The 52,100-nt window shown below is 39.1% G+C and carries 49 protein-coding genes; 29 read left to right on the top strand and 20 right to left on the bottom strand.

All coding sequences use genetic code 11. From position 1 onward, the window contains the following. Nucleotides 1–281 precede the first annotated feature (281 nt). On the top strand, nucleotides 282–827 hold the full coding sequence (locus tag J8L70_RS15320) for a gamma carbonic anhydrase family protein (protein ID WP_211056450.1): 546 nt from the start codon (nucleotides 282–284) through the stop codon (nucleotides 825–827). On the opposite strand, the gene J8L70_RS15315 is transcribed toward J8L70_RS15320, so the two are convergent. Further along, nucleotides 811–1,065: a DUF1488 domain-containing protein gene (locus J8L70_RS15315; RefSeq protein WP_211056449.1), complete on the bottom strand. Its 255-nt coding sequence runs from the start codon at nucleotides 1,063–1,065 to the stop codon at nucleotides 811–813. The two genes, J8L70_RS15320 and J8L70_RS15315, sit on opposite strands and share 17 nt — an antisense overlap. Next, entirely contained in the window at nucleotides 1,062–1,886 is an 825-nt protein-coding gene (gene aroE / locus J8L70_RS15310) for a shikimate dehydrogenase (RefSeq protein WP_211056448.1), read from the bottom strand. Before aroE ends, J8L70_RS15315 begins: the two co-directional genes overlap by 4 nt. Before the next feature lie 47 nt (nucleotides 1,887–1,933). Between aroE and J8L70_RS15305 the strand changes: the two genes are divergently transcribed. Continuing rightward, the gene (locus tag J8L70_RS15305) at nucleotides 1,934–2,371 is read left to right on the top strand and encodes a group II truncated hemoglobin (RefSeq protein ID WP_211056447.1); all 438 of its coding nucleotides are present in this window, start codon (nucleotides 1,934–1,936) and stop codon (nucleotides 2,369–2,371) included. Between the two features lie 30 nt (nucleotides 2,372–2,401). Here J8L70_RS15305 and hemF read toward each other — a convergent pair whose 3' ends face one another. From hemF to J8L70_RS15280, 5 genes are all read right to left on the bottom strand, one after another. Next, nucleotides 2,402–3,343, bottom strand: a complete 942-nt coding sequence (gene hemF / locus J8L70_RS15300) for an oxygen-dependent coproporphyrinogen oxidase (RefSeq protein WP_211056446.1) — start codon at nucleotides 3,341–3,343, stop codon at nucleotides 2,402–2,404. Nucleotides 3,344–3,345: 2 nt separating this feature from the next. Further along, the gene (locus J8L70_RS15295; protein ID WP_211056445.1) at nucleotides 3,346–3,909 is read right to left on the bottom strand and encodes an L-threonylcarbamoyladenylate synthase; all 564 of its coding nucleotides are present in this window, start codon (nucleotides 3,907–3,909) and stop codon (nucleotides 3,346–3,348) included. Between the two features lie 23 nt (nucleotides 3,910–3,932). Continuing rightward, nucleotides 3,933–4,511, bottom strand: a complete 579-nt coding sequence (locus J8L70_RS15290) for a topoisomerase DNA-binding C4 zinc finger domain-containing protein (protein ID WP_211056444.1) — start codon at nucleotides 4,509–4,511, stop codon at nucleotides 3,933–3,935. A 152-nt stretch (nucleotides 4,512–4,663) separates the two neighbouring features. Continuing rightward, on the bottom strand, nucleotides 4,664–5,746 hold the full coding sequence (gene dprA / locus J8L70_RS15285) for a DNA-processing protein DprA (protein ID WP_211056443.1): 1,083 nt from the start codon (nucleotides 5,744–5,746) through the stop codon (nucleotides 4,664–4,666). 61 nt (nucleotides 5,747–5,807) lie between these two features. Next, entirely contained in the window at nucleotides 5,808–6,929 is a 1,122-nt protein-coding gene (locus tag J8L70_RS15280; protein ID WP_211056442.1) for a LysM domain-containing protein, read from the bottom strand. A gap of 119 nt (nucleotides 6,930–7,048) precedes the next feature. Here J8L70_RS15280 and def point away from each other — a divergent pair, with 119 nt between their 5' ends. From def to trkA, 4 genes are read left to right on the top strand one after another with little or no spacing between them, the layout of a single operon-like run. Then, complete coding sequence (gene def / locus J8L70_RS15275; protein WP_211056441.1) at nucleotides 7,049–7,558, top strand: peptide deformylase; 510 nt, start codon at nucleotides 7,049–7,051, stop codon at nucleotides 7,556–7,558. 28 nt (nucleotides 7,559–7,586) lie between these two features. Continuing rightward, nucleotides 7,587–8,540 carry a methionyl-tRNA formyltransferase gene (fmt, locus tag J8L70_RS15270; RefSeq protein ID WP_211056440.1) on the top strand — a complete coding sequence of 318 codons (954 nt, stop codon included), beginning with the start codon at nucleotides 7,587–7,589 and terminating at the stop codon, nucleotides 8,538–8,540. After that, entirely contained in the window at nucleotides 8,533–9,831 is a 1,299-nt protein-coding gene (rsmB, locus tag J8L70_RS15265) for a 16S rRNA (cytosine(967)-C(5))-methyltransferase RsmB (RefSeq protein WP_211056439.1), read from the top strand. Before fmt ends, rsmB begins: the two co-directional genes overlap by 8 nt. A gap of 8 nt (nucleotides 9,832–9,839) precedes the next feature. Further along, the gene (gene trkA, locus J8L70_RS15260) at nucleotides 9,840–11,216 is read left to right on the top strand and encodes a Trk system potassium transporter TrkA (protein ID WP_211056438.1); all 1,377 of its coding nucleotides are present in this window, start codon (nucleotides 9,840–9,842) and stop codon (nucleotides 11,214–11,216) included. Nucleotides 11,217–11,239: 23 nt separating this feature from the next. Here the strand turns inward: trkA and J8L70_RS15255 are convergent, their stop codons facing one another. From J8L70_RS15255 to J8L70_RS15235, 5 genes are all read right to left on the bottom strand, one after another. Beyond that, on the bottom strand, nucleotides 11,240–11,899 hold the full coding sequence (locus tag J8L70_RS15255) for a flagellar brake protein (RefSeq protein ID WP_211056437.1): 660 nt from the start codon (nucleotides 11,897–11,899) through the stop codon (nucleotides 11,240–11,242). A gap of 51 nt (nucleotides 11,900–11,950) precedes the next feature. Further along, nucleotides 11,951–13,402, bottom strand: a complete 1,452-nt coding sequence (locus J8L70_RS15250; RefSeq protein WP_211056436.1) for a TrkH family potassium uptake protein — start codon at nucleotides 13,400–13,402, stop codon at nucleotides 11,951–11,953. Between the two features lie 82 nt (nucleotides 13,403–13,484). After that, nucleotides 13,485–14,099 carry a YigZ family protein gene (locus J8L70_RS15245; protein ID WP_211056435.1) on the bottom strand — a complete coding sequence of 205 codons (615 nt, stop codon included), beginning with the start codon at nucleotides 14,097–14,099 and terminating at the stop codon, nucleotides 13,485–13,487. Nucleotides 14,100–14,216: 117 nt separating this feature from the next. Beyond that, nucleotides 14,217–15,539, bottom strand: coding sequence for a Xaa-Pro dipeptidase (gene pepQ / locus J8L70_RS15240; protein ID WP_211056434.1), 1,323 nt, complete (start codon nucleotides 15,537–15,539; stop codon nucleotides 14,217–14,219). Nucleotides 15,540–15,631: 92 nt separating this feature from the next. Continuing rightward, nucleotides 15,632–17,518: a transglycosylase SLT domain-containing protein gene (locus tag J8L70_RS15235; protein WP_211056433.1), complete on the bottom strand. Its 1,887-nt coding sequence runs from the start codon at nucleotides 17,516–17,518 to the stop codon at nucleotides 15,632–15,634. Nucleotides 17,519–17,765: 247 nt separating this feature from the next. Between J8L70_RS15235 and fadB the strand changes: the two genes are divergently transcribed. From fadB to tusA, 3 genes are all read left to right on the top strand, one after another. Continuing rightward, nucleotides 17,766–19,925 carry a fatty acid oxidation complex subunit alpha FadB gene (fadB, locus tag J8L70_RS15230; RefSeq protein WP_211056432.1) on the top strand — a complete coding sequence of 720 codons (2,160 nt, stop codon included), beginning with the start codon at nucleotides 17,766–17,768 and terminating at the stop codon, nucleotides 19,923–19,925. Nucleotides 19,926–19,929: 4 nt separating this feature from the next. Continuing rightward, entirely contained in the window at nucleotides 19,930–21,099 is a 1,170-nt protein-coding gene (gene fadA / locus J8L70_RS15225; RefSeq protein WP_211056431.1) for an acetyl-CoA C-acyltransferase FadA, read from the top strand. Between the two features lie 225 nt (nucleotides 21,100–21,324). Continuing rightward, complete coding sequence (tusA, locus tag J8L70_RS15220; protein ID WP_211056430.1) at nucleotides 21,325–21,564, top strand: sulfurtransferase TusA; 240 nt, start codon at nucleotides 21,325–21,327, stop codon at nucleotides 21,562–21,564. A gap of 53 nt (nucleotides 21,565–21,617) precedes the next feature. Here tusA and J8L70_RS15215 read toward each other — a convergent pair whose 3' ends face one another. The 8 genes from J8L70_RS15215 to dnaA form a co-directional block, all read right to left on the bottom strand. Next, on the bottom strand, nucleotides 21,618–22,142 hold the full coding sequence (locus J8L70_RS15215; RefSeq protein ID WP_211056429.1) for a transposase: 525 nt from the start codon (nucleotides 22,140–22,142) through the stop codon (nucleotides 21,618–21,620). A 190-nt stretch (nucleotides 22,143–22,332) separates the two neighbouring features. Beyond that, nucleotides 22,333–22,770, bottom strand: a complete 438-nt coding sequence (locus tag J8L70_RS15210) for a hypothetical protein (protein ID WP_211056428.1) — start codon at nucleotides 22,768–22,770, stop codon at nucleotides 22,333–22,335. A gap of 68 nt (nucleotides 22,771–22,838) precedes the next feature. Beyond that, entirely contained in the window at nucleotides 22,839–24,908 is a 2,070-nt protein-coding gene (glyS, locus tag J8L70_RS15205; RefSeq protein WP_211056427.1) for a glycine--tRNA ligase subunit beta, read from the bottom strand. A 1-nt stretch (nucleotide 24,909) separates the two neighbouring features. Then, nucleotides 24,910–25,812: a glycine--tRNA ligase subunit alpha gene (glyQ, locus tag J8L70_RS15200; protein ID WP_211056426.1), complete on the bottom strand. Its 903-nt coding sequence runs from the start codon at nucleotides 25,810–25,812 to the stop codon at nucleotides 24,910–24,912. 139 nt (nucleotides 25,813–25,951) lie between these two features. Then, nucleotides 25,952–28,378, bottom strand: a complete 2,427-nt coding sequence (gyrB, locus tag J8L70_RS15195; RefSeq protein WP_211056425.1) for a DNA topoisomerase (ATP-hydrolyzing) subunit B — start codon at nucleotides 28,376–28,378, stop codon at nucleotides 25,952–25,954. Nucleotides 28,379–28,390: 12 nt separating this feature from the next. Then, nucleotides 28,391–29,485: a DNA replication/repair protein RecF gene (recF, locus tag J8L70_RS15190; protein ID WP_211056424.1), complete on the bottom strand. Its 1,095-nt coding sequence runs from the start codon at nucleotides 29,483–29,485 to the stop codon at nucleotides 28,391–28,393. 15 nt (nucleotides 29,486–29,500) lie between these two features. Then, nucleotides 29,501–30,604 carry a DNA polymerase III subunit beta gene (gene dnaN, locus J8L70_RS15185; protein WP_211056423.1) on the bottom strand — a complete coding sequence of 368 codons (1,104 nt, stop codon included), beginning with the start codon at nucleotides 30,602–30,604 and terminating at the stop codon, nucleotides 29,501–29,503. 13 nt (nucleotides 30,605–30,617) lie between these two features. After that, nucleotides 30,618–32,009, bottom strand: coding sequence for a chromosomal replication initiator protein DnaA (gene dnaA, locus J8L70_RS15180; RefSeq protein ID WP_211056422.1), 1,392 nt, complete (start codon nucleotides 32,007–32,009; stop codon nucleotides 30,618–30,620). Nucleotides 32,010–32,516: 507 nt separating this feature from the next. Here dnaA and rpmH point away from each other — a divergent pair. From rpmH to glmU, 20 genes are all read left to right on the top strand, one after another. Continuing rightward, complete coding sequence (rpmH, locus tag J8L70_RS15175; protein ID WP_004335215.1) at nucleotides 32,517–32,651, top strand: 50S ribosomal protein L34; 135 nt, start codon at nucleotides 32,517–32,519, stop codon at nucleotides 32,649–32,651. A 7-nt stretch (nucleotides 32,652–32,658) separates the two neighbouring features. Then, a complete protein-coding gene (rnpA, locus tag J8L70_RS15170; RefSeq protein ID WP_211056421.1) occupies nucleotides 32,659–33,084 on the top strand; it encodes a ribonuclease P protein component in 426 nt (141 codons plus the stop codon). 125 nt (nucleotides 33,085–33,209) lie between these two features. Then, a complete protein-coding gene (gene yidD / locus J8L70_RS15165) occupies nucleotides 33,210–33,485 on the top strand; it encodes a membrane protein insertion efficiency factor YidD (protein ID WP_211056420.1) in 276 nt (91 codons plus the stop codon). 8 nt (nucleotides 33,486–33,493) lie between these two features. Beyond that, nucleotides 33,494–35,128, top strand: a complete 1,635-nt coding sequence (gene yidC / locus J8L70_RS15160; protein WP_211056419.1) for a membrane protein insertase YidC — start codon at nucleotides 33,494–33,496, stop codon at nucleotides 35,126–35,128. Between the two features lie 135 nt (nucleotides 35,129–35,263). Next, nucleotides 35,264–36,628: a tRNA uridine-5-carboxymethylaminomethyl(34) synthesis GTPase MnmE gene (gene mnmE / locus J8L70_RS15155; RefSeq protein ID WP_211056418.1), complete on the top strand. Its 1,365-nt coding sequence runs from the start codon at nucleotides 35,264–35,266 to the stop codon at nucleotides 36,626–36,628. A gap of 864 nt (nucleotides 36,629–37,492) precedes the next feature. Continuing rightward, nucleotides 37,493–37,945, top strand: a complete 453-nt coding sequence (locus J8L70_RS15150; RefSeq protein ID WP_211056417.1) for a flavodoxin domain-containing protein — start codon at nucleotides 37,493–37,495, stop codon at nucleotides 37,943–37,945. Between the two features lie 415 nt (nucleotides 37,946–38,360). Then, nucleotides 38,361–40,250 carry a tRNA uridine-5-carboxymethylaminomethyl(34) synthesis enzyme MnmG gene (gene mnmG / locus J8L70_RS15145; protein ID WP_211056416.1) on the top strand — a complete coding sequence of 630 codons (1,890 nt, stop codon included), beginning with the start codon at nucleotides 38,361–38,363 and terminating at the stop codon, nucleotides 40,248–40,250. Between the two features lie 15 nt (nucleotides 40,251–40,265). Beyond that, nucleotides 40,266–40,886, top strand: a complete 621-nt coding sequence (rsmG, locus tag J8L70_RS15140; protein ID WP_211056415.1) for a 16S rRNA (guanine(527)-N(7))-methyltransferase RsmG — start codon at nucleotides 40,266–40,268, stop codon at nucleotides 40,884–40,886. A 12-nt stretch (nucleotides 40,887–40,898) separates the two neighbouring features. Further along, nucleotides 40,899–41,684: a ParA family protein gene (locus J8L70_RS15135; protein WP_211056414.1), complete on the top strand. Its 786-nt coding sequence runs from the start codon at nucleotides 40,899–40,901 to the stop codon at nucleotides 41,682–41,684. A gap of 19 nt (nucleotides 41,685–41,703) precedes the next feature. Next, nucleotides 41,704–42,612 carry a ParB/RepB/Spo0J family partition protein gene (locus tag J8L70_RS15130; RefSeq protein WP_211056413.1) on the top strand — a complete coding sequence of 303 codons (909 nt, stop codon included), beginning with the start codon at nucleotides 41,704–41,706 and terminating at the stop codon, nucleotides 42,610–42,612. Between the two features lie 245 nt (nucleotides 42,613–42,857). Next, nucleotides 42,858–43,238 carry an ATP synthase subunit I gene (locus J8L70_RS15125; RefSeq protein WP_211056412.1) on the top strand — a complete coding sequence of 127 codons (381 nt, stop codon included), beginning with the start codon at nucleotides 42,858–42,860 and terminating at the stop codon, nucleotides 43,236–43,238. A gap of 14 nt (nucleotides 43,239–43,252) precedes the next feature. Next, complete coding sequence (gene atpB, locus J8L70_RS15120) at nucleotides 43,253–44,110, top strand: F0F1 ATP synthase subunit A (RefSeq protein ID WP_211056411.1); 858 nt, start codon at nucleotides 43,253–43,255, stop codon at nucleotides 44,108–44,110. A gap of 61 nt (nucleotides 44,111–44,171) precedes the next feature. Then, nucleotides 44,172–44,405, top strand: a complete 234-nt coding sequence (gene atpE / locus J8L70_RS15115; RefSeq protein ID WP_004588071.1) for a F0F1 ATP synthase subunit C — start codon at nucleotides 44,172–44,174, stop codon at nucleotides 44,403–44,405. A 43-nt stretch (nucleotides 44,406–44,448) separates the two neighbouring features. Next, on the top strand, nucleotides 44,449–44,919 hold the full coding sequence (gene atpF, locus J8L70_RS15110; protein WP_211056410.1) for a F0F1 ATP synthase subunit B: 471 nt from the start codon (nucleotides 44,449–44,451) through the stop codon (nucleotides 44,917–44,919). A 16-nt stretch (nucleotides 44,920–44,935) separates the two neighbouring features. Further along, nucleotides 44,936–45,469, top strand: a complete 534-nt coding sequence (atpH, locus tag J8L70_RS15105; RefSeq protein WP_211056409.1) for a F0F1 ATP synthase subunit delta — start codon at nucleotides 44,936–44,938, stop codon at nucleotides 45,467–45,469. 14 nt (nucleotides 45,470–45,483) lie between these two features. Then, nucleotides 45,484–47,025, top strand: coding sequence for a F0F1 ATP synthase subunit alpha (gene atpA, locus J8L70_RS15100; RefSeq protein ID WP_211056408.1), 1,542 nt, complete (start codon nucleotides 45,484–45,486; stop codon nucleotides 47,023–47,025). A gap of 60 nt (nucleotides 47,026–47,085) precedes the next feature. Continuing rightward, nucleotides 47,086–47,946 (top strand): F0F1 ATP synthase subunit gamma, encoded by an 861-nt coding sequence (gene atpG / locus J8L70_RS15095; RefSeq protein ID WP_211056407.1) that lies wholly within the window; start codon nucleotides 47,086–47,088, stop codon nucleotides 47,944–47,946. A 33-nt stretch (nucleotides 47,947–47,979) separates the two neighbouring features. After that, nucleotides 47,980–49,365, top strand: a complete 1,386-nt coding sequence (gene atpD, locus J8L70_RS15090; RefSeq protein WP_211056406.1) for a F0F1 ATP synthase subunit beta — start codon at nucleotides 47,980–47,982, stop codon at nucleotides 49,363–49,365. A gap of 13 nt (nucleotides 49,366–49,378) precedes the next feature. Next, nucleotides 49,379–49,801 (top strand): F0F1 ATP synthase subunit epsilon, encoded by a 423-nt coding sequence (locus tag J8L70_RS15085; protein ID WP_211056405.1) that lies wholly within the window; start codon nucleotides 49,379–49,381, stop codon nucleotides 49,799–49,801. Between the two features lie 242 nt (nucleotides 49,802–50,043). Continuing rightward, complete coding sequence (glmU, locus tag J8L70_RS15080) at nucleotides 50,044–51,402, top strand: bifunctional UDP-N-acetylglucosamine diphosphorylase/glucosamine-1-phosphate N-acetyltransferase GlmU (protein WP_211056404.1); 1,359 nt, start codon at nucleotides 50,044–50,046, stop codon at nucleotides 51,400–51,402. Nucleotides 51,403–52,100: the final 698 nt, after the last annotated feature.

Raw genomic sequence — 52,100 nt, 5'->3', positions numbered from 1 at the left:
CTCGCTATGCGTTGCGCTCTGCCGTCTCAGTGGGGTCGCATTATAGGGAGATCCGAAAACAGATCAACCCTTTTTTAAAGAAAACGTGAAATAAATGACTGTTCGCAGAATATTTGAGCTAAAACACTCAAAACAGATAGTTTTATGACCAAAAACAGTTAATTTATAGTGATTAGTTTTTTCGTTTTGGTTGTTAAGGATATTAAGCCGTGAATATATTATCTTCTTATGGCATATTTTGTTTTCATTGCGCTTAATTTCATGACTTAAAGGAACAGCTTATGGCTATTCGCTCTTATAAAGGTATTACCCCGTCTTTTGCTTCATCTGTTTATATTGATGAGTCTTCTGTTTTAATTGGCGATATCACGCTAGGTAAAGATAGTAGTGTCTGGCCGTTAGTGGCAGCAAGGGGAGATGTTAACTTTATCCGCATTGGTGAGCGCTCGAACATTCAAGATGGTAGTGTTTTACACTTATCTCGCCCAACTAAAGGCAATCCTGATGGCTATCCCCTTTTAATTGGTGATGATGTGACCGTTGGCCATAAAGTAATGTTGCACGGTTGCCAGCTAGGTAACCGTATTTTAGTAGGCATGGGTGCTATTGTAATGGATAACGTGATTGTAGAAGATGATGTCATTATTGGGGGAGGATCTTTAGTTCCGCCAAACAAGTGTTTAGTGTCTGGCTTTTTATATGTTGGCAGTCCAGTAAAACAAGCTCGTCCTTTAACATCTGAAGAACGAGCATTTCTCAAAGTATCTGCTGAAAATTATGTAACGCTTAAAAATGAATATTTAGCTGATATTAAATCATCGGACTAATATCTATTTTTCCTTCTAAGTTATAGCTTTCATCAATAATTAATTGTTCAGCGAGCTCTTCATAATCAAAGCGGTGGTGCTCAAAGTGCATATGAGCTTGCTGATTGTTAGATATTGATAAAGCTTCGCTGGCAATAACACACTCAACCAACATCCCACTAACTTGCGCATAAAATATAATGTGCTGTTGTTGAGCATGGTATTCAAGACGGTCTATAAATTGAATTGCTTGATTCATCGTAATGTACCCTGCTTTAACATCTCAACAACTGGCAGTATTTCAGGCATTTTATCTCGCCACACATAATATGCTTGTGCAGCTTGGCCTACCAGCATGCCACTTCCATCTAATAATGTAGTGTTATCGTTATGAGTGGCTACCCATTTTAAAAATACCGTATGAGTTAATGAATAAAACATGTCATATGCGACATCGCATTGCATTAAATGAGCTGCAGCTAAAGCAGGTAATTCGCCGTTCATACTGCTTGATGTTGAGTTTACTATAATTGAATAGTCATTCACGGGTAAATCATCAAACCCAAAAGCACTTATTTTACCATATTGTGTAAATAGCTCAGCCAATGCTTGTGCTTTACTTTTCGTACGGTTAACAATAACTATTTCTCTAGGTTGATGTGCAAGCAAAGGCAGTACAACCCCTCTAGCTGCTCCACCAGCGCCAATAATAAGAATTTTCTTATCGGCTATTGGTACATTGTTCGCAAGTAAATCATTTACAAAGCCCACGCCATCGGTGTTGTCGCCAAGCAGCTTACCATCATCTAATTGTTTTAAAGTATTAACAGCACCGACTATTTTTGCTAATGGAGTCAGTTCATCTGCCATAGCGAATGCCCGCTCTTTAAATGGCATAGTGACATTTGCACCTTTGGCACCACTGTTAAAAAATTCAGATACTGTTTTTTCAAAGTCATCTATTGGTGCTAATATGGCTTTGTAGCCAATTTCCTCACCTAGTGACTTAGCAAACTGTGTATGTATCGCGGGAGATTTTGAATGTTGTATTGGATTTCCAAACACCGCATATTTGTCCATGCTAAAGCAACCTCTTTTATGCTCTATGAGCCTTGATGATAAATATTATGATTAAACAACTTTTTACAAAAACGAAGCCAAAACCAGAAAACGAAGTGCCTACACCAGAAAAAACACCGTATGAGATAATTGGTGGTGAAGCTGGTGCTCGCGCTATTGCTAATAGATTCTACGACATTATGGCAACCGATGAATACGCTAAACCGTTATATGATATGCATCCTCAGCCATTAGATAGAATTCGACAAGTGTTTTTTGAATTTTTATCAGGCTGGTTAGGTGGACCCGAGTTATTTGTAGAAAATCATGGACAACCGATGCTTAGAAAGCGCCATATGGCATTTCCAATAGATGAGAGCTTACGTGATCAATGGATGCACTGTATGAACAAAACCCTAGATATTGAAATAGACAACCCATTACTGCGCGAAGGATTAAGGCAATCATTGACACAATTGGCCAGCCATATGATAAATCAACACTGATAAAAAAAGACGCTACCGCGTCTTTTTTCTCTACTCTCTATCAATGAATATATCCGACGAGGTTGCTAGCCACTCTTGTGGACGTAAATAATATTTATATAAATTAGCTTCTGCACTATCTGGTTCTGGATTGTAATTATACTCCCATCGCGCAAGAGGTGGCATCGACATTAAAATAGACTCGGTACGCCCGCCACTTTGCAAACCAAACAATGTGCCTCTATCCCACACTAAATTAAATTCAACATAACGCCCACGACGATATAACTGAAACTCACGCTGCCGTGCTGTATATTCATCAGTTTTACGGCGTTCAATGATCGGTACGTACGCATCTAAAAAGCCATTTCCCACAGCTTGCATAAATGCAAAGCTTTGCTCAAAGCCCAATTCATTTAAATCATCAAAAAATAAGCCTCCTACCCCTCGAGTCTCATCACGATGCTTTAAGTAAAAGTATTCATCGCACCACTTTTTATACTTAGGGTACATGTCAGAGCCAAACGGGGCACACAAATCATGAGCGACCTGATGCCAATGCTTTACATCTTCTAAAACGGGGTAAAAAGGAGTCAAATCAAACCCACCACCAAACCACCATATTGGCTTCTCACCTTCTTTTTCGGCAATAAAAAAGCGCACATTAGCATGGCTTGTTGGTACATGGGGATTTTTTGGGTGGATCACTAATGATACACCACATGCATGAAAACTGCGGCCGGCAAGCTCTGGGCGATGCGCCGTTGCAGAACCAGGCATTGACGCACCAAATACATGTGAGTAATTAACTCCACCTTGTTCTATAACATCGCCATTAGTGGTGACACGAGTACGCCCCCCCCCACCTTCGCTTCGCTCCCAACGGTCTTCAACAAACTTTGCTTTACCATCGGCTTGCTCTAGGCCTTGGCAAATAGTGTCTTGCAAAGCCATAAAATAAGCTTTTACTTGCTCTAATAATTCGCTTTGCATAATTAACCTCTAAATACTTTGCCTGTCATGGCGTCTTTTATAGTGCTAGGTTGTGAATTACCACCTAAAGGTTCATCAACGTAACACCCTACTTGCTGAGCAAACTGTGTTTTAGCTTGTTCAATACTGTGAACCGTTTGCTGCCCAGTTAAATTTGCACTTGTCGATACCAAAGGTTTACCAAATTGCTGACATAAACGCTTAACGGTTGGGTGATTAGTTACACGTACGGCAATCGTATCAAACTGACCAGTCAGCCATTTTGGTGTACTTGCGGCTGCAGGCATAACCCAAGTGATCGGCGCTGGCCAACTTGAGAAAATATCTGCTCGTTTATCCATTGGCAGCTTAGCATCATCAACATACTTTAATAATTGCCCATAATTATCAGCAATTAAAATAAGCCCTTTTTCAACTGGGCGCTGTTTTATAGCTAAAAGTTTTTCTACTGCACTTTGATTGTCGGGGTCGCATCCTAAGCCATATACAGCTTCAGTTGGATATACAATCACGTCACCTTGTTCTAAGCTGGATATTGCCGAAGGTGTGTTAGGCAAGTCTGACAAAATATTCTCCAGAAATTTTTTCGTTAATCTGTGGCTGATAATTTATGCATACAGCCTTTTTGTGGGCATTGTAGCACAACCCCATTGGCCATTTTTTTCTCTATTAATATCGGCCAGCTGCATTTAGGGCAAGTATGCGCAACAGGCTTATTATTTAGGGTGTATTTACAACTAGGGTAGCTATTACATGAATAAAACGTTTTACCAAACTTATTACTGCGCGATACTAGCTGCCCTTTTTTACATTTAGGGCAATCAGGTAAACTCTCTTTTTCTTGTTCTGCAGATTCATCGTCATTGGCAATATAGTGGCATTCTGGGTAACCAGTGCAACCAATGAACATACCATAACGACCATTTTTAACCACCAGCGGTTTACTACATTCAGGACATGATGAGTCTTCGAGCACTTTAATTTCATTACTATCGTGATGCGCTAATGGCCTTATATAATCGCACTTAGGGTAACTGGCACAACCTAAAAAAGGCCCTGATTTACTATTTCGAATCACTAACTCAGAGCCACATTGTGGACACGTTTCATATTCTTTTTCAAGAGCATGTTTAGTTGCCGAGAAAAGCGATTGGTCGATTTTACTCATAGTGATCCTAGAAGCTAGTAAATTTGCGCTTAATATACCCAAACCAACTAAAGTTACAAGCTGCAGTGGTCTTTTTAAACGATTTAAGCATCATAATGGCGACATTTATTCTTTGTTATGCTTTTGCTATATAACGCTAAGCTATTCCTACTTTAACCCAACCTAATATATCCATCGAGTACACGCTCTACTTTATCCGTTAGTTCTAAATCGAGTAATCGCGACAGTACCTCCTCAACTGGCAACCCACTGCGCCTTACAATATCGTCAACACTGCTTACCTCAAAACCGATACAAGTAAGCACTTTGCATTGCGCCTCTGTTGGCATGGGCTCTTCAGTACTATCAAAGTCATAGTCGAATGATAAACTCACTTCATCTAGAATGTCAGAAACATTTTCGACTAACTTAGCCCCTTGCTTAATTAAAAAGTGACTGGCTTGCGAAAGCGGATTTTTAATTGATCCAGGTACGGCAAATACATCTTTGTTTTGTTCAAGTGCATAGCGCACCGTTATTAACGATCCACTTTTTATCTCAGCCTCTACAATTAATACACCGAGAGTGAGCCCTGAAATAATCCTGTTTCGACGAGGGAAATTATGTGCTGTCGCTGCTGTACCAGGTAAAAACTCACTCACCAACAAACCACTTTCTAATACTTGCTTTGTTAATAGTCGGTGAGCCTTAGGGTATAAAATATCAACTCCCGTCCCCAGTACCGCAATTGTTTTTTTAGACCCTGCTAACGCTCCCTTATGCGCGGCCCCATCAATACCTCGCGCCATACCTGAGGTTACAGTAATACCAGACAGCGTAAGTTGATAAGCAAATTCTGAAGCGATTTCAAGTCCTATAGGTGTTGCATTTCTGCTACCTACAATCGCTATTTGTGGTGTTGATAATAAACGAATATCGCCTTTACAAAATAGTAGTAACGGGGCACTTGCTATATGCTTTAATTGCTGCGGATATTCATTATCAAAAAAACTTATCGCACAAATTGATTGCTCATCAAGCGTATGCTTTATTTGTTTCACTCGCTGCCAGTCTGTACATTTTAAATGGGTTGCTTGTTTGGTATTTAACCCTAAAGCAAGGAGGTCTGTTTTAGATAGTTTAAAAAGGGAATCTAATGATAGGTTTTCGGCTAATACTGATAAAGTTTTAATGCCGACTCCTTGGCATAAATATAACGCTATCCAATGCTCTAATTTTACCGATGTTTGTTCCATGTGATGCTCTCCTTATTAGGCTGCTGCAATGCAGCAACCTGTTAAGCACCGGTTACACGCTTTAATGAACTACAGCAATATCTCCCACGCGAATCGGGTGCTGGTTTTTAGTGATCAATGCATAACTCACATTGTTATAAACCTTAAATACAATCATCTCACCGACCTTTTCTTTTGGCATATTCCACACGGTTGCGTTCTCATCGGGTTCTACCCCAAAAAACTCACTTGCATCAGAAATTAAATTTTCTAATTGATTTGAATCCTCTGGGTATCTTGGTCCTCGTGAGCTATCAATAACGCTAGGAGATTGTCTTTCGATATCTAACACATGACCCACTTCGATATTTTGTTTCGCCCCCAAGTTCAGTACTATAACATCCATCGTACTGAGCTCTCTTACTTGTTGAGATGAAGCAATAACACTTCCTTCTACAGGCGCATCTGGACGGTGTATCTTAAAATAAGCCGGTAACATTTGTCCTTCCATTATAGGCAATAAAAAGTCACCTTGGTTTATTTCTCTTTTTACTGTTTCAACCCTTAATGATGCCGGAACACCATTCTGAACATCTCCACTTCGAAAAGCGCGAGCAGTTCCTGCAAAACTAGCTCTATTGGCCAGCACATCACCTGTTTTAGGATCAACATAAGGTCCATCTAAATGATAAATTCCATATGATTGGTTGAGTTTTAAATTTCCATTCACATAAATGATATGGTTAAGCGTCTGTGTTTTCGAATTATAATTAGAGCCTAAAACATAAGGTTTACTTTTAACATCGTCAGCATCTACAGCTTGTTCATATGTTAAATATGAGCGAATCATCTCAAGTGGCAAAGTGGTAATGGCACTTTTACTTTTAGATGTAATGCGTCCATGTGGAGAGAGCTTTTTATAGGCTTTATTAATGACCAAACGCGGATTTCCCTGCGCGTCATAGGTTAATCGAAGCGCATCGCCTGGATAAATTAAATCTGGGTTAGCAATTTGTTGATTTGCCTGCCATAACTCAGGCCATAACCAAGGATCACTTAAATAAATAGCGGAGATATCCCAAAGCGTATCACCTTTTTTTACAACATATTGTTTTGGTGCATCTTTTTTAATTTTAAGCACATCAGCTGTTACTGAAAAAGTAGCAAAAAGTGCAATTAAAAGCGCATATAATGGTGATTTCATAAAGCTTCCTTGTATAGTTTTTTCATTATTATTGACCAAAACCTGTTAAAGGTGAACGCGAATGGCTAAAATAAGTTCATACAATACCCTAAATTAAGCAAAATGTGTAAAAGGTAACTATGGCTAGGTTAGAAGTTTTAAGATTTCCGGATGAGCGTTTACGTACAGTGGCTAAGGAAGTCAGCGAAGTAAATGATGAAACTCGTCAAATAGTAAAAGACATGTTAGAAACAATGTACGATGAAAATGGTATTGGTCTTGCGGCGACTCAAGTAAATATTCACCAACGCATTGTAGTGATTGACGTATCTGAAGAACGCGACCAACCTTTAATATTGATTAATCCACAAATTATCAAAAAAGATGGTTCGACCATTAGTGAAGAAGGCTGTTTATCGGTACCTAACTCTTATGCAAAAGTCGATCGTGCTGAAACGGTTACCGTAGCCGCATTAAATGATTCAGGCGCTGAATTTGTACTTGATGCAGATGAATTACTAGCCATCTGTATTCAACATGAGCTTGATCACTTACAAGGTAAACTATTTATAGATTATTTATCTCCATTGAAGCGCCAACGCATTCGTAAAAAGCTTGAAAAAGAAGCTAAATTTGCTGCGCAACAATAAGCACCTTAATAAATAACTAGGAAACTCTGTGACACAACCATTACGTATAATATTTGCCGGCACGCCGGATTTTGCAGCACGTCATTTACAGGCTTTAATAAATAGCGAACACCAAGTTGTCGGTGTATATAGCCAACCAGATCGCCCAGCAGGTCGAGGTAAAAAGCTAAAAGCAAGCGAAGTTAAAGAGCTTGCATTAGCGCATGACCTACCTGTATTTCAGCCGCCTTCTCTAAAAAGTGATGATGCATTAACCGAACTCAATAGTTTAAATGCCGACATTATGATAGTGGTTGCTTATGGACTTATTTTACCTAAAGCTATTTTGTCAGCCCCCCGCTTAGGTTGTTTAAATGTTCACGGCTCTATTTTACCACGCTGGCGTGGCGCAGCTCCCATTCAACGTGCAATTTGGGCTGGAGATAGCCAAACTGGTGTAACAATTATGCAAATGGACGAAGGCCTTGATACTGGCGATATGTTACATATTAGCCGCTGTGATATTAGTGCCGATGAGACCAGTGCCAGCTTATACACAAAATTAGCAGAGCTTGGTCCAGATGCATTAATTACCACTATTAACAAGTTGGCCAAGAACGAACTCACACCAGAGCCACAAAATGATGAGCTTGCCAATTATGCTAAAAAGCTATCTAAAGAAGAAGCGAATATTGATTGGTCAATGAGCGCTCAGCAAATTGAACGAAATATTCGAGCATTTAACCCCTGGCCAGTTTGTTTTACCCAAATGGGGGAAAACACGGTAAAAATATATAAAGCGAATGTTGTAGAGTTAACCGGCACTGCTGGGCAAATATTATCAAGCGATAAGCACGGCGTTATTGTTGCGTGTGGCGAACAAGCCTTGTGTATTACTCAATTACAACCTCAGGGTAAAAAACCAATGGCAATTAACGACTTCTTGAATGGTCGCAGTGACTGGGTTACCCCTGGCACACAACTAGGTGAAATAAATGAGTAAAGTACCTAATGTAAGAGCGCTTGCCGCTGAAACTTTATACAACGTTGTTGATAAAGGTGCATCCCTTAATCAAGAGTTACCATTTGCCAGCCAAGGTTTACCTCCAAAAGATAAAGCATTATTACAGCAAATTTGTTATGGCGTACTGCGCTATTTACCAAGCTTAGAAAATTATTGTCAGCATTTAGTTGAGCAACCTTTAAAGGGTAAACGACGTATATTTCAATTTTTATTGTATGTGGGTATTTACCAACTACAACACATGCGCGTACCACCACATGCCGCAATTTCTGAAACAGTGAATGCATTAGGCCAAATGCGTGCGTTAGGTTTAAAAGGCTTAATTAATGCCATTTTACGTAGTTTTCAACGCCAACAAAGCGAGCTTGAAGAAAAAGCACAGCAAATTCCTGTGTGTTTATACAACCATCCAAACTGGTTTATAAAAAAGGTGACCGAAGCTTACCCTGATAGCTGGCAGCAGTTATTAGCAGAAAACCAACAGCAAGCCCCCATGTGGTTACGTGTAAACCAAGCACAATATAGTACACAAGAGTATAGCGATATGCTTAATGCCAACGATATCGAGCATAGCCTTAATCCACAATTTGTAGATGGTATTAAGCTGGCAAAGCCAAGGGATGTTTTTTCATTACCTGAATTTGATACAGGTGCATGCTCTGTGCAAGATGCTGCGGCCCAATTAGCAGCACGGTTTTTAGACCCTAAAGACGGTGACACCATACTTGATGCGTGTGCAGCGCCGGGTGGTAAAACATGTCATATTTTAGAATTAGCCGATGCTGATGTGCTCGCGCTTGATAGTGATGCAACGCGTCTTGAACGTGTAAGCCAAAATTTAACCCGTATAGGGCTTGGTGCTGATTTACAATGTGCTGATGCTTCGCAACCACATACATGGTGGGATGAAACTCAGTTTGATCGTATATTATTAGATGTACCTTGTTCTGCAACAGGGGTTATCCGTCGCCATCCAGATATAAAATGGCTACGACGTGCATCAGACATAAACGACTTAGCCACACTTCAAGGTGATATTCTTGATAGTATTTGGCCATTGTTAAAGCCTGGCGGAACATTAATTTATGCAACGTGTTCGGTATTACCTCAAGAAAACCAACAGCAAGTTGTTAAATTCTTAGAAAGTAATGACGATGTAGAGCATATCCCATTACACGAAAACGACACTATCAAAACCCCTGGATTACAATTATTACCAGGTGAAAGCGATGGTTTTTATTATGCAAAGCTTGTAAAAAAACAACCATAAGATAAGCCATGAAAATAATCATACTCGGTGCCGGTCAAGTCGGTGGCACACTCGCAGAAAACCTTGTTGGCGAACAAAACGAAATTACGGTTGTCGATATCGACGGTAATCGGTTACGTGAGCTACAAGATAAGTACGACTTACAAGGTGTTGCCGGACACAGTGCTCATCCCGATGTATTACGTCGAGCAGGTGCTGAAGATGCCGATATGATTATTGCTGTTACCAGCTCTGATGAAGTGAATATGATTGCTTGCCAAGTGGCGTACAGTATTTTTAATACACCGACTAAAATAGCGCGAATTCGCTCAGAGCAATACTTAAAATACCGCGAAAAGTTATTCCAAAATGATGATTTGCCTGTTGATCACTATATTGCGCCAGAAGCTTTAGTTACTAAGTATATACGCCGTTTAATTGACTACCCTGGTGCTTTACAAGTATTGCAATTTGGCGATGGTATGTTGTCATTGGTTGCTGTTAAGGCCTATTACGGCGGCTTATTAGTGGGTTATGCTCTCTCAACCCTCAAAGAACATATTCCTAATGTTGAAACTCGTGTTGCTGCGATTTATCGCCAAGGTAAAGCAATTAAACCATTAGGCACAACCGTTATCGAAGCCGATGATGAAGTTTTTTTCTTAGCAGCAACTAAGCATATTCGTGCTGTAATGAATGAGTTACAAAAGCTAGAGCGCTCATACAAAAAAATTATGATTGCTGGTGGCGGTAATATTGGTGCAGGCCTTGCGCGTTCACTAGAAAAAAATCACAGCGTAAAACTATTAGAACGCAGTAAAGGGCGTGCTGAACAATTATCTGAAATGCTAGATAACACAGTGGTGTTTTGTGGTGATGCTTCGGATCAAGAATTACTTTCTGAAGAACACATAGAGCAAGTCGATGTATTTATTGCTGTTACTAACGATGATGAAGCCAATATCATGTCTGCCATGCTTGCAAAACGCATGGGGGCACAAAAAACCATGGTGCTTATACAACGTGGAGCCTACGTTGACTTAGTCCAAGGTGGAGACATAGATATTGCTATATCTCCGCAACAAGCCACCATTTCGGCTTTGCTTACGCATGTACGCCGTGGCGATATTGTTAATGTATACTCTTTACGTAAAGGGGCTGCAGAGGCCATTGAAGCCGTAGCGCATGGCGATGAGAGTACATCAAAGGTTGTTGGCCGTGCAATTGCAGATATTAAACTGCCAGCAGGCACAACGATTGGCGCTATTGTACGTAACGACGATGTACTTATTGCACATGATGACACTGTTATTATGTCTGGTGATCACGTGATTATGTTTTTAATAGATAAAAAACATATCAATGTTGTAGAAAAACTATTCCAAGTAAGCGCTATATTTTTATAAGTAGAGTGTGCTTTTAGCATCGACTATTTTAATACTGAAACATCTATAAAGTGATCTTTCATAAATGCTTGCATTTGCGTTTCACTAGCCAATAATTTAATACCGCAATATATGCCGTGCTTATGTTTTTTAGCACTGCATATTTCACCTACAAAGGTGTGTGTACCTTTACTGGTTTTTTCTAAAATAATACTGCATGCCATATCTTTTAAATCAGTAGATTTAATATTACTTTTTGTATCAAACATAATCCCTGTCAGGGAGATATCTTTAATAATACCTTCGATTATACGATCATCAGCCAATTTTAAGTTTGCAGGAAAAAGTGTCGGGATTCGTGTTTGAGAACGCAGAGAAAAAATTTCGACTTTATTTGGCATACCAACAAAAATGAGTTTAGTTGGGTGCGATGTAACAGCGAGTATTTGCTGTCTAAAGGCAATAACTTGTCCACCCTGACCTTCTACTAACCCCCTAACAACAACCATTACACCATCGTGAATATAATCACTGGCACCAGGCATTTTTTTAGCATTGGGGTAATTAAGAATAATAAACTTATCTTGTAAAAACCCAACAAATTCAGTTTTCACTCGTTTACTATTAGTCGGTGTCATTATCTCTAAGTCAATCACACTACCACAGGCTAGTTGACCTAGCTTATCGATATTACTTTGAGGCATTAATTTTCCATTTATACACAACAATAAGGCGTCGTTAATTCTTTTATATACTTATCCGCGCCAAAAAGTAGGTGTGAATAAAACTAATAATGTAAAAATCTCTAATCGACCAAAAACCATCGCAATAGTTAAAAACCACTTTGCAACATCACTAATAGCACCATAATGGGCGGCAACATCCCCAAGCCCTGGCCCTAAATTATTTAAGCAAGCCGCGGTTGCAGAAAATGCTGTAATGTTATCTAGCCCAGTCCCCATCAGTGCAAGCATAATAATAATAAACACCAAAGCATAAGCCGAAAAGAATCCCCATACCGCTTCAACGACTTTATCGGGAAGTGCTTTACGCCCTAGCTTTATAGAGTAAATAGCACGAGGATGCACTAACCGGTTTAATTCTCTAATACCCTGTAAATAGAGTAAAAATACACGTACGACTTTCATACCGCCGCCAGTCGAACCCGCACAACCACCAATAAAGCTCGAAAATATTAATAAAATAGGCAAAAACAGTGGCCACGCTGAAAAGTTATCGGTTGCAAAGCCTGCGGTCGTGCTCATAGATACTGCTTGGAATAAAGCTTGATCAAGCGTTTCATCGCCATTAGCGTAAATTTCATTTGACGAAAGTACAGCAAAGCAAATAACCACCAGCGCTAACTGAATCAACAAAAACACTTTAAATTCGGGGTCTCGAATATAAACCTGAATATTACGACTTGCTACAGCAGCATAATGTAACGAAAAGTTGATCGCGGCTATCACTAAGAAAAATACACAAATAAAGTTTATAACAGGGCTATCAAAATGCCCCATAGATGCATCGTAAGTAGAAAAACCACCAATAGCTACAGTAGAAAAAGCATGACAAATTGCATCAAACCAGTTCATTCCTGCGCCCCAGTAAGCCAACATACAAGCTAAAGTTAGCGATACATAAATATACCAAAGGTGTTTTGCGGTATCGGCAATACGCGGCGTCATTTTAGAGTCTTTTACCGGACCTGGAATCTCGGCTCGATAAAGCTGCATCCCACCGACACCTAACATAGGTAAAATAGCAACCGCTAAAACAATGATCCCCATACCACCAAACCATTGCAATTGTTGACGATAAAATAAAACCGACTTAGGTAAATATTCTATCCCTGTTAATACCGTCGCGCCGGTGGTTGTTAAGCCCGAAAAGGCTTCAAATACCGCATCTGCTAACGATAGATTTGGTTCTTGTAAAAATATTAAAGGGAGTGATGCAAACGCGCCCAGTACAAGCCAAAATAAAACAACGATTAAAAACCCTTCACGCGCTTTTAAATCTCCATTTTCATGTCGGTTTGGATAATAAGCGGCTAAGCCAATCATAACACTAAATATAAAAGCCAATACAAATGGGGTACCACCACCATCTTTATAAATTAAAGACACCACCGCAGGTGGTACCATGGTAATACTAAACAGCGCCACAAGTTGGCCCAGAATTTTTATGATGGTACGAAATTGCATTCAGCTCATCGCTTTTATTATTAGTTACAGTAAATTGTATACCTATCTACATTTAAAATGATAATAAGTAATTATAAGGTTGTTATTCTTTTATACTTAACTCAACTGCGCCATGCGTTAAGTCAAAAATAGCCTGAATTGCTTTTGCCGCTTGTCGACTATCAATAGTTATTAACCATTGTATATTAGCAGTAAATTGTTTTTCTATGTGTAATACCTGATATTGCGATTTAAACAATTGCTCTATTTGGCCTTGCATACTGTATTCGCTATACCCTATTAACTCAACACTTGGGACTTTCACTAACGTTTCAAGTTGTGCCATCGCATTATTTAACGACCCACCATAAGCACGCACCAACCCGCCAGTACCTAGCTTAATACCACCAAAGTAACGAGTAACAACAGCTGTAATTTCGCCAAGACCCGACCCCATCAATACATTAAGCATCGGTTTTCCAGCGGTCCCATTTGGCTCGCCGTCATCAGAAAAACCATACACATGGCTTCCACCAGGATTCCCCGCTACATGTGCCCAACAATTGTGTCGCGCATCGCTGTATTTATTTTCTATTTCTTTTATAAACGCTTTAGCGCTGTCTAAGTCGGGTGTATGAGCTATGTGTACAATAAAAGTGCTTTTTTTTATTTCTTCTTGATAAAACACATTACTGGCAGGGTACTTATATTCTGACATCACATTTCTTAATTAAAAATGGGGCCCAAGGCCCCTATTACTCTTATCGTACTTAAGTTAACAATTACTTTATTAATAGATTAAAGGTGTTCAATAAAGTAGCTAATTAACAACATACTAATCTAAAGCAAGATCACGCGTCATATTTTCTAAATATTCTTCGTGCACAATAATATTATCTTCGATACGAATACCACCAAACGCTTTTAATGATTCAACTTTATCCCAGTTAATAAATTGCTTATTTTCTGTTTGTGCTAAATCAGCGAGTAAAGAATCAATAAAATATAGTCCTGGTTCGATAGTAAACACTTGGTTAGGCTCAATTAAGCGTGTGCAGCGTAAAAATGGGTGCCCTGTTGGTGCAGCCTGATGAGTACCGCGATCATCACTCATAAATCCACCCATATCATGCACTTGCAAGCCTAAATGATGCCCTAACCCATGAGGAAAAAATGTAGAGGTAATTTGGCGTTCTACAATTTCGGCACTGGGTAATTTAACAATACCAAAGTCACTGAGTACCTGTGCAACTCGATTATGGCAATCTACATGTAAATCACCGTATAACATACCTGGCTTTAAGCCTTTACCTAACTCTATTTGATGCTGCGTCATTACTTTAATTAGTTCAGCAAATTCACTTTGCTTAGTAAAGTCGTAAGTACGTGTAATATCAGCTGCATAGCCATTAAAGTTAGCACCCGCATCAATTAAAAATGAATGATGCTGTAATGGCGCTTTAGGTTCAAAGTGTGTGTAATGCAAAATGGCACAATTTTCGTTTAACGCCACAATATTACCATATGGCATTTCGTTTTCACTTTGACGAGTTGCCATTAAGTACGCTTGCTGAATATCAAATTCACTTGCACCATTAAAAAATGCATCACGTGCTGCTTTATGACCATCAACGGCTATGCGGTTTGCATTACGTAAACATTCAAGCTCATATTGTGTTTTATAAGCTCTATTATAGTGTAAGTAATTAAGTACAGGCTCAGGGTTTATTTTACTAAACCCAAGGGCTTGAGCAACTTCTAAGTACTCTCCCATATACGCATAATTAGCCTTATCGTAAGGTAATAGCTTTTCTACTTTATCGGGTTGTAAAAGTAATTCAATATCAAAATACTCAGCCCAAAAATCACGAGGTTCGTTGGGCACTTTATGCCAAAAATCAACCGGACGATAAAATATGAGTTTAGGCTTATCACTCCCATTAACAACCACCCAACAATGTGGGTTATCAATCACAGGTAACCAAGCCTTAAAATGAGGGTTAACTTTAAATGGGTAATACATATCATCTAAAAATTGACGCTTAGCTTGACCTGAGTGGATAACTAATCCTTCTAGTCCTTCTCGCTCACAAATAGTGCGAGTACGCTGCTGCAGTGTTGCAATATGTTCGGCGTATAAAACAGCTAATTTATCCATTGTAGACCCTATTTATTAAAATTAATTTAGTTGCGAGTTTAGCATAGTCCTGATCTATCCCCAAAAGCTTCAATAAAGGAGATATATAACCTTTAGCCACCCATTTCCATTTCTAATAAAGGCGCTAAAATATTACCCTCACGCCCTAATTTAGTATGATAAACCTGTCTGTAAGCAAATACATTTTTTACATAGTCACGAGTTTCTCTATAAGGTATTAACTCTACCCACAACTCTGCGGGTATTGCATCCTCTGGTAGCCAACGCTTAACGCGATGATACCCTGCATTATATGACGCAGTTGCCAGTACTTCGTTACCGTGGTTTTTCTTTCTTAAATACTGTAAATAACTGGTACCTAAACGAATGTTGGTTTTAGGCTGGTATAAACGGCTACTGGCCACAGTGCTTTTATTAACATAATTAGCGGTGCTAGGTAGTAGCTGCATGAGTCCACGTGCATTAGCATGAGAGTGAGCATCAGGGGCAAACGAACTTTCTCGTCTAGCAATTGCAATACTCCATGCTAAGTCAATTTTATTACGTTTAGAGTAACGGGTAAAAGTATCTTGAAACGCTAAAGGAAAACGTAAATCAACATAATCCCATGCTTTTATTTTAGCGAGCGTAAATATTGTGCTATCAAACCAATCTAATTTAGCAGCAAGTAATGAGGCTGCCAATTTCTCTTCTTCGCTTGATGTATTTGTTAAGTAATTCCATTCTCGTCGTGCAGAACTATAACGCTCAAGTTCATATAAAGCCTTAGCACGTTTAAAACCCGGAGCATGACTGACTTTATTTATTAAATCTTGTTCAACGTTAATGTCTTGATTATTTAACTCTACCGGATTGCCTAATCTGGCCGCCGCTAAAAACCCATAGTAATCACGATTAGCAGATACTTTTTGCCAAATAGACTCTGCCTTTTGCTGTTCTCCTCGTTTAGCATAGCTATAAGCGAGCCAATATTGCTGTCCTAAAGTTAAATTCTCTTTACCCGTGAAAAAAGCGGCAATACCTTCCCAATCTTGTTTTTTAAGCATATTCGCTAATTGCCATTGCACCAGTTTTTTATCTTGCTTATCTTTAGGTACTTTATTAAGCCAGAAACTGGCTTGAGAATGACCGCTAGAAGCAAGAGACAGCGCAAAAGTGTAATAAACATCCGCTTTTTCAGATTCATTGTAATTAAACATTTTTTCGAGCTTATTCCAGGCTCTTAACGCTAAACTCTTATCTCGCCAAATTAAACGCTTAATACCATATAAAGCGATTTGCGCTTCTTTTTCACTTTTTTGCTTATAACGATATAAACCAGCTGAAGCACTTGGATCGCGGCGTACTTTTAAATATAAATCAGCTAAGTACTGCTCTTTCTTAGGAAGTAATGTTTTTAAGTAAGGTAATAAGCTTTGCTTACCACCTTGTGCAGCAAGCGTTATACGTTGCCAAACCAACTCATCACTTAAGTAACCTTGCTTTCGCCAGCTAGAAAATAAACTATCGCATTCTTTAGGCTGTGATTTTCCTACCACCCATAACTTAGTAACTTGATTGTAAATTGCTTGCTTGGGGGCCTCCATATCTAGTTGAAATGATAAATGAGTACACGTTAAAGCAGCATTAGTTGTACTTCTAAAATTTTTTATATAATCCGCTTTACGATTTTTCTTTTTTAAATAATTTAACCATGCTTTACGTACAGGCCACTCTAATGGAGTGTGCTCATACACTGCTAAATAGTTTTCAATTTCAGCCTGATATTTTAAATTAGGGTTATGCTGCCAATAGGTTTTTTCAACATAGGGCTTTAATGGATGTTCAAGGTTTTTTAAAGCGTTTTTAAAATCGTTATAGTCGCCATACCTTGCTTTTTTTTCGGCAGCTACAAAATCATCGTTACTCGCGCTCGATTGAACAGTAAAACAGGGAAGAAGAAAGGCGGCTGCCATCGCGCTCAATAAATATTTTTTCATGATGTCCTTTTAGGCGTAGTTAATTAAATAAACAACGGGTTACTTTTAACCCCTATACACTCACATAAAAATAAAACAATTAGGCTTAAAAATTCATACCCACCTTAGCACCAAACAAACTATATTTTAACCAGCAGTTTATAACTGAATAAATTTTTTCGTTGCATTTTTTATTTAAAGCAAGCACACTGATTGAAATTACAACTCATCGTACCAGTCTTAGTTCGTCAACTAGGGAGAATTAATAATGTTATACAAAAGCGATTCCTTCGAAGTCAGCTTCATCAAGGACAACATTGCTGAGTTTAAGTTTTGTGTTCCAGGCTCTGTAAACACACTTTCTCAGCAAACTCTTACTCATTGCGCAACAGCATTAAAAGAGCTCGCTGCCAATAGCGCAATTAAAGGCATGATTTTTACCAGTGATAAAGACCACTTCATTATTGGTGCCGATATCTTCGAATTTTTACCTACATTTACTAAACCTGAGTCAGAATTAGTAAGCTGGATCAAAAATGCAACGGATGTTTTTGATGCCATCGAAGATTTACCTTTCCCAACACTAAGCGCTATAAATGGCATGGCACTTGGCGGTGGTTGTGAGTGGGTACTTGCTACCGATTATCGTATAGCAAGTGAAAAAGCAAAAATTGGTTTGCCTGAAGTTAAACTTGGCATTATGCCTGGTTTTGGTGGCACAGTACGCTTACCACGCATTATTGGCGCCGATAACGCCATGCTATGGATTACCTCAGGTAAAGAAAACCGCGCAGCCGATGCCTTAAAAGTACAAGCTGTTGACGCGGTAGTAAGTGCCGACAAACTTTTAGAGTCAAGTATATCAACGCTTGAACTTGCCATTGCAGGTAAACTAGATTGGCAAGCAAAACGTAGTGTTAAACTGCAGCCACTAAAACTAAACCCTGTTGAGCAAGGTATGAGTTTTGCAATGGCTGAAGGCATGGTAATGGGTAAAACCAAAGGCCATTACCCAGCACCTGTTATGGCTGTACGTACAATTAAAGCAGCTGCAAACTGTACTCGTGATGAAGCAATGGCAATCGAAAATGCTAATTTTGCTAAACTTGCGCGCACTAACGAAGCGGCTGCTCAAACGGGTATTTTCTTAAACGATCAGTTTATTAAAGGCAAAGCACGAAAACTTGCCAAACATAGCGATATAGAAATTAAACAAGCTGCTGTGTTAGGCGCTGGTATTATGGGCGGCGGTATTGCATACCAGTCAGCTTATAAAGGCACACCAATCATAATGAAAGACATCCAACAGGATGCGCTAGATTTAGGTATGGGCGAAGCGTCTAAACTACTTGGTGCAAAAGTTAAACGCGGCCATATGCCAATGGAAAAAATGCTGGCAACGCTTAGCAAAATTAAACCAACGCTTAACGATGCTGACCTACAAAATGCCAACATTATTGTTGAAGCCGTAGTAGAAAACCCTAAAGTTAAGCAAGCGGTATTAGCTGACCTTGAAAAGAACATGCCTGAGGGCACTGTACTTACGTCAAATACATCGACTATCTGTATCGACTTACTTGCACAAGCACTAGAAAAGCCAGAAAACTTCTGTGGTATGCACTTCTTTAACCCCGTGCCAAAAATGCCATTAGTAGAAATTATCCGTGGCGAAAAAACATCAGAACAAACAATTAACGCTGTGGTTGATTACGCTCTTAAATTAGGTAAATCACCTATTGTTGTAAACGACTGCCCTGGCTTTTTTGTTAACCGTGTTTTATTCCCTTACTTTGCAGGCTTTAGCAAATTAGTTGTTGAAGGCGCTAACTTTGCAAAAGTAGATAAAGTAATGGAAAACGTATTTGGCTGGCCAATGGGTCCGGCTTACCTACTTGATGTTGTGGGTATTGATACAGCTTATCACTGTACGGGTGTAATGGCTGACGGTTTCCCTGAGCGCATGGCACGCGCAGAAAAAGATCCGGTGACTGTATTTGCTAACGAAAAACGTTTTGGTCAAAAGAACAAAGCAGGTTTCTACAAATACGAGACCGATCGTCGTGGTCGTCTTAAAAAATCAACCGATGCGACAGCCATTGAGCTATTAGCGCCAATCACTGACGCACCAAAAGAATTTGATAAACAAGAAATTATTGACCGTTGTATGATCCCCATGATCAACGAAGTGCTTCTTTGTTTACAAGAAGGCATTGTCGCTTCTCCACAAGAAGCTGATATGGCCCTTGTATACGGCGTTGGTTTCCCTCCATTTAGAGGGGGTGCGTTCCGTTACTTAGATCAAACAGGTTTAGCTAACTTTGTTGCAGCCGCAGACAAATATGCTCACCTAGGTGCGATTTACCAAGTATCAGAGCAAACTCGCAAGTGGGCCGAAGAAGGTCGTGTTTTCTATAAGGTGGAAGGTTAATATCATGAATAATCCAGTAATTGTAGATTGTATTCGCACACCAATGGGTCGCTCTAAAGGCGGCGTATTTAAGCATAAGCGTGCGGAAGATTTAAGCGCTCATTTAATGAAAGGCTTATTAGAGCGTAACCCAAGTGTTGACCCCGCTTCTATCGACGATATTTATTGGGGCTGTGTACAGCAAACATTAGAACAAGGTTTTAATGTGGCTCGTAACGCATCACTACTTGCCGGTATCCCACATTCGGTACCCGCAACCACAGTTAACCGTTTATGTGGCTCATCAATGCAAGCATTGCATGACGCTGCACGCGCCATTATGACTGGCGCAGGCGATACTTACCTCATTGGTGGTGTTGAACACATGGGCCACGTACCGATGACGCACGGTAACGATTTTCACCCAGGCTTAGCCACATCAATAGCTCAAGCATCAGGCTCTATGGGCTTAACAGCAGAATACCTTGCGACTATTCACGGTATTAGCCGTCAACAGCAAGACGAATTTGCTTATCGCTCACATCAACGTGCACATGCTGCGACAGTTGAAGGACGTTTCCGCCGCGAAATTTTAGCAATGGAAGGCCATGCAGCAGATGGTTCTTTAATTTTAGTTGAAGATGATGAAGTTATTCGTCCAGAAACAACTGTTGAAGGATTATCTCAGCTACGCCCTGTATTTAACCCTGCTTCAGGCTCGGTGACAGCCGGTACTTCTTCAGCACTTTCTGACGGTGCATCAGCCATGTTAGTAATGAGCGAAGAAAAAGCAAAAGCGCTTGGCCTACCTATTCGTGCACGTGTTAAATCAATGGCGGTTGCAGGTTGCGATCCATCAATCATGGGATACGGCCCAGTACCGGCAAGTAAAAAAGCACTTGCCCAAGCTGGTATCACAATTGATGACATCGATGTAGCTGAGCTTAACGAAGCGTTTGCAGCGCAATCACTTCCTGTCCTAAAAGATTTAGGGTTAGCTGATGTGGTTGACGAAAAAGTGAATTTAAATGGCGGCGCAATCGCACTGGGTCACCCATTGGGTTGTTCGGGTTCGCGTATTAGCACCTCACTTATTCACTTAATGGAAGACAAAAATGCAAAATACGGGTTAGCAACAATGTGTATTGGTTTAGGCCAAGGCATTGCGACTGTATTTGAACGTGTTCAAGACTAATACTCTAAATACGTAAACCACTTTGGTGAGCAAAAAGGTGTACTAACGAAAGTTAATACACCTTTTTTTATACCGCTAATGTAAAAATTAATAATGTGATCGGGTGTAAAAATTATTAAAATATAATTTTTAAGTTTAGAGTACGGTAAAACAGTTAACCAAGAAGTTTAAATACGTTAAACTCCCACCCTTATGCCGTTCGGACTAATTTATAGGTAACCAAAAATGAGCTTTGATAATCCCGATCACCAATTAGATGCCATAGGCCTGCGTTGCCCTGAACCGGTTATGATGGTACGTGCTGCTATACGTAAAATGAATAACGGTGAAACACTTTTAATAACGGCCGATGACCCATCAACCACTCGCGACATTCCGAGCTTTTGTACGTTTATGGATCACACGCTGGTGGCTACAGACACCGATGAAGCGCCGTATAGATATGTGGTAAAGAAAGGGCTTTAAACCTGTGTAGGTTGGGTTGAGTTTTACGAAACCCAACAAACCAGACAGCGTGTTTATTCATCATAATTAGTCATCATCGTAACTTTATCTCCCCAGTCTTTCGTTAACCTTCCATCACGCACATATTTATGAAAACTTGAGAACGGCCAATCACTCACTTTACTTACATGTTTATGTTTCACAGGGTTATAGTGAATGTAATTTATATGATTATTTAAATCTTGCTCATTGCGTATTTTATGCTCCCAATAACGCCGCTGCCAAATTCCACGTTCACCCTTGGCTATTCGACTAATATTACAGGATTCAATTGGTGGTAACCCTCGAGAAAATCCAGATTTTATTAACCGCCAACGTGTTGCATAATTATTATCGTGTTTAGGTAACTGCCAAATAGCATGAAGATGATCGGGCATGATAACTATCGCAATGGTCTTAGTTGGATGCCTTTTTACCACTTTTAAATATACACGACGCAATAACTCTATATGCTCAACAAGCAATGATTGAGTTCTATTTTCTAAATTTACTGTAAAAAAGTAGCATGCACCCGCTTCTAATATACGCCTATAGCGCATGAAAATTTAGCCTAAACGATTAAAATAGAATAAAAGTATAGATGGGATTTAAAATGCGTGTTGGGTTTCGCTTCACTCAACCCAACCTACTAAAATGACTTTTTTTATTTGCTATTAAGCTCACAACCTCCTTGTCATAAGCCTATAAATTCTCTCGCTCTGTTAAAACTGATAGCTTTAAAACTTACAGTTATTTCTTTGTTATTGTCACTTGTGGTTTGTCATAATCACTGTAATCAATACTGACAATAAAGTACCCTTTCATTGCAGGCTTAAAGCTAAAATTATTATAAATTACATAGCAATCGGTTGGCATTGGCTTACCTAGTATTAACTCGCCTGTAGTTTGTGTATTACGATAACCACAGTTGTAACCTTCACTAAAATCAGCATCGGCTATTTTAAATTCGTACACTTTTCCTGGAGTCGAAAACCTAACTTCTGCCTGATAAATAGCAGGTGCCACTTGTATAAATTTATATTGTGGTTCGGCATCCATTAAATTAAAGTCACCACGTAAATACATATCACGATCTAATTGCTTTTCTGGCAGAATATTTTCAATTGAGACTTGGCTTGAACACGCGCTCAGTAAACCAATTAATGCTAGCGTTAAAATACGTTTCATATGTACTCCTTTTTAATGTAAAAACTAAAAAGCCAGCATTAAGCTGGCTTTTAAATCGTTAAGTCTGATTATTTTTGTAAAACAGAAATATCTGCAATACCTAAAAACAATCCGCTTAACTGGCTTAATAGTGCAAGACGATTTTGCTTAACAGCTTCATCGTCGGCCATAACCATCACGTTGTCAAAAAAGTTATCAACACTTTGACGAATACCCGCTAATTGACTTAATGCTTCTTGGTAGTTACCGTCTGCATAAAGTGGAGCAAGCTCAGTGGCAAACTTTGCAACTTGTGATGCTAATACTTTTTCTGCGTCATCGCTTAATAGGCTCTCATCAACATTACCTTCGCTGGTAATGTTATTTTTAGCCAGTATATTACCTACACGTTTATTCGCTGCGGCAAGCGCTTCTGCTGCCTCTAAAGTACGAAAATGACTTACGGCTTTAACACGACGATCAAAATCAACCGGTTTAGTTGGACGACGTACAAGCACAGCTTGAATTACGTCTACTTCAATCCCTTCATCTTGATACCATGTGCGGAAACGTCCAAGCATAAAATCAAATACATCGGTCGATACATTGAGATTAGTTAACTTATCGCCAAACAATGTTTGTGCTTTAGCTACTAGGTCTAAGATATCAAGCGGCAGTTCTTTTTCTACCATAATGCGTAGTGCGCCAATAGCAGCACGACGAAGTGCAAATGGGTCTTTATCACCTTTTGGTGCTTGGCCTATACCAAAAATACCTACCAGCGTATCAAACTTATCTGCAATTGCGACGGCACAGCTGATTAAGTTTGTTGGTAAATTGTCACCAGCAAAACGTGGCATGTATTGTTCGTTTTGCGCTAAGGCGACATCTTCTGCTTCACCATCGTGGCGAGCATAGTGCATTCCCATTACACCTTGTACGTCGGTAAATTCCATGACCATTTCTGTCATTAAGTCTGTTTTACTTAATAAGCCAGCACGTTTTGCAAGGTCTTTATCTGCGCCAAGCTGCTCTGCTATATAACCAGCTAATTCGCTAATACGTACAGACTTATCTTTAAGTGTACCTAATTGCTTTTGGAATAAAACGGTATCAAGCGAATCGAGTCTGCTCTCTAATGATTTCTTTTTATCTGTTTCATAGAAAAACTGTGCATCGGCTAAACGTGGACGCACTACTTTTTCGTTACCAGAAATAACGACACTCGGGTCTTTACTTTCAATGTTAGATACAAATAAGAATTTGTTTAAAAGCTTGCCATCTTGATCAAGTAACGGGAAATATTTTTGATCGTCCTTCATGGTGTAAATAAGGGCTTCGGCTGGTACATCTAAAAATGCTTCTTCAAATGTTGCCGTTAACGTTACTGGCCACTCAACTAATGATGTTACTTCTTCGAGTAAATCTTCATCCATTGCAACAACAGCGTTAACTGCACTAGCAGCCTCTTCTATTTGTGCACGAATTTGCGCTTTGCGTTGTTCGTAATCAGCAATAACGTAAGCTGATTTAAGCACATCAAAAATATCATCAGCATGGTTGATGCTAATTTTTTCTGGGTGATGAAAACGATGACCTTGCAACTGATTAGTTATTTGCTTACCTAGTATTTCACCTTCCAGTAGCGCATCACCAAATAAAATAGTTACGGTGTGAACAGGACGAATAAATTGTGTTTTATTAGCCCCCCAACGCATTGGTTTTGGAATAGGTAACTTCGCTAATGATTTAGCAATCGCGTCACTCATAAGTGCTTTGGTTTCTTGCCCTGCTACTTTAGCAATGTGCAATAACCAAGCACCTTTATCTGTTTCAAGTGTGTCAGCTTCACTCACATCAATACCACAACCACGTGCCCAACCCATTGCGGCTTTAGTTGGGTTACCTTCACTATCAAATGCAGCTTTGGTAGCGGGTCCACGTTTTTCTACTTCTTTATCTTGTTGTTTAGCTGCAAGTGCTTTTACTTGTAAACCTAAACGACGAGGCGATGCATACCAACTTACACCTTCGTGCGCTAGTTCGAGTGTAGCTAGCTCTTGAGTTAAATTTGCAGCAAAAGATTCTGCTAATTTACGCAGTGCTTTTGGTGGCAACTCTTCTGTGCCAATTTCTACTAATAAATTTTGTGCTGACATTTTACTTATCCTTACACAGCGGGAAACCAAGCGCTTCACGTGCATCGTAATAGCTTTGTGCGCATGCTTTAGATAGCGCTCGAACGCGTAAAATATAACGCTGACGCTCTGTAACCGAAATTGCGTGACGTGCATCTAATAAGTTAAAGGCGTGCGATGCTTTCATTACTTGCTCGTATGCAGGTAGTGGTAAGTTAGCTTCAATTAACTTTTGGCTCTCTGCTTCACATTTATCAAACTGTGCAAATAAATCATCTACGTTTGCATGTTCAAAATTGTAAGTAGACTGCTCTACTTCATTTTGATGGAAAACATCTCCATACGTTACTCGCCCTAACGGACCATCTGCCCATACTAGGTCGTAAATGCTATCTACGCCTTGAATGTACATTGCTAAACGTTCTAGGCCATAGGTAATTTCGCCTGTAACAGGAGAACACTCTAAGCCACCAACTTGTTGAAAGTAGGTAAACTGTGTTACTTCCATACCATTTAACCAAATTTCCCAACCTAAGCCCCAAGCGCCAAGTGTGGGTGATTCCCAGTTATCTTCAACAAAGCGTACTTCATGAGTAAGTGTATCTATCCCCATCGCTTCTAAAGATCCCAAGTAAAGCTCTTGAATGTTCTCTGGAGATGGTTTTAACACAACTTGAAATTGGTAGTAATGTTGTAGGCGGTTTGGGTTTTCACCGTATCGACCATCGGTAGGACGACGACATGGTTGTACATACGCGCTCGACATTGGCTCTGGACCAATTGATTTTAAAAATGTTTGCGGATGAAATGTCCCTGCACCCACTTCCATATCGAGTGGTTGAATAATGACACAGCCTTGCTGTGCCCAATAATCCTGTAAAGCCAGGATCAAACCTTGAAAGGTTTTAATGTCATATTTTTGCATATTTGGCTTTTTACTATCTAAGAAGTAGCGTGAAAATTACCCTAAGTATACCTTGTGCACACTCAGGTTTTAAGCAGTTTGTGCGGTTGATAAAATAAAAAAGGAGCCAACAGGCTCCTTTTTTTATTTTTAGATACGTTTACACATCTAAATTAACTACGCGTAGTGCGTTTGTTTCTATAAAGTCACGACGAGGCTCTACTTGGTCACCCATTAGAGTGGCAAATAACTGATCGGCCGCGACGGCATCTTCAATCGTTACTTGCAACATACGACGAGCATCTGGGTCCATTGTTGTTTCCCAAAGTTGGCTTGGGTTCATTTCACCCAGTCCTTTATAACGTTGTATATACAAGCCACGTTTTGATTCTGCGATTAACCATTCTAAAGCATCCACAAAGTTATCAACAGGACGTGTTTTCTCGCCACGTTGAATATAAGCACCTTCTTTTAGGATATTTGCAATGTTTTTTCCAGTTACAGCAATACGTTGGTAGTCACGTGATGCTATAAAGTCATAATGTAAAACATGTGCTTTATCTACACCGTGTTGACGAATATTAACAACCGGGAAGAATAAGTTTCGCTCTGCATCATGCTGTGTTGCAGCACTAAATATAGTTGCATCTTCATCACGTGCTACTAGGTCATCAACCAGCTCTTTAGTCCAAGCAATTACTTTTGCTTCGTTGCTAAGGTCTTCTTTAGTTAGCTCACTTTGATAAATTAAACGTTCCATAACCGTGCTTGGGTATTTACGTTTTAATCGCTCAATAACCTTAACTGTATTTTGATAATCATGCACAACAGCTTCTAGCTCTTCACCTTGTAGTGCTGTTGCATCCGCACTGGTATATAAAGCTGCATTGGTTAGTGCTAATGAAGTTAAGTAATCAACAAGGCCTGGATCATCTTTAATATAACGTTCTTGCTTACCTTTCTTCACTTTGTAAAGTGGTGGTTGAGCAATATAAATATAACCACGCTCTACTATTTCAGGCATTTGACGATAGAAAAATGTAAGTAGTAAGGTACGAATATGAGAACCATCCACATCGGCATCGGTCATAATGATGATACGATGATAACGTAACTTCTCTGGGTTATACTCATCTCGGCCAATACCACAACCTAAAGCAGTAATCAGCGTTGCGACTTCTTGCGACGAAAGCATTTTATCAAAACGCGCTTTTTCTACGTTTAATATTTTACCTTTAAGTGGAAGAATCGCTTGGTTTTTACGGTTACGACCCTGCTTGGCTGAACCGCCAGCTGAGTCACCCTCCACTATGTATAGTTCAGATTGTGCAGGATCTTTTTCTTGGCAATCGGCAAGCTTACCAGGTAAGCCGGCTAAGTCCATAGCCCCTTTACGACGCGTCATTTCTCTTGCTTTACGCGCCGCTTCACGGGCACGTGCTGCATCAATAATTTTACCAACAACGGTTTTAGCATCCATCGGATTTTCTAATAAGAAATCGGTAAATTTTTCTGCCATTGCTTGCTCTACAGCAGATTTAACTTCGCTTGATACAAGCTTGTCTTTAGTCTGTGAAGAGAACTTAGGATCAGGAACTTTAACACTTACAACTGCTGTTAGACCTTCACGAGCATCATCACCGGTTGCATTACTTGTTGTTTTAGCTTTTTTATTAAAGCCTTCTTTTTCCATGTAGTTATTCAGTGTACGTGTTAGCGCAGATCTAAATCCGGCTAAGTGAGTACCACCGTCACGTTGTGGAATATTATTAGTAAAACAATAAATGTTTTCTTGGAAGCCATCATTCCATTGCATAGATACTTCTACGCTAATTCCATCTTCTTCACGCTCATGGGTAAAGTGGAATACACCTTTATGTACTGGTGTTTTATTTCGGTTTAAGTATTCAACAAACGCCTGTATACCACCTTCGTATTTAAAGTGGTCACTTTTATTCTCTTCACGTTCGTCACTTAGAATAATACTGACACCCGAGTTCAAAAACGATAGCTCGCGTAAACGCTTAGCTAATATCTCGTAATGGAAATCTAAGTTAGTAAAGGTTTCAGCGCTTGGCCAAAAACGAAGTTCTGTACCCGTTGTTGTTGAATCACCAATAACTGCTAATGGCGCATCTGGAACACCCATAGAGTAAGTTTGTTGATGTAGTTTGCCTTCTCGACGAATAGTTAATTGTAGTTTTTCTGATAAAGCATTTACTACTGATACACCTACACCGTGTAAACCACCAGATACTTTATAAGAGTTATCATCAAATTTACCACCAGCGTGTAGTACCGTCATGATAACTTCGGCAGCAGAAACACCTTCTTCTTCATGGATCGACGTTGGAATACCACGACCATTATCTCTAACAGATACAGAACCATCTAAATGGATAGTTACATATATATCATCACAATGGCCTGCTAAAGCTTCATCTATAGAGTTATCAACAACCTCAAACACCATGTGGTGTAATCCGGTGCCATCATCGGTGTCCCCTATATACATTCCAGGACGTTTTCTTACGGCGTCTAATCCTTTAAGTACTTTAATACTCGACGAATCATAATTCTCAGACATGGTTATTCCCACTTATCTTGTTATTAGGTTGCCATGTTTCACGTGGAACATTTTTAGTTCTCGTTTCATGGGTTCCACCACAGCAGAAATACTTTCAGATAAAATAGAAGATATAAAAATTTGAGAACGACAATGTGACAATAACTGTCCCACTTTCTCTTTTGTATCTTCACCTAATTCTGAAGGTAAATCATCTATTAGCAATATAGATTGCTTATCGGTCTCAAGCTCAATTAAACTATTTTGCGTTACTTTTAAAGCATACAGTAACAATTTTAATTGCCCGCGTGAAAATATGTTTTCTACGCTATTGCCATCAACACTAAAATTAAAATCGGCCTTATGAGGACCTTTACTGGTAAAACCTTGGCGAGAATCTCGCTCAAAGTTTTTTTCTAATGCATCAGCTAAAGATTCATCATCTTTCCAGCCAGCATTAAACTGTATATTAATATCGCGTATTAGGCTTAATTCTGCACACATTTTATCAAAAAAATGAGATTGAAACCTAGCTATATACGCCAATCTTAATTTATTTATTTGTTCTGCCAGTCTAACAAATTCTTTGTCCCAAAACTTAATTTGATCAAAATAATTCTTAGGTTTAGATTTTAATAAGGCATTGCGTTGTTTTAATACTTTATTAAACGATTGCCATAAATAAAAAAACTCATGTTCCACGTGGAACAAACCTAAATCTAAAAACTTTCTGCGCTCTTTTGGCCCACCAAAAAATAAAGAATAACTTTCAGGGGTAATGACCTGTACAGGCATTAATTGTGCTAAGTCAGATACTTTTCTGCTCGCTTTACCCTGTATTTTTAATTGTGTGTCGCCAGATTGTGATTTACTAATACCAATAGGAATAGATAAATCATGTAATGTTTTTCTTCCATGAATAATAAATTGAGATTGCTGATGAGATATTATACTTTTGTGCTTCGGTGTTCTAAAAGATTTACCATGTGAAAGGTAATATATGGCCTCTAACAGACTTGTTTTACCACTGCCATTAGCTCCATAAATAATATTAACACCATCAACAGGTTCTAGCGTCAATGCCTCAATATTTCTAAAATACTTGAGGCTCAAATGACTTAAGCTCATTATGCGTTTATATTCTTATAAACGCATAGGCATAACAACATACATTGCTTCATCATCACCAGCACCTTCTATTAATGCACTACTGTTAGAGTCTGCTAATGTAAATTGCACATCTTCAGTTTTTAAAGTGTTTAATACATCAAGTACATAAGACACATTAAAACCTATTTCTAAGTCATCGCCTTCGTACATCACTTCTACAATTTCTTCGGCTTCTTCTTGCTCTGGATTATTAGCAGTAATTTTTAATAAACCATTAGAAAGATTTAAACGAACACCACGAAATTTCTCATTCGACAAAATAGACACGCGTTGAAAAGCACTGCGTATCCACTCTCTATTTGCTGTAATTATCTTATCACCGCCTCGAGGTAATACACGACGATAATCAGGAAAACGGCCATCAACTAATTTACTGGTAAAAGTAAATTCAATATCGATAATACGAATGTGATTGGCACCAAATTGAATTGTTACAAGCTCTTCATCTGCAACCATTAAACGCATAATTTCTTGAACGCCTTTACGCGGAATAATCAGTTGTCGTTGCGTATTTAAAGATTGAGCTAATTCTTTTTGTGCTATGGCTAATCGGTGCCCGTCTGTGGCCACCGTTTTTATATCATTATTATCAACTTCGAATGACATACCATTAAGATAATAACGTACATCTTGATTAGCCATTGAAAAATGAGTGCTTTCAAGTAATTTTCTCAACTCGAGGCGTGTTAGCTGAAATTCAACTTCGCCATCCCATTGCTCTAAATTAGGGAAATCTTCAGCAGCCAATGTTGTCAATGAAAATCGGCTTTTACCACTGGTAAGCAATAACTGATGCTCTTTTAAACTTAAAGTAAGTTCTGATGCATCGGGTAAACTTTTACAAATATCCAGTAATTTTTTAGCCGGTAAAGTGAGCTTGGTATCAGCGACATCTTCACCTACAAATACGCCAGCAACGAGTTCAATTTCAAGGTCTGTGCCTGTCATTGAAAGTTGTCCATTTTCGATTACTAATAATACATTAGATAATATCGGTAAGGTATGTTTGCGCTCTATAGCACCAGAGACTTGTACCAAAGGTTTTAAAAATTGGTCTCTTGAAATTGTTATTTGCATAATAAAGTCAGCCCTAAGATGACAATGTTCTTATTAAATTTTGATAATCTTCTTTTACTTCGTGGCTTTCATCACGAAGCGATTTAACTTTTCTACAGGCATGCAGTACCGTTGTATGATCGCGTCCACCAAAGGCATCCCCAATCTCCGGTAAACTGTGATTAGTTAATTCTTTAGACAACGCCATAGCAACTTGTCTTGGTCTTGCTACAGAGCGACTACGACGCTTAGATAATAAATCTGACACCCGTATTCTATAGTATTCGGCAACAGTACGTTGAATGTTATCTATGGTAACTAATTTATCTTGTAATGCTAATAAGTCACGCAAAGCTTCTTTAACAAAGTCGATAGAAATAGGACGGCCAGTGAAATTAGCATTGGCAATAACACGATTTAATGCCCCTTCTAACTCACGAACATTAGAACGTAATTTTTTAGCAATAAAAAAAGCAACTTCGTGTGGTAAGTTAATTTTACTCTGCTGTGCTTTTTTCATTAAAATAGCAACGCGAGTTTCAAGTTCTGGTGGCTCAATTGCAATAGTTAAGCCCCAACCGAAACGAGATTTTAAACGATCTTCTACGCCTTCAATTTCTTTAGGGTATCGATCTGAAGTTAAAATAATTTGCTGGTTACCTTCAAGAAGCGCATTAAAAGTATGAAAAAACTCTTCTTGTGATCGCTCTTTATTTGCAAAAAATTGGATATCATCAATCATTAAGGCATCAACACTACGGTAATAACGCTTAAACTCTTCAATTGCATTATTTTGCAGTGCCTTAACCATATCTTGTACAAAGCGTTCAGAATGCATATATACAATTTTTGCATCGGGTTTATTTGCAATTATACCATTGCCAACCGCATGTAATAAGTGCGTTTTACCTAATCCAGTCCCCCCGTATATAAATACAGGGTTAAATGCAGAACCAGGATTATCTGCCACTTGTGTCGCTGCAGCTTTTGCTAACTGATTAGATTTACCTTCAACAAAGCTATCAAAAGTATAATTTTCTTTAATATTTGGTTTGTAATTAGATTTAGGTGCAGGTTCAACAACCTCTTTTACTTTTTGAGGTTGCTGTTTAACTGTTTGTGGTGCGTTAGTTGACGCCGCTTGAGTTTCATTAACAGGGGCTGATTGAGTATTACCTAGCGGCTTACTGCCCACATCAAAACGTAACTCTGGTGCTTCATCACCACAAATTTCTACTAATAATTCGTTAATTCTATTTAGGTACTTTTCTCTAACCCAATCTAGCACAAATCTATTTGGTGCATAAATGGTCAAGGTATCTTCGGTACTTTCTGCTTGAAGTGGTCTTACCCACATACTGAACTGCTGCGAAGGCAGTTCATCTTGCAATACATATAAACAACTTTGCCAAACCGACAGATACACAGTAAAACTCCCAAAGATATAATTTTTATTCACACATATTTTTATATGATTGATTTTCATACAATAAATACGTTTAAATTGCCAAGTTTACGGCATAAGACCATACATTATGACGTTACTTTATCCACAAGTAAAAGACTGATTTTAATAAAATTGTTGATAAAACTGTATAAACAATATAAACCAATGTTTTTTAAAGACTTTTAATTTACCGGGTGATTATTGATCATAACAAAATCGACATAAGATCGCGACCTAAATTTACGATCTAACTTACTTTTCCCATGCTTTTATTCACTTTGTGAACAAGCCTTGTGGAAAACTCTATATATATGATGATCCTAAGCGATCATAAATAACGATCGGTACTATTAAAGGTGCTTGTAGTGTAATTAGCATTGACTTTTACTTCGTCCTTCTATAATATCTCGCGCTCGCAATGGCACCTGTGCCAGGATCGCGACCTGCATAGGATGTTTTAACTTTAACCGATCGGATGGAATTGTAATGAAAAGAACTTTTCAACCTAGCGTTTTAAAACGCAAACGTGCTCACGGTTTCCGTGCTCGCATGGCAACTGTAAATGGCCGTAAAGTATTAGCTCGTCGTCGTGCTAAAGGCCGTAAAGTTCTTTCTGCTTAATATATAAGTGGAAGACTTTAACTTTGGCAGGGAGTTACGTCTGTTAACTCCCTCGCATTACTCTCGCATATTTAATGAACCCGCTCGGGCCGCTACTCCTTTATTTACTTTATTAGCAAAACCAAATGACCTTGATAATCCACGGTTAGGCTTAACTGTTGCTAAAAAACGTGTAAAAAAAGCATGCCAACGAAACCGTATTAAACGACTTGCTCGCGAAAGTTTTCGTTTAAATAAACATAACATTGATAATATCGATATTGTGTTAATGGTTAAAACCGGTATTGATGAGCAATCGAACGAAGAAATTACAAAACAACTTACGAAGTTGTGGCGTAAAATTAATGAACGCTGTAAACCTGGTGCACCTAAACCACCTCCTTTTAAAAAACGCCCTAACAAATCAGCTAAATCGAATAAACAAACCCGATAGCAATAGAAATATTGGGTTAATTAGGGTATCTTTAGCTCACCTTTTAATCATGCATATAAAGACATTAAAATATCCTTTATTTACATGGTAATTACTCACTAATTTTTTGCAGAGGTATAAACATCATGAGGTTACTGAAACCACTTGTTGCTTTACCAAAACAAGTATTAGTTTTTTTTATTCAAGGTTATCAAAAGTGGATTAGCCCACTATTAGGTCCGCATTGTCGCTTTAACCCAACCTGCTCCAGTTATGCTATTCAAGCAATTAATTTGCATGGTGCATTAAAAGGAAGTTGGCTTGCGTTAAAACGAATATTAAAATGCCATCCTTTGCATTCGGGTGGGGATGACCCCGTACCTGAAAAAGTAACCCATATTAACCACCAACACGAGAAATAAGAGCTGTTATGGAATCGCAACGCACGTTTTTATTCATCGGCCTAATGCTTGTATCGTTTTTATTATTTCAAGAATGGAATAATGATTACAATGCGCCTAAAGTCGATCCTAGTGCCACTACACAAACACAACAAGCAATATCACCTGAGTCAGACGACTTTATACCGTCTTCATCTGATAATGGATTGCCAACGACATCAACATCAGCAAAGCGTTCGGTTATTGAGATAACTACCGATGTATTTACTGTAAAAATAGATACGAATGGCGGTGATATTGTCGAATCCGATTTACTTCAATATGAAGAAGTAAAAGGTAACGATACTCCTTTTATGCTATTGGGTGAATTTGATGGGAATCAATATTTTTCTCAAAGTGGATTAATTGGTTTAAACGGCCCAGATGAAACCGTTAAAGGTAGACCCACTTATCATAGCGAACAACAAAGCTACACTTTATCTGGTGATGAACTTCGTGTGCCATTACAGTTTACTGATAGCAATGGTGTTAACTTCGTAAAAACTTATGTATTTAAAAAAGGACAATACGATGTCGCTTTAGAATACACAGTTAACAACACCACCAGCAACCCAATTCAAGTACAGTTATATACTCAAATAAAACGTACGGTACAAGAAAAAGGCAGCTTAGTAGAACAAAACTACCTAGGTGCAGCTTACGGTACAGATGATGAACCATACGAAAAATACAGTTTTTCTGATATGGCTGAAAAAAATCTTACTAAAAGCACTCAAGGTGGTTATGTTGCATTTATTCAACATTACTTTGTAAGTGCATGGGTACCGAATCAAGAACAAAATAATAGTATTTACAGTTTAATCACTGGAAATAATGCTGCAATTATCGGTACTAAAGCACCGGCAGTAAATATTGCTGCAGGTTCTCAACAAACTATATCTGCTACATACTATATGGGTCCTAAAGAATCGGATGTACTAGAAGCACTTCATCCTGATTTAGATCTAACAGTAGATTACGGTTGGTTATGGTTTATTTCACAACCTTTATTTGAATTACTAAAATGGTTGCACAGCATTTTAGGTAACTGGGGTGTGGCAATTATAGCGATCACCGTTATCGTTAAATCACTAATGTACCCACTTACTAAAGCGCAATATACCTCAATGGCTAAAATGCGTGCCCTACAGCCAAAAATGGCTGCACTAAAAGAGAAATATGGTGACGATCGCCAGAAGTTCGGCCAAGCTACAATGGAAATGTACCGCAAAGAAAAAGTAAACCCTATGGGTGGCTGTTTCCCTATTTTGCTACAAATGCCAATTTTCTTAGGCTTATTCTATGTATTTTTAGAATCGACAGAACTTCGCCATGCTGAATTTATTTTCTGGTTAACTGACTTATCAGCAAAAGACCCGTACTTCATATTACCAATATTATTTGGTGCAAGTATGTTTGTGACACAAAAGCTGCAACCGATGACAGTAACCGATCCAATGCAACAGAAAATGATGACCTTTATGCCGGTTATCTTCTCAGTATTTTTCTTGTTCTTCCAATCTGGTTTAGTACTTTACTGGTTGGTTTCAAACTTAATTTCAATTGCGCAAATGCTTTACATTTACCGCGGTATGGAAAAGAAAGGTATTAAAGTGAGAGGCTAATAAGCCACTTACTAAAAAAGGCGACTTAGGTCGCCTTTTTTATTGCCCTTTTTTTACTAAGGTATTCGCGACTACTTAAGCCATAGGTTACAATATGCTCTTATCGTTATTCGTAAAATTGGCAAATAAAATAACATGATTAATCAAGATACAATTGCAGCACAAGCAACAGCTCCCGGACGAGGTGGTGTTGGTATTATTCGCGTATCAGGAAGTTTAGCTAAAAGCGTAGCTGAAAAAATAATAGGTAAAGTACCTAAAGTTCGCTATGCCGATTATGTACCATTTAAAAGCTTAACTGGCGAGCAACTAGACCAAGGTATTGCTATATTTTTTGCAGGCCCTAACTCATTTACTGGCGAAGACGTACTTGAATTACAAGGTCATGGCGGCCCTGTTGTACTTGATATGTTATTAAAAGAAATAAGCCAAATTAACGGCGTTCGTTTAGCTAAACCAGGCGAATTTTCCGAACGTGCTTTTATGAACGATAAACTTGATTTAACTCAAGCAGAAGCCATAGCCGACCTCATTAATGCAACAAGCGAACAAGCTGCTAAAAGTGCCTTACAATCCTTACAAGGCGAGTTTTCTAAGCAAATAGAAACCTTAGTAGAAAAAGTAATTCATCTTCGCATGTATGTAGAAGCAGCCATCGACTTTCCAGATGAAGAAATTGATTTTTTATCTGATGGTAAAGTGGGCAATGATTTAAACGCAATAATATCTCAACTTCACTCCGTTACCAGCCAAGCTAAGCAAGGCAGTATCATGCGCGAAGGGATGCGGGTTGTGATCGCAGGCAGACCCAATGCAGGCAAATCAAGCCTACTGAATGCATTGGCAGGACGAGAAGCCGCTATCGTTACTGAAATAGCTGGCACCACACGTGATGTATTACGTGAACATATTCATATCGATGGTATGCCTTTACATATTATTGATACCGCAGGCCTTAGAGAAAGCCCAGACAAAGTAGAACAAATAGGAATTGAGCGTGCATGGGATGAAATAAGCCAAGCTGATCGCGTTCTGTTTATGCTTGATGGTACTGATACACATGACACCGACCCTCATGTTATTTGGCCTGAGTTTATGGCTAAGCTCCCCAGCGGTATGGGCGTTACTGTGATCCGAAATAAAGCCGATTTATCGGGAGATCAGGTCGGTATAAACGAACAACAACAGTACCCTGTTATTAGTTTAAGTGCTAAAAATTCAGAAGGTATAGAGTTAGTTCGTACTCACTTAAAAGAATGTATAGGGTTTCAAGGTGCAACCGAAGGTGGTTTTATGGCACGCCGTCGCCACCTTGATGCATTAGCAAGTGCAGCTCATCACTTAGACACTGGTAAAACACAGTTAGAAATGCATATTGCCGGTGAAATACTGGCTGAAGAACTACGTTTAACACAACAGTTTTTAAATGAAATTACCGGAGAATTTAGTTCGGATGATCTATTAGGTAAAATATTTAGCTCATTTTGTATCGGTAAATAAAACCATTAAACGTACTTTTTTTAAAGTTTAAGGGCACATTGAGTGCCCTTTTTGCTGCCTAAAAATCCTGTAATTTTATAATATGCGTTTATAAAGTAATTTTTATACTCGGGTAGCAAAATAAAAAATAGCGTATTATTACCACTTAAATATGACTAATTTAAAGCCTGTTTACAAATAAAAAACGGTTAATACTGGTTGATTTATACTCGATATTTATCAGCTTTATCAGTAATAAGGCCAGTGTAAAACGTAAGACAATCCATTTAAAAATGGATAAAGATACAAATACTTTCCTTAAAAAACCAAAAACCCCTTCTTTTTATCTGTATATAAAATACTAATTCAAAATTAGTTATCCACATTTGTATGATTTTTGTCAAATTAGAGTCGTAAATTGGCTTATTTTTTTAGCGTTATTGAAGGTTCTTCTTAAAAAAGAGTATTAATTTTAATAAAAAATCGATTTTTTACTTAGATCTAAAAAATAGATCCGTTTTTATTATACTTTTATTGATCGTTAAAATAAGTTATTAACAGGCTTTATATCCACATTATGATCTATCGGATTACCACGTCGTAAATTTATTCGTCATCTCTGTATTTATTACTTTAAATCGGTAGTGTAAGAGTATTATTGATTATTTAATCAGAACTTTCCCCAAACTTATAAACAGCTTAACCCAAGATAATAAGCTAATTTAATAAAATTATTTTTATTATAATCATCAACTTAATTAAACTTATAGGCAATAGTCTAATAAAAGCACTAAAAAAGTTATCCAAAATAATACTCTTCACTTTACTGTTTAAGTCAGTCAGTTATCATTACAATATAAAACAGCAAGATGATCATCTAAATATATGGAATCAGTAAACATTATTGTAGGCAGTCAAATGGGATCTGCCGAGTATGTCGCAGAGCAATTAAACGATAAACTTAATGATCAAGGAGTGGTGTCTATTCTTCATGATCAGCCAGTATTTAGTGAAATAAATCATACTGATACAACTTGGTTGGTATGCACTTCAACCTATGGGGCTGGTGATTACCCTGAAAACTTAATTCGTTTTATTGATGAATTGTCTCAATGCAATAACTTACCAAGCCTAAAATATACGGTGATCGGTTTAGGCGATACAAGCTACGATACATACAACTTAGCTGGGCGCAAAGTAGATGACTTACTAGCAAGTAAAGGCGCTACGCGAATAGATGAACGATTAGAGTTAAATATTTTAGATGAAGCACTACCAGAAGATACCGCATTAGTATGGTTAGATTCGTGGATAGAAAAATCAGGATTATTAGGATAAAAACGAATTAATAAAGTTACCCACAATTTGCTAATAATTTAATAACTTTTGTGGATAACCGCTGATCAAACTGCTTTTTTAACCATGATTATCCATTGGATAAGATCCAATGAATAACCCCCTGTGCATAAGTAGCCATTTTGGTCAGAGCTTATTTGCCTGTAGATCCGATCATATTAACACCTTTAGATCGGATCTAACATGCTGTTTTAAGTGAAGAAGCAATGCTTATCAACAGAAAACCTGATCACTAATAGTAATAGTATTAAAAGATCTCTTTAAAAAGATCTTTATATTATTAGAGATCACTTAGTTAGATCTTGAGTACAGTTTAATCATTTATCTTCTGCTCATTTCTAGGTAGAATACGCTCCCTTTTGAAGTTTACTGGTTTGGTTTAAGTAGGATCCCATAAATGATTTATCACGAAAATTTTGACGTTATTGTTGTCGGCGGCGGACATGCAGGCACTGAAGCTGCACTAGCGGCTGCGCGTATGGGAATGAATACCCTATTGCTAACTCATAACATGGATACTCTTGGCCAGATGTCGTGTAACCCTGCGATCGGCGGAATCGGTAAAGGTCATTTGGTAAAAGAAATTGATGCGCTGGGTGGAGCAATGGCACAAGCGATTGACAAAGGTGGTATTCAATTTCGTACATTAAATTCTTCTAAGGGACCTGCTGTTAGAGCAACAAGAGCGCAAGCCGATCGTGCGTTATACAAAACAGCAATCCAAACCACATTACAAAACCAAGAAAACTTAAAAGTTTTCCAACAATCGTGTGATGATCTTATTGTAGAAAACGATCGTGCTGTTGGTGTTGTTACACAAATGGGATTACGTTTTAAAGCTTCTTCTGTTGTATTGACTGTAGGTACATTCTTAGGTGGTCAGATCCATATTGGGCTTGAGAACTTTAAAGGTGGCCGTGCTGGCGATCCTCCTTCTATCGCTTTAGCAAATCGTTTACGTGAATTACCATTTCGTGTTGATCGTTTAAAAACAGGTACTCCACCGCGTATTGATTCAAACACGGTTGATTTTAGTAAAATGCAAGAACAACCAGGAGATACTCCTACTCCTGTATTTTCGTTTATGGGTAAACAAAGCGATCATCCGCAACAAATACCTTGCTACATTACTTATACAAACGAAAAAACGCATGAAGTAATTCGTAATAACTTACATCGCTCACCTATGTATTCAGGTGTGATAGAAGGTATTGGCCCGCGCTACTGTCCATCGATTGAAGATAAAATTGTTCGCTTTGCAGATAAAGATAAGCATCAAATATTTGTTGAACCAGAAGGTTTAAGATCAAATGAGCTTTACCCTAATGGTATTTCTACAAGCTTACCTTTTGATGTACAACTTGAAATTGTGCAATCGATACCTGGTTTTGAACAAGCACACATTTGTCGACCTGGTTATGCGATAGAATATGATTTCTTCGATCCTCGTGATTTAAAACAATCGCTAGAAACTAAATTTATTAGCGGATTATTCTTTGCTGGGCAAATTAATGGTACCACGGGCTATGAAGAAGCTGGCGCACAGGGCTTAATTGCAGGCATGAATGCTGCGTTACAAGTGCAAGGCAAAGATGCTTGGACTCCACGCCGTGATGAAGCTTACGTTGGTGTCTTGATTGACGATTTAGCTACATTAGGTACAAAAGAACCTTATCGTATGTTTACCAGCCGTGCTGAGTATCGTTTATTATTACGTGAAGATAACGCTGATATTCGATTAACTGAAAAAGGTCGTGAACTTGGTTTAGTTAATGATGAACGCTGGCAGGCGTTTAATGAAAAAATGGAAGTGATCGCAAAAGAAAAACAACGCATTAAAGATACTTGGATCCATAAGAGTCATGATGTGATCGATCAAGTTAACGCATTGCTTAAAACGCCATTAACACGAGAAGCTAGTTTAGAGGATCTTCTGCGTCGTCCAGAGATTCGTTATGATGATCTTATGGCAATTGATGGCTTAGGATCTGAATTTACAAATCAAGCCGCTTTAGAGCAAGTTGAGATCCACACTAAATACGCAGGTTATATTGCTCGCCAACAAGATGAGATCAATAAGCAACTTCGCCACGAACAAACAATTTTGCCAAAAGAGTTTGATTATTCAACAGTCTCTGGGTTATCAAACGAAGTGGTTGCTAAGTTAACAGATGCTCGACCTGATACAATTGGTCAAGCTTCACGTATTTCTGGTATCACCCCTGCCGCTATTTCGTTATTATTGGTTTATCTGAAAAAGCAAGGCTTGTTGCGTAAAACAGCGTAACAGTAAAGGTATAGTGTGTTACAACAACAATTAGCTACATTGTTAGCGCAAACAAATATTGCGCTAACTGAAAAACAACAACAACAGCTTGTTCGTTATGTTGAGTTACTCGATAAATGGAACAAAGCATATAATCTAACCTCGGTACGTTTACCTCAAGAAATGATGGTAAAACATATTATGGATAGTTTAGTTGTTGCTCCACATTTACCCGGTCATCATTATATTGATGTTGGTACTGGCCCGGGTTTGCCTGGTATTGTGTTAGCAATCGCATTACCAAATACCCAATTTGTTTTACTTGATAGTTTAGGTAAACGCGTTCGTTTTTTAATGCAAGTAAAACACGAGTTAGGACTTGATAACGTGACTCCTGTACAGTCAAGAGTTGAAGAATATCAACCAAGTGTTAAATTAGATGGCGTTTTAAGTCGAGCGTTTGCTTCATTACAAGATATGGTGCAATGGTGTTCGCACTTAATTGATGGCTCTGGAAAATTTATTGCTTTAAAAGGTGTTTTTCCAAGTGATGAACTTGAATCTTTACCAGATGGTGTAAAGTTTGAAGAAAAAATATCACTTTCAGTGCCTGAGTTAGATGCACAACGTCATTTAATTATTCTTTCTAAAGACTAGGGATCAGAATCTGTGGCAAAAGTCATTGCATTTGCAAATCAAAAAGGTGGAGTTGGTAAAACAACAACGGCTGTCAATCTTGCTGCATCTATGGCTGCAACAAAGCGTAAAGTATTGCTGATAGATTTAGACCCTCAAGGTAATGCGACCATGGGCAGTGGTGTAGATAAATATGGTGATGTACCGACCATTTATGATCTACTGATAGAAGATAAGCCCATTGAAGAAGTTATTATTAAAGAAACGTCTGCTGAATATCATATGATCGCTGCTAATGGCGATGTCACTGCTGCAGAAGTAAAGCTGATGGAGTTATTTGCTCGCGAAGTACGATTAAGAAATGCGCTTGAGCAAATCCAAGATCAATACGAGTTTATTTTTATAGACTGTCCGCCTTCATTAAATATGCTAACCGTTAATGCAATGGCCGCAGCGGACTCTATTTTAGTGCCTATGCAGTGTGAATATTATGCATTAGAAGGCCTAACAGCATTAATGGATACAATTACGCAATTATCTAAATTAGTGAATCCTAATTTACAAATCGAAGGTATTTTACGTACTATGTACGACCCGCGTAATCGATTAGCAAATGATGTATCGGAACAACTAAAGCAGCATTTTGGTGATAAAGTATATCGTACTGTTATTCCACGTAATGTTCGTTTAGCAGAAGCCCCTAGCTTTGGTGCCCCTGCAATGTATTATGACCGGGCATCAAGTGGTGCAAAAGCATATTTAGCCCTTGCTGGTGAAATGTTGCGCAGAAAAGAAAAAGCAAAGAGCGTTGTCGCCTAATTTTGAGGTAAAAAATAACATGTCTGCAAAAAAACGTGGTTTAGGTCGAGGGCTCGATGCACTTTTAAGTTCCTCAAAGCCAGCTGCAAATAAACAAAATAATGAAAAAAGCACCCATGCGCCTGCTGAGCAATCAATTCAAAGTGAATTACAAAAATTGCCGATAGAGTTTTTACACTCTGGAAAATACCAGCCACGCAAAGATATGTCTGAAGAGGCGCTTGAAGAGCTTGCCAGTTCAATACGTTCGCAGGGGATTATTCAGCCTATCGTGGTTCGATTAATTGATACCGATAGCTACGAAATTATAGCGGGTGAACGTCGCTGGCGTGCAGCACAATTAGCAAAATTAGACACAGTACCTTGTATTATAAAAAATGTGCCTGACGAAGCGGCCGTTGCAATTGCTTTAATAGAAAATATTCAGCGCGAAGATTTGAACGCAATGGAAGAAGCCGTTGCATTACATCGTTTGTTAACCGAATTTGAATTAACACATCAACAAGTTGCTGAAGCAGTGGGTAAATCACGTACTACAGTGACAAACTTACTTCGTCTTAATAACTTACAAGATGATGTAAAAATATTGCTTGAGCATGGCGATATAGAAATGGGCCATGCACGTTGTTTACTGGCGCTTGAAGGAGAGCAACAATCTGAAGCTGCTCGTTCAGCGGTTGCCAAAGCACTGACTGTTCGTGAAACAGAAAAGCTAGTGCGTTCTATTTTAGAACCTGTGGTAGTAAAAGAAGCAATAGAAAAAGATCCTGATGTGAAAATGCTTGAACAAAAGCTAGCTGAAAACTTAGGTGCAAAAGTCGATATTAATTATAATGCTAAGGGCAAAGGTAAATTAGTTATTTCGTATACCAATTTAGATGAGCTTGATGGCATTATTAGTCGTATAGGTAACGAAAACACCAAATAACCTCACCACCTTTATTATTAAGCTTATACCGTAAAATACGATGGTATAAGCTTAATTTAAGTCATATTTAGCTGAATCAAATCGTTTATTTACAATTGTAATCTCAACAATATGTCCAAAATGAGACATTCGTCATTATTTTGCACCACAATGCATCGACTCAAGTTGCAAAATTGCTAAGAACCAGTATAATTTCGCCAGTTTTAACACCCTTATAATTAGAACGCCGTTAAGGTTAATTAAACGTGACTAATAAGTTAGCAAGTCCCTATCGGATTGCCGTATTAAAATTGATTTGTCTTCAGGGTGTCGTAGCATTAGTTGCTGCCATGATTATTTGTATCGGTTGGGGAGTAGATGCCGGTGTTTCAGCAATTGCTGGAGCCGCTGTTGCAATCCTCCCCCACTGTGTATTTGCCGCTTATGCATTTCGTTATATGGGTGCAAGTAGAGCAAATCAAGCGTATACCTCGTTAAAGCGCGGTAACGGACTAAAATTTTTGCTAACAATTATATTGTTTGCATTGGTACTAAAGCATTTTTCGGTAATTTTATTACCTTTTTTTATTATTTATGTACTGGTGTTACTTACAGGATTGTTCGCACCCGTTTTTTTTAAACATTAACTTTGGGATATAACATGGCTGCAGAAGAAGTGACTATATCAAGCCATATCCAACATCACTTAACAAACGCTAAGATGTGTATGACCGACTCTGGTCTTGCCTTCAATAAAGCGTGTGCCGACAGTGGTTTTTGGACATGGAATATAGATACCCTCGCATGGTCGATCGGATTAGGTCTAATATTTTTATGGATCTTCCGTAGTGCCGCAAAAAAAGCACACACAGGTGTGCCTGGTAAATTTCAGTGTTTTATTGAAATGATTGTTGAGTTCGTTGGTGACAACGTACGTGACACTTACCACGGTAAAAGTAAATTAATAGCGCCATTAGCTTTAACAATATTCGTATGGGTATTTTTAATGAACTTAATGGATTTAATCCCTGTTGATTTCTTACCTGCATTAGCTGGTTTTGTTGGTGAACAAGCCTTTGGCATGGATTCACACGACGTATACATGAAAATAGTACCTACCACAGACATAAATTTAACAGCAGCATTAGCGCTGGGTGTATTTATTCTGATGATTGGCTACTCAATTAAGATAAAAGGGGTTGGTGGCTTTATTAAAGAGCTTACGCTTCACCCATTTAGCGCAAACAGTAAAATCGCTATGATTTTCTTAATTCCTTGTAATTTATTACTAGAAACAATCGCTTTAGTGTCTAAGCCTTTCTCGTTAGCACTGCGTTTATTCGGTAACTTATACGCTGGTGAATTGATTTTCATACTTATCGGCGCAGTTGGTTTAATGCAACTTCCGTTGCACTTTGTTTGGGCTGTATTCCATATCTTAGTAATCGTGTTACAAGCATTCGTATTTATGATGCTAACCATTGTTTACCTAAGCATGGCAAGTTCAGATAATCACTAATTTATACACTTTTATATTTAACTTTTAACTTTAATTTACAATTGAAACTTTGGAGAAAAAAATGGAACTAGTATTAGGTCTTAAGTACATCGCAGTTGCTTTACTTATCGGCTTCGGTGCAATCGGTACAGCAATCGGCTTCGGTAACATGGGCGGTAAATTCCTAGAAGCATGTGCGCGTCAGCCTGAGCTTGCACCTTCACTACAAGTTAAGATGTTCATCCTAGCTGGTCTAATCGATGCGGTAGCAATGATCGGTGTAGGTATCGCAATGGTAATCCTGTTCGTACTTTAATTTTATTTTTTTGAACAGCTTACTATTTTAAGGAGGAGCGGTCGTGAGTATAACAGCCACTCTTATCGGTGAATTAATTGCGTTTACGGTGTTTGTACTATTTTGTATGAAATTCGTATGGCCACCACTAAACGGTGCAATTGAAGCTCGCCAGAAAAAAATCGAAGATGGTTTAGCTGCCTCTGATAGAGCCGAAAAAGACTTAGAACTTGCGCAAAAGAAAGCTGCACAGCAGCTTAAAGATGCAAAAGATCAAGCGGCAGATATCATTGAACAAGCTAAAAAACGTGCCGTGCTTATTGTTGACGAAGAAACAGTTCGTGGACAAGAAGAGCGTGAAAAAATTATTGCTCAAGGGCATTCTGAAATTGAATCTGAGCGTAACCGTGTTACAGAAGAGCTACGTACACAAGTAGCAACTCTTGCAGTGGTTGGCGCAGAGCGTATTTTAGAGCGCGAAATCAATCAAGCCGCACATAGTGACATCGTTGAAAAACTTGTCGCTGAGCTGTAATTAGGAGGGTATGAGCATGTCTGAATTGACTACTATCGCTCGCCCATACGCTAAAGCGGCTTTTGAACTTGCCGTTGAAAAAGGCACTACTGATAGCTGGAATGATATGTTGTTCTTCGCGAGTCAAGTAGCTAGCAACGAAGATGTAATAAACATTTTAGCTGGATTGCCTACTGCACCTGCACAAGCTGAGTTATTTAACAAAATTTGTGCAGAGCAAATCAACGAACAAGGTCAGAACCTAGTGAAGGTGATGGCTGAAAATGGGCGTTTAGTTGCTCTACCTGCTGTTGCAGAGTTATTTGCTGAATTAAAAGCAGAATACGATAAAGAAATCGATGTAGATGTGATTTCGGCAACACCTCTTTCTGCAGAGCAGCAAGAGTCATTGGTAGCGGTACTTGAAAAACGTTTCGCACGCAAAGTTAAGCTGAATTGTAGTGAAGACGCTACAGTGGTTGGCGGACTTATTATTAAGTCTGGTGATACTGTAATCGACGGCTCAATCCGCGGTAAATTAAACCGCTTAGCCACAACACTACAATCGTAATTGGGAAAAAGAGCATGCAACTTAATTCCACTGAAATTTCAGATCTGATCAAACAACGTATTGAGCAGTTCGAAGTTGTAAGTGAAGCTCGTAACGAAGGTACTATTGTATCTGTTACTGACGGTATCATCCGCATCCACGGTCTAGCTGACTGTATGCAAGGTGAGATGATAGAGCTTCCTGGCAACCGTTATGCTATCGCACTAAACCTTGAGCGTGACTCAATTGGTGCAGTAGTAATGGGTCCTTACGCTGACCTTACAGAAGGCGTAAAAGTTTACACAACTGGTCGTATCCTAGAGGTTCCTGTTGGTGCTGGTTTACTTGGTCGTGTTGTAAACACACTAGGTGCTCCTATCGATGGTAAAGGCGCTTTAGATAACGACGGTTTTGAACCTGTAGAAAAAATTGCACCAGGTGTAATCGAGCGTCAATCTGTAGATGAGCCAGTACAAACTGGTTACAAATCTATTGATGCGATGATTCCAGTTGGTCGTGGTCAACGTGAGCTTGTGATCGGTGACCGCCAAACAGGTAAAACTGCATTAGCAATCGATGCCATCATCAACCAAAAGAACACAGGCGTTAAGTGTGTGTACGTAGCGGTTGGTCAAAAAGCATCTACTATTGCTAACGTAGTACGCAAATTAGAAGAGCATGGTGCACTTGCAAATACTATCGTAGTTGTAGCATCTGCTTCTGAGTCTGCGGCACTTCAGTACTTAGCACCGTTCTCGGGCTGTACTATGGGTGAATACTTCCGTGACCGTGGTGAAAACGCATTAATCGTATATGATGATTTATCTAAGCAAGCAGTTGCTTACCGTCAAATCTCATTACTACTTAAGCGTCCACCAGGTCGTGAAGCGTACCCAGGTGACGTATTCTATCTTCACTCTCGTCTTTTAGAGCGTGCATCGCGTGTAAACGCTGATTACGTTGAAAAGTTCACTAACGGTGAAGTGAAAGGTCAAACAGGTTCATTGACGGCATTGCCAATCATTGAAACTCAAGGCGGTGACGTTTCTGCGTTCGTACCGACTAACGTTATCTCTATCACCGATGGTCAAATCTTCTTAGAAACTGACCTATTCAACTCAGGTATCCGTCCAGCTGTAAATGCTGGTATTTCGGTATCGCGTGTTGGTGGTGCTGCACAAACTAAAATCGTTAAGAAACTAGGTGGCGGTATTCGTCTAGCCCTAGCTCAGTACCGTGAATTAGCTGCGTTCTCGCAGTTCGCGTCTGACCTTGATGATGCAACTCGTGCTCAATTAGAGCATGGTGAGCGTGTAACAGAGTTAATGAAGCAGAAACAGTACGCACCAATGTCTGTTGCTGAAATGTCTTTGTCGTTATTTGCTGCTGAAAAAGGCTATCTTAAAGATATCGAAATCCCTAAAATTATGGACTTCGAAGCTGCTTTACTTTCATATGCAAATAGCACATACGCAGAGCTTGTAGCTCAAATCAATGAAACAGGTAACTACAACGCTGAGATTGAAGCGAAGCTTAAAGAACTTCTAGAGAAGTTCAAGTCTACGCAAACTTGGTAATTTAGTTATGAATGGTGTGCTTTAGTTTGCTAAAGCCCACCCTGATTCGGAGAGAGAGTTATGGCCAGCGGAAAAGAGATTAAAAGCAAGATCGGGAGTATTAAAAATACTCAAAAGATCACTAGCGCTATGGAAATGGTTGCTGCGTCTAAAATGAAAAAGGCGCAAGAACGAGTGGCTTCAAGCCGTCCATACGCTGAAAAGTTACGCCAGGTGATTGGTCGTGTTGCTCAAGCAAATCTTGATTTTACTCATGCTTTTTTAGAAGAACGTGAAGTAAAGCGAGTTGGTTATATTGTTATCTCTACAGACCGTGGTTTGTGTGGCGGCTTAAACTCAAATGAGTTTAAAAAAGTGGCACAAGACGTTAAAGCGTGGAAAGAAAAAGGTGTTGATGCAGAGTTTGCTACTTTAGGTGGTAAAGCTGCTGGTTTCTTCCAACGTTTTGGTGGTCAAATACTCGCTAAAAAAGCGGGTTTAGGAGATAAACCTTCAGTACAAGACATTATCGGTCCTGTAAAAGTGATGCTTGATGCATTCTCTGAAGGTAAAATTGACCGTTTATTCTTGGTATACAACAATTTTGTTAATACCATGAAGCAAGAGCCAATTATAGATCAGTTACTCCCTTTGCCAAAAGCTGAAGAAGAAGTATCTGCTTACACATGGGATTACTTATACGAGCCAAACCCAGACGCTATTTTAGAAGCGCTGTTAGTACGCTTTATTGAGTCTCAAGTATACCAAGGTGTAGTTGAGAACGCTGCCTCTGAACAGGCTGCCCGTATGGTTGCAATGAAAGCTGCAACAGATAATGCCGGCGACCTTATGGATGAGTTACAGCTTATTTATAACAAGGCTCGTCAAGCTGCAATCACACAAGAAATTAGTGAGATTGTGTCTGGTTCAGCCGCAGTTTAATGCTTCAGGCAAAGATTAAAGAGAGGAATAGACATGAGTTTAGGTAAGGTCGTCCAAATTATCGGTGCCGTTGTGGATATTGAATATTCACAAAACAACGTGCCAGCCGTATATGACGCGCTAAAAGTAACAGATGGCGATTTAGCTGGTTTGACTTTAGAAGTTCAACAGCAGCTAGGTGGCGGTGTGGTACGTGGTATCGCACTAGGTACTACCGACGGTTTACGTCGTGGTGCTTCAGTAGAAAACACAGGTGAAGCGATTAAAGTTCCAGTAGGTACTGCAACTTTAGGTCGTATCATGAACGTACTTGGTGAGCCTATTGATGAAGCTGGCCCTATCGGCGAAGAAGACCGTATGTCAATTCACCGTGCAGCGCCTTCATACGAAGAGCAATCAAGTTCAGTAGAACTTTTAGAAACTGGTATCAAGGTAATCGACCTTGTATGTCCATTTGCTAAAGGTGGTAAAGTTGGTTTATTCGGTGGTGCCGGTGTTGGTAAAACCGTAAACATGATGGAACTTATCCGTAACATCGCAATCGAGCACAGCGGCTACTCAGTATTCGCAGGTGTTGGTGAGCGTACTCGTGAGGGTAACGATTTCTACCATGAGATGAACGATTCAAACGTACTTGATAAAGTATCGCTTGTATACGGTCAGATGAACGAGCCTCCAGGTAACCGTTTACGCGTAGCGTTAACAGGTCTTACTATGGCTGAGAAGTTCCGTGACGAAGGTCGCGATGTACTTTTCTTCGTAGATAACATCTACCGTTATACACTTGCTGGTACAGAAGTATCTGCACTACTTGGTCGTATGCCATCAGCGGTAGGTTACCAGCCTACACTTGCTGAAGAAATGGGTGTACTTCAAGAGCGTATCGCTTCAACTAAGACGGGTTCAATTACATCAATCCAAGCGGTATACGTACCTGCGGATGATTTAACAGATCCATCTCCAGCAACAACCTTTGCTCACTTAGATGCAACAGTTGTACTTTCACGTGATATTGCTTCACTTGGTATTTACCCTGCGGTAGATCCTCTTGATTCATCTTCACGTCAACTTGACCCATTAGTAATTGGTCAAGAGCACTACGATACTGCACGTGGCGTTCAAACAGTTCTTCAGCGTTATAAAGAACTAAAAGACATCATTGCAATTCTAGGTATGGACGAGCTTTCTGACGAAGATAAGCAACTTGTATCTCGTGCACGTAAAATCCAGCGCTTCTTATCTCAGCCATTCTTCGTGGCAGAGGTATTTACAGGTGCATCGGGTAAATACGTTTCACTAAAAGATACAATTGCAGGCTTCAAAGGCATCTTAAACGGTGAATTTGATGATATGCCAGAGCAAGCGTTCTACATGGTTGGCTCTATCGAAGAAGCTCAAGAAAAAGCCAAAAGCATGTAATTAGGAGGGTAGTATGGCAGCTATGACTGTACATCTTGACGTAGTAAGCGCAGAGCAGAGTTTATTCTCTGGTCTTGTTGAATCGATTCAAGTAACTGGTAGTGAGGGTGAGCTAGGTGTAACTCCTGGACACGCCCCACTATTAACTGCCCTTAAACCTGGTATGGTACGTTTAGTAAAGCAATTTGGTCACGAAGAAGTGATGTATGTTGCGGGTGGAACGCTTGAAGTACAACCTTCTCGCGTTACTATTCTTGCTGATGTAGCTGTTCGTGGTGAAGACCTAGACGAGCAAGCAACAGAAGCAGCTAAACGTGAAGCTGAAACGCAAATGGCGAATTCTTCAGCTGCTGAATTAGATTATCAAGAAGCGGCAATGGAATTAGCACAAGCAGTTGCACAGCTTCGCGTAATTCAGCAATTACGTAATAAGTAAGCCTATCTGGTTTTTAAAAGCCCACATTTTGTGGGCTTTTTTGTGCGCGTAATAAAAGTACACGCTAAGGTTATATCAAGGTGTAAATACCGCTACAATATAATCAATTAATAAAGCCTATGTTGCTGTGTGAGATCTTATATCAACTAAGTTTGTATACATGATGTGACTTACCTAGTTTAGTGACTCCGCTTTATTACTAAACAAACAAAGTAAAACAACGGAAAAAGGAAATTGTTTTAATGGCTCTAACGACAGTTATTCTGGCTGCGGGTAAAGGTACTCGTATGCGCTCAGCTCTTCCAAAAGTACTGCATAAAGTAGCAGGTAAACCAATGGTGCAGCACGTTATTGATAACGCAAAAGCATTAGGTGCAACAACCACCAACTTAGTCTATGGTCACGGTGGCGAGCTACTACAACAACAACTTGCCAATAATGAAGTGAATTGGGTATTACAATCTGAGCAATTAGGTACAGGTCATGCTGTTGCACAGGCGAATCCGCACATTAATGATAACGATACGGTATTGGTTTTATACGGCGATGTACCTCTTACAAAGCAATCAACACTTGAGCGCTTATTAGCTGCAACCCCAGAAAAGGGTTTAGCAGTACTCACAGTAAACTTGGCAAATCCTAACGGCTATGGCCGTATGCTACGAGAGGATGGCAAGCTGGTAGGTATTATCGAGCAAAAAGATGCAAGCGCAGAGCAGCTACTTATTAGCGAAGTAAACACTGGCATTATGGCGGTAAACGGCAAGTTTTTAAAAACCTGGTTAGGCAATCTATCTAACAACAATGCACAAGGTGAATACTACCTTACAGATATCGTTGCTATGGCACACAGTGAAGGTGTAGAAATTACCTCAGCACAGCCAGATCATGCAATGGAAGTTGAAGGTGCAAACAACCGCGTACAACTTGCAGGCCTAGAGCGTGCTTACCAATCATGGCAAGCAGAAGAGTTGATGTTAAATGGCGCTACCCTGGCCGACCCTACTCGTATTGATGTACGTGGCAATGTTAAAACAGGCGAAGACGTATTAATTGATATAAACGTTATTTTTGAAGGAAATGTAACCCTTGGTAATAACGTACACATTGGCCCTAACTGCGTACTTAAAAATTGTAGTATTGGCGATAACGTGGTTATAAAAGCTAATACTCTAATTGAAGATGCCAGTGTGGCTGATAAATGTACGCTGGGCCCATTTGCTCGACTTCGCCCCGGTGCAGTAATGGAAGAAGATTCGCACATAGGTAATTTTGTTGAAATGAAAAAAACCCGCTTAGGTAAAGGCTCTAAAGCAAATCACTTAAGTTACTTGGGTGACGCTGAAATTGGCGAAAAAGTGAATATTGGTGCCGGTACTATTACCTGTAACTATGACGGTGTGAATAAATCAAAAACCATTATTGGTGATAACGCCTTTATTGGTTCTAATTCATCGCTTGTTGCTCCGGTAAGTATTGGCGCTACAGCAACCATTGGCGCAGGCTCAGTGATCACCACAACGGTTGAAGATGAACAATTGGCAGTTGCTCGCACTAAACAGCGTAATTTAACTGGGTGGAAACGCCCCGTTAAAAAATAATGATGAAAGGCTACCGTAGGTAGCCTTTTTTATTTCAGCTTTAGCTTATATTGTGCTTTGTAGCATAAGCAAAGATCCTAACGAACTTAAATACTCCCATACAAACGGCGCCCAAATTAAAAAATGTTAAATCACCTGCTCTTTTTACCTCCATTATTTAGGTTGTAGCGTTTATCAAAAGATATGCACAAAGTAATGCAGAGGCATATATTGTTCATAATGTATTATATGATTGGTTCATTAAAAAATAGTAAACCCGCAAGTAAACAAACTTTTTAAAGAACAATAAATATCAGTGGTGTACAAGTGATAGAAAGAACGCTTGTTTTTTGATCTAAATATAGCTGGGACTCCTTATTTTGTATGCCTTTCATACTAATTTCATTTAATTATAAGAAAGATGAAATAAAGTGTTGACCGCCACTCGAATATCCCTATAATGCGACCCCACTGAGACGGCAGAGGGCAACGTATAGCGGGGCACGAACTGATTCAGAGAGTTAAATAAAACTTCGGTTTAAATCTTCTAAAAAAGAAAGTTTAAATTAAGTGTTGACTCTAAAGTTTAAGGGTGTATTATACGCATCCCTTGAGGCGCTAAAGCGACTCAAAACGTTCTTTAACAATATAAAGCAATCATCTGTGTGGGCACTCGTACAGATTGGGTTCTAACAGCCAAGCTACTTAGGTAGTGAGGC

Source organism: Pseudoalteromonas sp. MMG010, from assembly GCF_018100905.1.
In the GTDB taxonomy this organism is placed as follows: domain Bacteria; phylum Pseudomonadota; class Gammaproteobacteria; order Enterobacterales; family Alteromonadaceae; genus Pseudoalteromonas.
This window is presented reverse-complemented; position numbering and strand designations above follow the sequence as displayed.

Excerpts from the sequence above, each read along its gene's own strand:
- J8L70_RS15130 (WP_211056413.1), top strand. The coding sequence starts at position 41,704 with ATGTCTGCAAAAAAACGTGGTTTAGGTCGAGGGCTCGATGCACTTTTA.
- J8L70_RS15280 (WP_211056442.1), bottom strand. The coding sequence starts at position 6,929 with ATGAAATCACCATTATATGCGCTTTTAATTGCACTTTTTGCTACTTTT.
- def (WP_211056441.1), top strand. The coding sequence starts at position 7,049 with ATGGCTAGGTTAGAAGTTTTAAGATTTCCGGATGAGCGTTTACGTACA.
- J8L70_RS15305 (WP_211056447.1), top strand. The coding sequence starts at position 1,934 with ATGATTAAACAACTTTTTACAAAAACGAAGCCAAAACCAGAAAACGAA.
- glmU (WP_211056404.1), top strand. The coding sequence starts at position 50,044 with ATGGCTCTAACGACAGTTATTCTGGCTGCGGGTAAAGGTACTCGTATG.
- fadA (WP_211056431.1), top strand. The coding sequence starts at position 19,930 with ATGAATAATCCAGTAATTGTAGATTGTATTCGCACACCAATGGGTCGC.
- J8L70_RS15320 (WP_211056450.1), top strand. The coding sequence starts at position 282 with ATGGCTATTCGCTCTTATAAAGGTATTACCCCGTCTTTTGCTTCATCT.
- J8L70_RS15250 (WP_211056436.1), bottom strand. The coding sequence starts at position 13,402 with ATGCAATTTCGTACCATCATAAAAATTCTGGGCCAACTTGTGGCGCTG.
- hemF (WP_211056446.1), bottom strand. The coding sequence starts at position 3,343 with ATGCAAAGCGAATTATTAGAGCAAGTAAAAGCTTATTTTATGGCTTTG.
- atpD (WP_211056406.1), top strand. The coding sequence starts at position 47,980 with ATGAGTTTAGGTAAGGTCGTCCAAATTATCGGTGCCGTTGTGGATATT.
- dprA (WP_211056443.1), bottom strand. The coding sequence starts at position 5,746 with ATGGAACAAACATCGGTAAAATTAGAGCATTGGATAGCGTTATATTTA.
- atpE (WP_004588071.1), top strand. The coding sequence starts at position 44,172 with ATGGAACTAGTATTAGGTCTTAAGTACATCGCAGTTGCTTTACTTATC.
- yidD (WP_211056420.1), top strand. The coding sequence starts at position 33,210 with ATGAGGTTACTGAAACCACTTGTTGCTTTACCAAAACAAGTATTAGTT.
- fadB (WP_211056432.1), top strand. The coding sequence starts at position 17,766 with ATGTTATACAAAAGCGATTCCTTCGAAGTCAGCTTCATCAAGGACAAC.
- atpA (WP_211056408.1), top strand. The coding sequence starts at position 45,484 with ATGCAACTTAATTCCACTGAAATTTCAGATCTGATCAAACAACGTATT.
- J8L70_RS15215 (WP_211056429.1), bottom strand. The coding sequence starts at position 22,142 with ATGCGCTATAGGCGTATATTAGAAGCGGGTGCATGCTACTTTTTTACA.
- yidC (WP_211056419.1), top strand. The coding sequence starts at position 33,494 with ATGGAATCGCAACGCACGTTTTTATTCATCGGCCTAATGCTTGTATCG.
- atpG (WP_211056407.1), top strand. The coding sequence starts at position 47,086 with ATGGCCAGCGGAAAAGAGATTAAAAGCAAGATCGGGAGTATTAAAAAT.
- aroE (WP_211056448.1), bottom strand. The coding sequence starts at position 1,886 with ATGGACAAATATGCGGTGTTTGGAAATCCAATACAACATTCAAAATCT.
- J8L70_RS15245 (WP_211056435.1), bottom strand. The coding sequence starts at position 14,099 with ATGTCAGAATATAAGTACCCTGCCAGTAATGTGTTTTATCAAGAAGAA.
- J8L70_RS15210 (WP_211056428.1), bottom strand. The coding sequence starts at position 22,770 with ATGAAACGTATTTTAACGCTAGCATTAATTGGTTTACTGAGCGCGTGT.
- J8L70_RS15085 (WP_211056405.1), top strand. The coding sequence starts at position 49,379 with ATGGCAGCTATGACTGTACATCTTGACGTAGTAAGCGCAGAGCAGAGT.
- pepQ (WP_211056434.1), bottom strand. The coding sequence starts at position 15,539 with ATGGATAAATTAGCTGTTTTATACGCCGAACATATTGCAACACTGCAG.
- J8L70_RS15235 (WP_211056433.1), bottom strand. The coding sequence starts at position 17,518 with ATGAAAAAATATTTATTGAGCGCGATGGCAGCCGCCTTTCTTCTTCCC.
- atpB (WP_211056411.1), top strand. The coding sequence starts at position 43,253 with ATGGCTGCAGAAGAAGTGACTATATCAAGCCATATCCAACATCACTTA.
- rpmH (WP_004335215.1), top strand. The coding sequence starts at position 32,517 with ATGAAAAGAACTTTTCAACCTAGCGTTTTAAAACGCAAACGTGCTCAC.
- mnmE (WP_211056418.1), top strand. The coding sequence starts at position 35,264 with ATGATTAATCAAGATACAATTGCAGCACAAGCAACAGCTCCCGGACGA.
- J8L70_RS15255 (WP_211056437.1), bottom strand. The coding sequence starts at position 11,899 with ATGCCTCAAAGTAATATCGATAAGCTAGGTCAACTAGCCTGTGGTAGT.
- dnaN (WP_211056423.1), bottom strand. The coding sequence starts at position 30,604 with ATGCAAATAACAATTTCAAGAGACCAATTTTTAAAACCTTTGGTACAA.
- atpH (WP_211056409.1), top strand. The coding sequence starts at position 44,936 with ATGTCTGAATTGACTACTATCGCTCGCCCATACGCTAAAGCGGCTTTT.
- J8L70_RS15150 (WP_211056417.1), top strand. The coding sequence starts at position 37,493 with ATGGAATCAGTAAACATTATTGTAGGCAGTCAAATGGGATCTGCCGAG.
- J8L70_RS15290 (WP_211056444.1), bottom strand. The coding sequence starts at position 4,511 with ATGAGTAAAATCGACCAATCGCTTTTCTCGGCAACTAAACATGCTCTT.
- glyQ (WP_211056426.1), bottom strand. The coding sequence starts at position 25,812 with ATGCAAAAATATGACATTAAAACCTTTCAAGGTTTGATCCTGGCTTTA.
- rsmB (WP_211056439.1), top strand. The coding sequence starts at position 8,533 with ATGAGTAAAGTACCTAATGTAAGAGCGCTTGCCGCTGAAACTTTATAC.
- mnmG (WP_211056416.1), top strand. The coding sequence starts at position 38,361 with ATGATTTATCACGAAAATTTTGACGTTATTGTTGTCGGCGGCGGACAT.
- tusA (WP_211056430.1), top strand. The coding sequence starts at position 21,325 with ATGAGCTTTGATAATCCCGATCACCAATTAGATGCCATAGGCCTGCGT.
- gyrB (WP_211056425.1), bottom strand. The coding sequence starts at position 28,378 with ATGTCTGAGAATTATGATTCGTCGAGTATTAAAGTACTTAAAGGATTA.
- glyS (WP_211056427.1), bottom strand. The coding sequence starts at position 24,908 with ATGTCAGCACAAAATTTATTAGTAGAAATTGGCACAGAAGAGTTGCCA.
- recF (WP_211056424.1), bottom strand. The coding sequence starts at position 29,485 with ATGAGCTTAAGTCATTTGAGCCTCAAGTATTTTAGAAATATTGAGGCA.
- J8L70_RS15315 (WP_211056449.1), bottom strand. The coding sequence starts at position 1,065 with ATGAATCAAGCAATTCAATTTATAGACCGTCTTGAATACCATGCTCAA.
- trkA (WP_211056438.1), top strand. The coding sequence starts at position 9,840 with ATGAAAATAATCATACTCGGTGCCGGTCAAGTCGGTGGCACACTCGCA.